At 67.1% G+C, this 57,159-nt stretch carries 53 protein-coding genes, 2 tRNA genes and 1 pseudogene (1 of these 56 running past the window's edge); 32 read left to right on the top strand and 24 right to left on the bottom strand.

Going from position 1 to position 57,159, the window contains the following annotated elements; all coding sequences use genetic code 11:
* Together LC407_RS11690 and LC407_RS11685 are read right to left on the bottom strand one after the other, a co-directional pair.
* Positions 1-141: the beginning of an amidohydrolase gene (locus LC407_RS11690; protein WP_025876482.1), read on the bottom strand. 666 nt of this gene lie to the left of the window's left edge; the window shows 141 of its 807 coding nt (coding positions 1-141); its start codon is at positions 139-141; its stop codon lies off the left edge, out of view.
* Positions 142-155: 14 nt separating this feature from the next.
* On the bottom strand, positions 156-1,304 hold the full coding sequence (locus tag LC407_RS11685; protein ID WP_223482858.1) for a pyridoxal phosphate-dependent aminotransferase: 1,149 nt from the start codon (positions 1,302-1,304) through the stop codon (positions 156-158).
* Between the two features lie 143 nt (positions 1,305-1,447).
* Here LC407_RS11685 and ccmA point away from each other — a divergent pair, with 143 nt between their 5' ends.
* The 12 genes and pseudogenes from ccmA to LC407_RS11630 all read left to right on the top strand — a co-directional run bounded on the left by ccmA (position 1,448) and on the right by LC407_RS11630 (position 9,892).
* Positions 1,448-2,149 (top strand): heme ABC exporter ATP-binding protein CcmA, encoded by a 702-nt coding sequence (ccmA, locus tag LC407_RS11680; RefSeq protein ID WP_223482950.1) that lies wholly within the window; start codon positions 1,448-1,450, stop codon positions 2,147-2,149.
* Positions 2,146-2,841 (top strand): heme exporter protein CcmB, encoded by a 696-nt coding sequence (gene ccmB / locus LC407_RS11675; RefSeq protein WP_025876478.1) that lies wholly within the window; start codon positions 2,146-2,148, stop codon positions 2,839-2,841. The genes ccmA and ccmB overlap by 4 nt, the downstream gene beginning before the upstream one ends.
* A 43-nt stretch (positions 2,842-2,884) precedes the next feature.
* Positions 2,885-3,649, top strand: a complete 765-nt coding sequence (gene ccmC / locus LC407_RS11670) for a heme ABC transporter permease CcmC (RefSeq protein ID WP_025876477.1) — start codon at positions 2,885-2,887, stop codon at positions 3,647-3,649.
* Positions 3,630-3,713 (top strand): annotated as a pseudogene (locus LC407_RS20925) (hypothetical protein); the annotation flags it as partial. The gene ccmC and the pseudogene LC407_RS20925, both read left to right, overlap by 20 nt.
* The gene (locus tag LC407_RS11665; RefSeq protein ID WP_327083168.1) at positions 3,682-3,831 is read left to right on the top strand and encodes a heme exporter protein CcmD; all 150 of its coding nucleotides are present in this window, start codon (positions 3,682-3,684) and stop codon (positions 3,829-3,831) included. The pseudogene LC407_RS20925 and the gene LC407_RS11665, both read left to right, overlap by 32 nt.
* Entirely contained in the window at positions 3,828-4,289 is a 462-nt protein-coding gene (gene ccmE, locus LC407_RS11660; RefSeq protein WP_025876474.1) for a cytochrome c maturation protein CcmE, read from the top strand. The genes LC407_RS11665 and ccmE overlap by 4 nt, the downstream gene beginning before the upstream one ends.
* Entirely contained in the window at positions 4,290-6,209 is a 1,920-nt protein-coding gene (locus tag LC407_RS11655) for a heme lyase CcmF/NrfE family subunit (protein WP_025876472.1), read from the top strand.
* A gap of 9 nt (positions 6,210-6,218) precedes the next feature.
* Entirely contained in the window at positions 6,219-6,836 is a 618-nt protein-coding gene (locus tag LC407_RS11650) for a DsbE family thiol:disulfide interchange protein (protein ID WP_025876469.1), read from the top strand.
* A gap of 34 nt (positions 6,837-6,870) precedes the next feature.
* The gene (locus LC407_RS11645) at positions 6,871-7,299 is read left to right on the top strand and encodes a cytochrome c-type biogenesis protein (RefSeq protein ID WP_223482949.1); all 429 of its coding nucleotides are present in this window, start codon (positions 6,871-6,873) and stop codon (positions 7,297-7,299) included.
* Positions 7,293-8,282 (top strand): tetratricopeptide repeat protein, encoded by a 990-nt coding sequence (locus LC407_RS11640; RefSeq protein ID WP_223482948.1) that lies wholly within the window; start codon positions 7,293-7,295, stop codon positions 8,280-8,282. The genes LC407_RS11645 and LC407_RS11640 overlap by 7 nt, the downstream gene beginning before the upstream one ends.
* 153 nt (positions 8,283-8,435) lie before the next feature.
* Positions 8,436-9,548 (top strand): homoserine O-acetyltransferase, encoded by a 1,113-nt coding sequence (locus tag LC407_RS11635; RefSeq protein WP_032978763.1) that lies wholly within the window; start codon positions 8,436-8,438, stop codon positions 9,546-9,548.
* Positions 9,548-9,892, top strand: a complete 345-nt coding sequence (locus LC407_RS11630; RefSeq protein WP_025876461.1) for a DUF1294 domain-containing protein — start codon at positions 9,548-9,550, stop codon at positions 9,890-9,892. The genes LC407_RS11635 and LC407_RS11630 overlap by 1 nt, the downstream gene beginning before the upstream one ends.
* 50 nt (positions 9,893-9,942) lie before the next feature.
* On the opposite strand, the gene cydC is transcribed toward LC407_RS11630, so the two are convergent.
* Together cydC and cydD are read right to left on the bottom strand one after the other, a co-directional pair.
* On the bottom strand, positions 9,943-11,622 hold the full coding sequence (gene cydC / locus LC407_RS11625; protein WP_223482857.1) for a thiol reductant ABC exporter subunit CydC: 1,680 nt from the start codon (positions 11,620-11,622) through the stop codon (positions 9,943-9,945).
* The gene (cydD, locus tag LC407_RS11620; RefSeq protein ID WP_105164380.1) at positions 11,619-13,364 is read right to left on the bottom strand and encodes a thiol reductant ABC exporter subunit CydD; all 1,746 of its coding nucleotides are present in this window, start codon (positions 13,362-13,364) and stop codon (positions 11,619-11,621) included. The genes cydC and cydD overlap by 4 nt, the downstream gene beginning before the upstream one ends.
* Before the next feature lie 228 nt (positions 13,365-13,592).
* On the opposite strand from cydD, the gene LC407_RS11615 reads away from it, so the two are divergent.
* From LC407_RS11615 to pgaD, 10 genes are all read left to right on the top strand, one after another.
* Complete coding sequence (locus LC407_RS11615; RefSeq protein WP_032978752.1) at positions 13,593-15,176, top strand: cytochrome ubiquinol oxidase subunit I; 1,584 nt, start codon at positions 13,593-13,595, stop codon at positions 15,174-15,176.
* Between the two features lie 15 nt (positions 15,177-15,191).
* A complete protein-coding gene (gene cydB / locus LC407_RS11610; protein ID WP_088101726.1) occupies positions 15,192-16,346 on the top strand; it encodes a cytochrome d ubiquinol oxidase subunit II in 1,155 nt (384 codons plus the stop codon).
* Positions 16,347-16,400: 54 nt separating this feature from the next.
* Positions 16,401-16,514 (top strand): cytochrome bd-I oxidase subunit CydX, encoded by a 114-nt coding sequence (gene cydX, locus LC407_RS11605; RefSeq protein WP_025876452.1) that lies wholly within the window; start codon positions 16,401-16,403, stop codon positions 16,512-16,514.
* A gap of 56 nt (positions 16,515-16,570) precedes the next feature.
* Positions 16,571-16,647, top strand: a tRNA-Pro gene (locus LC407_RS11600).
* A 138-nt stretch (positions 16,648-16,785) separates the two neighbouring features.
* Positions 16,786-16,862, top strand: a tRNA-Pro gene (locus tag LC407_RS11595).
* A 226-nt stretch (positions 16,863-17,088) separates the two neighbouring features.
* Entirely contained in the window at positions 17,089-18,294 is a 1,206-nt protein-coding gene (locus tag LC407_RS11590) for an MFS transporter (protein ID WP_223482856.1), read from the top strand.
* A 375-nt stretch (positions 18,295-18,669) separates the two neighbouring features.
* A complete protein-coding gene (gene pgaA / locus LC407_RS11585) occupies positions 18,670-20,709 on the top strand; it encodes a poly-beta-1,6 N-acetyl-D-glucosamine export porin PgaA (RefSeq protein WP_223482855.1) in 2,040 nt (679 codons plus the stop codon).
* Between the two features lies 1 nt (position 20,710).
* Positions 20,711-22,618, top strand: coding sequence for a poly-beta-1,6-N-acetyl-D-glucosamine N-deacetylase PgaB (pgaB, locus tag LC407_RS11580; RefSeq protein ID WP_025876446.1), 1,908 nt, complete (start codon positions 20,711-20,713; stop codon positions 22,616-22,618).
* A 1-nt stretch (position 22,619) separates the two neighbouring features.
* Positions 22,620-23,873 (top strand): poly-beta-1,6-N-acetyl-D-glucosamine synthase, encoded by a 1,254-nt coding sequence (gene pgaC, locus LC407_RS11575; protein WP_025876444.1) that lies wholly within the window; start codon positions 22,620-22,622, stop codon positions 23,871-23,873.
* Positions 23,870-24,361 carry a poly-beta-1,6-N-acetyl-D-glucosamine biosynthesis protein PgaD gene (pgaD, locus tag LC407_RS11570; RefSeq protein WP_025876441.1) on the top strand — a complete coding sequence of 164 codons (492 nt, stop codon included), beginning with the start codon at positions 23,870-23,872 and terminating at the stop codon, positions 24,359-24,361. Before pgaC ends, pgaD begins: the two co-directional genes overlap by 4 nt.
* Positions 24,362-24,921: 560 nt before the next feature.
* Here the strand turns inward: pgaD and LC407_RS11565 are convergent.
* The 11 genes from LC407_RS11565 to LC407_RS11515 form a co-directional block, all read right to left on the bottom strand.
* The gene (locus LC407_RS11565; RefSeq protein WP_099843088.1) at positions 24,922-26,193 is read right to left on the bottom strand and encodes a glutamate-5-semialdehyde dehydrogenase; all 1,272 of its coding nucleotides are present in this window, start codon (positions 26,191-26,193) and stop codon (positions 24,922-24,924) included.
* Positions 26,190-27,347: a glutamate 5-kinase gene (gene proB / locus LC407_RS11560; protein ID WP_025876437.1), complete on the bottom strand. Its 1,158-nt coding sequence runs from the start codon at positions 27,345-27,347 to the stop codon at positions 26,190-26,192. Before proB ends, LC407_RS11565 begins: the two co-directional genes overlap by 4 nt.
* A 10-nt stretch (positions 27,348-27,357) precedes the next feature.
* Positions 27,358-27,621: a YciI family protein gene (locus LC407_RS11555; protein WP_025876435.1), complete on the bottom strand. Its 264-nt coding sequence runs from the start codon at positions 27,619-27,621 to the stop codon at positions 27,358-27,360.
* On the bottom strand, positions 27,621-28,916 hold the full coding sequence (gene argH, locus LC407_RS11550; protein ID WP_223482854.1) for an argininosuccinate lyase: 1,296 nt from the start codon (positions 28,914-28,916) through the stop codon (positions 27,621-27,623). Before argH ends, LC407_RS11555 begins: the two co-directional genes overlap by 1 nt.
* A gap of 19 nt (positions 28,917-28,935) precedes the next feature.
* Positions 28,936-29,892 (bottom strand): N-acetyl-gamma-glutamyl-phosphate reductase, encoded by a 957-nt coding sequence (gene argC / locus LC407_RS11545; RefSeq protein WP_033831570.1) that lies wholly within the window; start codon positions 29,890-29,892, stop codon positions 28,936-28,938.
* 10 nt (positions 29,893-29,902) lie between these two features.
* Positions 29,903-30,502, bottom strand: coding sequence for a GNAT family protein (locus LC407_RS11540; protein ID WP_025876429.1), 600 nt, complete (start codon positions 30,500-30,502; stop codon positions 29,903-29,905).
* A gap of 5 nt (positions 30,503-30,507) precedes the next feature.
* A complete protein-coding gene (locus tag LC407_RS11535; RefSeq protein WP_025876427.1) occupies positions 30,508-31,836 on the bottom strand; it encodes an acetylglutamate kinase in 1,329 nt (442 codons plus the stop codon).
* Between the two features lie 74 nt (positions 31,837-31,910).
* The gene (locus LC407_RS11530) at positions 31,911-32,999 is read right to left on the bottom strand and encodes an acetylornithine deacetylase (RefSeq protein WP_105164384.1); all 1,089 of its coding nucleotides are present in this window, start codon (positions 32,997-32,999) and stop codon (positions 31,911-31,913) included.
* Positions 33,000-33,132: 133 nt separating this feature from the next.
* On the bottom strand, positions 33,133-34,326 hold the full coding sequence (locus LC407_RS11525; RefSeq protein ID WP_223482853.1) for an argininosuccinate synthase: 1,194 nt from the start codon (positions 34,324-34,326) through the stop codon (positions 33,133-33,135).
* A gap of 72 nt (positions 34,327-34,398) precedes the next feature.
* Positions 34,399-35,409 (bottom strand): N-acetylornithine carbamoyltransferase, encoded by a 1,011-nt coding sequence (locus LC407_RS11520; protein ID WP_025876421.1) that lies wholly within the window; start codon positions 35,407-35,409, stop codon positions 34,399-34,401.
* Positions 35,410-35,738: 329 nt separating this feature from the next.
* Positions 35,739-36,302, bottom strand: a complete 564-nt coding sequence (locus LC407_RS11515; protein WP_025876420.1) for a hypothetical protein — start codon at positions 36,300-36,302, stop codon at positions 35,739-35,741.
* A gap of 187 nt (positions 36,303-36,489) precedes the next feature.
* Here LC407_RS11515 and cysS point away from each other — a divergent pair, with 187 nt between their 5' ends.
* From cysS to LC407_RS11500, 3 genes are read left to right on the top strand one after another with little or no spacing between them, the layout of a single operon-like run.
* Positions 36,490-37,866, top strand: coding sequence for a cysteine--tRNA ligase (cysS, locus tag LC407_RS11510; RefSeq protein WP_223482852.1), 1,377 nt, complete (start codon positions 36,490-36,492; stop codon positions 37,864-37,866).
* Positions 37,867-37,921: 55 nt separating this feature from the next.
* Complete coding sequence (locus LC407_RS11505) at positions 37,922-38,374, top strand: SufE family protein (protein WP_025876416.1); 453 nt, start codon at positions 37,922-37,924, stop codon at positions 38,372-38,374.
* Positions 38,371-39,618 carry an MFS transporter gene (locus tag LC407_RS11500; protein WP_025876414.1) on the top strand — a complete coding sequence of 416 codons (1,248 nt, stop codon included), beginning with the start codon at positions 38,371-38,373 and terminating at the stop codon, positions 39,616-39,618. Before LC407_RS11505 ends, LC407_RS11500 begins: the two co-directional genes overlap by 4 nt.
* A gap of 391 nt (positions 39,619-40,009) precedes the next feature.
* Here LC407_RS11500 and dksA read toward each other — a convergent pair whose 3' ends face one another.
* Complete coding sequence (gene dksA / locus LC407_RS11495) at positions 40,010-41,230, bottom strand: RNA polymerase-binding protein DksA (RefSeq protein WP_059064669.1); 1,221 nt, start codon at positions 41,228-41,230, stop codon at positions 40,010-40,012.
* Positions 41,231-41,503: 273 nt separating this feature from the next.
* Here dksA and yidD point away from each other — a divergent pair, with 273 nt between their 5' ends.
* From yidD to LC407_RS11480, 3 genes are read left to right on the top strand one after another with little or no spacing between them, the layout of a single operon-like run.
* Positions 41,504-41,758, top strand: a complete 255-nt coding sequence (yidD, locus tag LC407_RS11490; RefSeq protein ID WP_014037867.1) for a membrane protein insertion efficiency factor YidD — start codon at positions 41,504-41,506, stop codon at positions 41,756-41,758.
* A 1-nt stretch (position 41,759) separates the two neighbouring features.
* Positions 41,760-43,106 carry a dihydroorotase gene (locus tag LC407_RS11485; protein WP_025876408.1) on the top strand — a complete coding sequence of 449 codons (1,347 nt, stop codon included), beginning with the start codon at positions 41,760-41,762 and terminating at the stop codon, positions 43,104-43,106.
* The gene (locus LC407_RS11480; protein WP_223482851.1) at positions 43,106-43,954 is read left to right on the top strand and encodes a M23 family metallopeptidase; all 849 of its coding nucleotides are present in this window, start codon (positions 43,106-43,108) and stop codon (positions 43,952-43,954) included. Before LC407_RS11485 ends, LC407_RS11480 begins: the two co-directional genes overlap by 1 nt.
* A gap of 89 nt (positions 43,955-44,043) precedes the next feature.
* On the opposite strand, the gene LC407_RS11475 is transcribed toward LC407_RS11480, so the two are convergent.
* From LC407_RS11475 to efp, 5 genes are all read right to left on the bottom strand, one after another.
* Positions 44,044-44,748: a squalene/phytoene synthase family protein gene (locus tag LC407_RS11475; protein WP_033831576.1), complete on the bottom strand. Its 705-nt coding sequence runs from the start codon at positions 44,746-44,748 to the stop codon at positions 44,044-44,046.
* Positions 44,749-44,759: 11 nt separating this feature from the next.
* A complete protein-coding gene (locus LC407_RS11470; RefSeq protein WP_223482850.1) occupies positions 44,760-45,455 on the bottom strand; it encodes a phosphoglycolate phosphatase in 696 nt (231 codons plus the stop codon).
* Complete coding sequence (gene ubiG / locus LC407_RS11465; protein ID WP_033831579.1) at positions 45,452-46,168, bottom strand: bifunctional 2-polyprenyl-6-hydroxyphenol methylase/3-demethylubiquinol 3-O-methyltransferase UbiG; 717 nt, start codon at positions 46,166-46,168, stop codon at positions 45,452-45,454. Before ubiG ends, LC407_RS11470 begins: the two co-directional genes overlap by 4 nt.
* Positions 46,169-46,194: 26 nt before the next feature.
* Positions 46,195-47,538 carry a TRZ/ATZ family hydrolase gene (locus LC407_RS11460; RefSeq protein WP_025876398.1) on the bottom strand — a complete coding sequence of 448 codons (1,344 nt, stop codon included), beginning with the start codon at positions 47,536-47,538 and terminating at the stop codon, positions 46,195-46,197.
* A gap of 253 nt (positions 47,539-47,791) precedes the next feature.
* Positions 47,792-48,358 (bottom strand): elongation factor P, encoded by a 567-nt coding sequence (gene efp / locus LC407_RS11455; RefSeq protein ID WP_006379771.1) that lies wholly within the window; start codon positions 48,356-48,358, stop codon positions 47,792-47,794.
* A gap of 97 nt (positions 48,359-48,455) precedes the next feature.
* Between efp and epmB the strand changes: the two genes are divergently transcribed.
* Positions 48,456-49,496: an EF-P beta-lysylation protein EpmB gene (gene epmB, locus LC407_RS11450; protein WP_223482849.1), complete on the top strand. Its 1,041-nt coding sequence runs from the start codon at positions 48,456-48,458 to the stop codon at positions 49,494-49,496.
* Positions 49,497-49,500: 4 nt separating this feature from the next.
* Here the strand turns inward: epmB and LC407_RS11445 are convergent, their stop codons facing one another.
* On the bottom strand, positions 49,501-51,627 hold the full coding sequence (locus LC407_RS11445; RefSeq protein WP_025876393.1) for an EAL domain-containing protein: 2,127 nt from the start codon (positions 51,625-51,627) through the stop codon (positions 49,501-49,503).
* Between the two features lie 413 nt (positions 51,628-52,040).
* Positions 52,041-52,811, bottom strand: coding sequence for an RNA methyltransferase (locus LC407_RS11440; protein ID WP_059064673.1), 771 nt, complete (start codon positions 52,809-52,811; stop codon positions 52,041-52,043).
* Positions 52,812-52,931: 120 nt separating this feature from the next.
* Here LC407_RS11440 and LC407_RS11435 point away from each other — a divergent pair, with 120 nt between their 5' ends.
* Positions 52,932-53,759: an inositol monophosphatase family protein gene (locus LC407_RS11435; protein WP_025876387.1), complete on the top strand. Its 828-nt coding sequence runs from the start codon at positions 52,932-52,934 to the stop codon at positions 53,757-53,759.
* 653 nt (positions 53,760-54,412) lie between these two features.
* Here the strand turns inward: LC407_RS11435 and htpX are convergent.
* Positions 54,413-55,279, bottom strand: a complete 867-nt coding sequence (gene htpX, locus LC407_RS11430; protein WP_025876385.1) for a protease HtpX — start codon at positions 55,277-55,279, stop codon at positions 54,413-54,415.
* A gap of 92 nt (positions 55,280-55,371) precedes the next feature.
* On the opposite strand from htpX, the gene gluQRS reads away from it, so the two are divergent.
* Both gluQRS and phbB read left to right on the top strand, forming a co-directional pair.
* The gene (gluQRS, locus tag LC407_RS11425) at positions 55,372-56,292 is read left to right on the top strand and encodes a tRNA glutamyl-Q(34) synthetase GluQRS (protein ID WP_080148395.1); all 921 of its coding nucleotides are present in this window, start codon (positions 55,372-55,374) and stop codon (positions 56,290-56,292) included.
* Positions 56,293-56,309: 17 nt separating this feature from the next.
* Positions 56,310-57,050, top strand: coding sequence for an acetoacetyl-CoA reductase (gene phbB / locus LC407_RS11420; protein WP_025876381.1), 741 nt, complete (start codon positions 56,310-56,312; stop codon positions 57,048-57,050).
* Positions 57,051-57,159 lie beyond the last annotated feature (109 nt).

The following is a 57,159-nucleotide window of genomic DNA, read 5'->3' as shown; positions in this document are numbered from 1 at the left end:
ACTGGTGAAGGTTTCCGGCAGGATCACCAGGTCGGTGGTGCCGGCCAGCGGCGCCAGCAACGCGCCGTAGTATTCGCGGTTGCCGGCCGGGTCGTGCCAGCGGGTGTCGCCCTGGACGAGGGAAATGCGCAGGTCCTGCATGCTGTCTCCTCCGCTCACAGCAGCCGCAGGCGTTCGATCGCCGCGTCCAGGGTGGCCTCGTTCTTGGCGAAGCACAGGCGCACCAGGCGCTGGCCGACCGGCGCGGTTTCGTAGAACGGCGACAGCGGAATGGCGGTGACGCCCTTCTCGATGGTCAGCCACTTCACGAACTCGTGGTCCGGCAGGTCACTGATGGCCGAATAGTCGACCAGCTGGAAGTAGCCGCCGGGCACCGGCAGCGCCTTCAGGCGGGTACCGGCCAGCTGCTCGCGGAACCGGTCGCGCTTGGCTTCATAGAACGCGCCCAGTTCCAGATGATGCTGCGGCTCGTCGCGGATCATCGCGGCGAAACCGTACTGCGCCGGGCCGAAGCTGGTGAAGGTGTTGTACTGGTGCACCTTGCGGAACTCGGCGGTCATCGCCGCCGGCGCCACCGCATAACCGATCTTCCAGCCGGTGCAGTGATAGGTCTTGCCGAAGCTGGAGATGACGAAGGTGCGCTCGCGCAGTTCCGGGTAGCGCAGCGCCGATTCGTGGCGACGGCCGTCGTAGATGATGTGCTCGTACACTTCATCGGATATCAGGTAGATCTGCGTGCCGCGCAGCACATCGGCCAGCGCCTGCATGTCGGCCTCGTCCAGCATCGCGCCGGACGGGTTGTGCGGGGTGTTGACCATCAGCAGGCGGGTGCGCGGGGTGATCGCCGCGCGCAGGCGGTCCCAGTCCACCGCGAAGGTCTGCGGGTCCAACGGTACGTGCACGGCGGTGGCGCCGGCCAGTTCGATCGCCGGTTCATAGCAGTCGTAGGCCGGGTCGAGCACGATCACTTCCTCGCCGGCACGCACCACGGCGTGGATGGCGTTGAAGATCGCCTCGGTGGCGCCGCTGGTGACGGTGATCTCGGTGTCCGGATCGATCGTCGCGCCGTACAGGTCCAGCGACTTCTGCGCGATGGCCTGGCGCAGCGGTGCCACGCCGGTCATCGGAGGGTACTGGTTCAGGCCCGCGGCCATCGCCTTGCTGGTCTCGTCGATCAGGCGCTGCGGCGCGGAGAAATCCGGGAACCCCTGGCCGAGGTTGACCGCGCCGTGTTCGGCGGCGAGCTGGGACATCACGGTGAAGATCGTGGTACCGACCTTGGGCAGCTTGGTGTTCGGTTGCATCGGCCTGGGCTGTGGGGAAACAAGGGCTGGAAGTGTACGAAATCCCGACCCGGCCTGCGGCGCCGACGGTAGCGCCGGGTCATACCCGGCGGCTCTTTGCACATGCCGCACCGATGGCAAGCCGCGCTGCGCGCTCGCCGGGCATGGCCCGGCGCTACCGGGTCACATTCACCGCTACAATTGCTGCCGCACTCCCGCATGAAGACCCCTGCGCCTTGAACACCCCTGCATTGCTGGCCGCCAGCGGCCTGAGCTTCTCCCGCAATGACGAGCCGGTGTTCGGCCCGCTGGACTTCCATGTGGATGCCGGCGAGGCGCTGCTGGTGCAGGGCGGCAACGGTGCCGGCAAGACCACCCTGCTGCGCGTGCTGTCGGGCCTGGCGCGCCCGGGCGCGGGCCAGGTGCTGATCGACGGCAGGCCGGCCAGCAACGCCGAGCGTGCGCGCTTTGTCGCCTACCTCAGCCACCTGCCGGCGCTGAAGCCGGACCTGGACACGCTGGAGAACCTGCATTTCCTCTGCGGCCTGCACGGCCGCCGCGCACGGCAGATGCCGGGCAATGCGCTGGCCATCGTCGGCCTGGCCGGCTACGAGGACACCCTGGTGCGGCACCTGTCGGCCGGACAGAAGCGGCGGCTTGCGCTGGCCCGCATCTGGTTGTCGCCGGCACCGCTGTGGCTGCTCGACGAACCCTATGCCAACCTCGACCTGGAAGGCATCAACCTGGTCAACCGGATGATTTCCGCACACCTGCGCAGTGGCGGCGCCGCCCTGGTCACCACGCATGGCGCCTATGCCGCCCCGCCGGTACGCACCCGCCAGCTCGATCTGGGGGGTGAAGCATGATCGCGCCAGGCACCGAACCGGGCCTGTGGCAGACCGCCCGCGCGCTGATTGCGCGCGACCTGCGCCTGCTCTGGCGGCGTCGCGGCGATGCCCTGCAGCCGGTGCTGTTCGCCCTGCTGGTGGTAGTGCTGTTCGCACTGGCCCAGGGCCGGGACCCGCAGCCGCTGGCCGCCACCGCCGGTGCGGTGCTGTGGTTGGCGGTACTGCTGGCCGGGCAGCTGGCGCTGGATTCGCTGTTCCGCTCCGACGCCGAAGACGGTTCGCTCGAACAATGGCTGCTGGCGCCGGTGCCACTGGCATGGCTGGTGCTGGTGCGGGTGCTGCTGCATTGGGCGACCACCGCCCTGCCACTGATCCTGCTGAGCCCGTTGCTGGCGGAAATGCTGCATCTGCCGCATGACCAGCTGCCGATGTTGCTGGCATCGTTGCTGCTGGGAACACCGTTGTTGAGCCTGATCGGTGGCGTGGTCGCTGCACTGACCGTCGGCATCCGGCGCTCTGGTATTCTCGTGGCGTTGCTGTCGTTGCCGTTGTACGTTCCGGTGCTTGTCTTCGGTGCCGGCAGCCTGGCGGCAGCCAGCCGCGGGCAGGACCCGGTCGGTGCGCTGCTGATGCTGGGCGCTGGACTGGTGATCGCCCTGGTGCTGGCACCGCTGGCCACCGCTGCTGCGATCCGTATTTCTCTGAGTTGACCGAGCTGAGAGCCAATCCACCCCTGCTGGATAGCCGCCACGCATGAATCCGATCGTCCGCTGGTTCCATCAACTCGGTTCGCCCCCGACCTTCGATCGTTTCGCCGCACGCTGGTCCCGCGTGTTCTACGCTGCGGCGGTTCCGGTGCTGCTGATCGGCCTATGGCAGGGCCTGTTCGTGGCACCGCCGGAACAGAACCAGCACGACGCCTTCCGCATCATCTACATCCATGTACCCAGCGCCTGGATGAGCCTGTTCGTGTTCGCGCTGATGGCCGCCTACGCCGCCATCGCGCTGATCTGGCGCATCAAGATCTGCGAGATCCTGGCGATGGCCTGTGCGCCGATGGGCGCCGGCTTCACCCTGATCACCCTGCTGACCGGCAGCATCTGGGGCAAGGGCACCTGGGGCACCTGGTGGGACTGGGACCCGCGCATGACCAGCGAGCTGATCCTGCTGTTCCTGTACCTGGGCGTGATCGGCCTGTACCACGCCATCGAAGACCGCCGCAGTGCCGCACGCGCGGCCGGCCTGCTGGCCATCGTCGGCGTGGGCCTGCTGCCCATCATCCGCTATTCGGTGGACTGGTGGGGCGCGCTGCACCAGCGCCAGTCGATCAACGTGTTCGGCGAGAACGCCGTGCGGCCGGAACTGATCGCCCCGCTGTGGTGGATGGTGGTTGCCACCAAACTGTGGTTCGTCGGCTCGCTGCTGGCCAAGGCGCGCGCCGACAACATCGCGCGCGAGGCCGGCAAGGCCTGGATCGGCGAGCGCTTCGGCACCGCGGATGGGGAGGCACGGCGATGACCCACCTGCCCTACCTCATCGCCGCCTTCGCGGTGTTCCTGCTGGTGCTGGCCTGCGATGCGCTGGGCTCGTGGCTGCGCCTGCGCAGCGCCCGACAGCTGGCACAACGCCGCCAGCAGCGGCTGCAGGCGCGTGGCAACGCGTCGGCACCGGCGCCGCTTGCCACCGAGCTCAGCCGATGACGCCGGTACAGCGACGCCGCATGATCTGGGTGCTCCTGCTGTTGCTGGCCTCCGGGCTGGCCACCACGCTGGTGGCCTTCGCCCTGCAGCGCAACATCGCCTACCTGTACACGCCTTCGGAAGTGCTGCGCGGGGACGTGGATGCGCAGTCCCGCTTCCGCCTGGGCGGCATGGTGGTGAAGGGGTCCTTTGATCGACCCAGCGGCTCGCTGCAGGCCCACTTCGTGGTCACCGACGGCGATGCAACGCTCCCGGTCAGTACCGACCGCATCCTGCCGGACATGTTCCGCGAGGGGACCGCCGTGGTCGCCAGCGGTCGCCTGCAGGACGGTACCTTCGTCGCCGACGAGGTGCTGGCCAAGCACGATGAGAACTACGTGCCCAAGGAAGTGGCCGACAAGATGGGCGATGCGCATCGCAAGCACGATGTGCCGGTCACGGCGCCCGAGGCGCGCTGAGTGCTTCCCGAATTCGGTCAGATCCTCCTGCTGTGCGCGCTGCTGGCCTCGCTGCTGCAGGCGGTGCTGCCGCTGGTGGGCGCGCAGCGCGGCAATGACGCATGGATGGCCGTTGCCCGCCCGGCGGCCTTTGCCCAGCTGGTGCTGCTGGCCGGCGCCTTCGCCGTACTGACGGCGGCCTTCGTGCAACAGGATTTCTCGGTGCGCTACGTCGCCGAGAATTCCAATTCGCTGCTGCCGTTGATCTACCGCTATTCGGCGGTGTGGGGGGCGCACGAAGGCTCGCTGCTGATGTGGGCGCTGGTGCTGGCGCTGTGGACCGGTGCAGTGGCGCTGTTTTCGCGCCACCTGCCGGCACCGGTACAGGCGCGCGTGCTGGCGGTGATGGGCGTGGTCAGCGTCGGCTTCCTCGCCTTCCTGATCTTCACCTCCAATCCGTTCCTGCGCTTGAACCCGGTGCCACTGGAAGGCCGTGACCTCAACCCGTTGCTGCAGGATCCGGGGCTGATCATCCATCCGCCGATGCTGTACCTGGGCTACGTCGGCTTCGCGGTGCCGTTCGCCTTCGCCGTGGCGGCACTGCTGGAAGGCCGTGTCGATGCACGCTGGCAACGCTGGACGCGGCCCTGGACCAATGTCGCCTGGGGCTTCCTCACGCTGGGCATCGCACTGGGCAGCTGGTGGGCGTACTACGAGCTGGGCTGGGGCGGCTGGTGGTTCTGGGACCCGGTCGAGAACGCCAGCTTCATGCCCTGGCTGGTCGGCGCGGCGCTGATCCATTCGCAGGCGGTGACCGAAAAGCGCGGCACCTTCGGCAGCTGGACGCTGCTGCTGGCCATCGCGGCGTTCGCGCTGTCGCTGCTGGGCACCTTCCTGGTCCGCTCCGGCGTGCTGACCAGCGTGCATTCGTTCGCGGCCGACCCCTCGCGTGGGCTGTTCATCCTGATCTTCCTGTCGGTGCTGGTGGGGGGCAGCCTGCTGCTGTATGCGCTGCGTGCGCCGCGGCTGGCCGTGGATGCCGGTGATCCGCGCCGTGGCTTCACCGCCACCTCGCGGGAAACCCTGCTGCTGGCCAACAACCTGCTGCTGGCCAGCGCCTGCGCGATGGTCCTGCTGGGCACCCTCTACCCACTGCTGGCCGATGCGCTGTCGCTGGGCAAGATCTCGGTGGGTCCACCGTACTTCGGCAGCCTGTTCCTGCTGTTGATGGCACCGATGGTGATGCTGCTGCCGTTCGGTCCGCTTGTGAAGTGGCAGCGCGACCAACCCTCGCGCGCACTGGCATTGCTGTTGCCATGGGCGGGGCTGGCTGTGCTGCTTGGCGCCTGGGCCTGGTGGCAGGCGCCGCAGAATGGCTGGAAGGCCGGCATCGGCGTTGCGGCTGCGGCCTGGGTTGGGCTGGGCACCGCCCGGTTCGTCTGGCAGCGCCTGCGTGGCAATGGCCGCTTCACTGCCGAAATGCTTGGCATGATCGTCGCCCATGCCGGTGTCGCGGTATTCCTGGCCGGCGCGCTGCTGGTGGAAGCGTTGAACGTGCAGCGCGAAGTGGCGCTGTCGCCGGGCCAGCAGGTGGTGGTCGCCGGCCACGAAGTGCGCTTCGAGGGCGTGGACCACCGCGAAGGCCCCAATTTCATCGCTGATCGCGGCCATCTGCGGGTGCTGCGCGACGGTCGCGAACTGGCCCTGCTGCATCCAGAGAAGCGCCAGTACGCCAGCGGCGGCCAGGTGATGACCGAAGCAGGCATCGATGCACGACTCAGCGGTGATGTCTACGTGGCATTGGGCGAGCCGCTGGGCAACAATGCATGGGCGGTACGGGTGCACATCAAGCCCTTCGTGCGCTGGATCTGGCTGGGCGCGCTGTTGATGGCCCTGGGCGGATTCATCACCGCTGCCGATCGCCGCTTTCGTCGTCCGTAGGAGTTCCCCATGTCCGAGTCACCCGCCCCACGCCCTTCCCGTCCGCTGCCGCCGGTAGCCATCGTGATCGGCGTCCTGTTCTTCTTCGGCCTGCTTGGCCTGATGATCTACGGGGTGATGAAATCGGGCGATCCGCAGCGCGACGTGCTGCCCTCGGCATTGATCGACAAGCCGGCGCCGGCGTTCGCGCTGCCGGTGCTGCATGACCCGCAGATGATCGTGCGCAGCGAGGAGCTGCGTGGCGCGCCGTACCTGCTCAACGTCTGGGGCAGCTGGTGCGCGGCCTGCCGTGAAGAACATCCGGTGCTGACCCGCTTCGCCGAGAGCAAGCGCGTACGCGTGATCGGCTACAACTGGAAGGATGAACCGACCGACGCGCTGCACTGGCTGGAACAGCTGGGCAACCCGTTCATGGTCGTGCTGAGCGACATCGAAGGCCGCACCGCCATCGACTGGGGTGTGACGGCAGCACCGGAGACCTTCCTGGTCGACGGCAGTGGCATCGTGCGCTGGAAGTACAGCGGCGCGATGACCCAGCAGGTGGTCGATGAGAAGTTGATTCCGGCGCTGGAAAAGCTTGAAAAGGCCCAGGGCGATGCTGGCAACACCCTGCACGCCTCGCCGTAAGCGCATGCGCTGGCTGCTGCCGCTGCTGCTGGCGATGACCCTGGCGCTGCCAAAGTCCGGCCTCGCCCAACAACCGGTGCATGATGCGCGGCCGCTGATGTTCCGCGATGCAGCCGAGGAGACGCGCTTCCACGACCTGGCTGCGCAGTTGCGCTGCGTGCAGTGCCAGAACCAGTCACTGGCCGATTCCAACGCGCAGATCGCGCAGGACCTGCGGCGCGAAGTGCTGCAGTTGATGCAGCAGGGCCTCGACGATGCGGCCATCAAGCAGTTCCTGGTCGCCCGCTATGGCGAGTTCGTGCTCTACCAGCCACCGCTGCAACCGGGCACCTGGCTGCTGTGGGGCGGCCCGCTGCTGGTACTGGGTGGCGGCGCGCTGGTGGTGATGGGCATCGTCCGTCGCCGTAGTCGGCAGATGGATGCATCCGCTGCAGCGGACCCAACCGAGGGAGAGGACTGGTGACGCACTGGTTGCCGATGGTCGCCGCAGTGGCCGCTGCGCTGTTGGCGGCCGTGGTGCTGTGGCCGCTGCGCCAGCATGGCCGTCGCAGCTTCGTGCTGGGGGTGGTGGCACTGAGCGTGGCCGGTGCCTGCCTGTATCTGCTGGTCGGCAATCCCCGCGCCGCACAGGTGCAGCCTGCGCCTTCGGTCGCCACGTTGCGTGACGGTGTAGAGGCGCTGCAGCAGGCGCTGCAGCGTGACCCGCAACGCGCCGATGGCTGGGCGCTGCTGGGTCGTTCGCAGGCCGAGCTTGGCAATGCCGCCGCCGCGGCCGACGCCTTCAACCGCGCCGCAGCACTGGCACCGGACGAACCGGGCGTGCTGGTCGAGGCCGCGCAGGCACGCGCCCAGGCCGATCCTGGCAAGCAGTTCGATGACACCGCCCTGGCATGGTTGCAGCGCGCACGTACCTTGTCGCCCGACGCCGAACGCGCAAGCTGGCTGCTTGGCATTGCCCTGCGCCAGCGGGGCCGCAATGCCGAGGCCGCCGAACTCTGGAGCACGCTGCTGCCACGCCTGGAGCCGGGTGCCGCGCAGGCGCTGCAGGCACAGATCGCCATCGCCCGCGAGGCGGCCGGCCAGCCATCGCACGCACCGGCAGCTGCTCCCGCGCTGCTGCAGGTACGGGTGCAGCTGCCCGCATCATTGAAAGCGGGTGACTGGCCGGCCAGCACCCAGGTCTTCGTGCTGGCACGCGCTGTGGGCGGCCCGCCGATGCCGGTGGCTGCACGCAAGCTGCCCCTGGCCGGCTTCCCTGCAACGGTCGGCCTCGGCGACGGCGACAGCCCGATGCCTACCGCACCGTTGTCGGCACATCGCGAAGTGGAAGTACTGGCGCGCATTTCGCGCAGCGGCAGCGCCAACCGCAGCGAAGACGACCTGCAGACCGCCCCGGTCAAGGTCAGCCTGCCGCATGACGGTGTGGTTGAGCTGCAGTTCCCGTAACGTACACGCGCCGCTGCGCTCGCCGGGCATGGACCGGCGCTACCCTCGCGCACCACCGGTAGCGCCGGGCCATGCCCGGCGGATTCACGCTCAGCCCGTTGACGGAAACCAGCGTGTCGCCAGCTGTACACGCCGCCCCGCTAGAATGGCCGCATGACCGAATTCATTCCTCCGGGCACCCGCTTCCATGCCCTGCCCTCGCCCTTTCCGTGCAAACGCGGCGGTGTCCTGCACGGCGCGCACGTGGCCTACGAGACCTGGGGCGCGCTGGACGAAGAGGCCAGCAACGCGATCCTGATCGTCACCGGCCTGTCGCCGGATGCGCATGCCGCGGCCAACGAAGCCAACCCTGCGCCAGGCTGGTGGGAGGCCATGCTCGGCCCCGGCAAACCGATCGATACCGACCGCTGGTTCGTGGTCTGCGTGAACTCGCTGGGCAGCTGCAAGGGTTCCACCGGCCCGGCCTCGATCAATCCGGCCAACGGCGAGCTGTATCGCCTGGATTTCCCGGAACTGTCCATCGAAGACGGCGCACGCGCGGCGATCGACGTGGTGCGCGCACTGGGCATCGGACAACTCGCCTGCGTGATCGGCAATTCGATGGGCGGGATGACGGCGCTGGCGGTGTTGCTGCTGCACCCGGGCATCGCCCGCAGCCATATCAACATTTCCGGCAGCGCGCAGGCCCTGCCGTTCTCGATCGCCATCCGTTCGCTGCAGCGCGAAGCGATCCGCCTGGACCCGCGCTGGAACGGTGGCCACTACGACGATGAGGCGTACCCGGAATCGGGCATGCGCATGGCACGCAAGCTGGGCGTGATCACCTACCGCTCGGCGCTGGAATGGGATGGCCGCTTCGGTCGCGTGCGGCTGGATTCAGACCAGACCGACGATGATCCATTCGGCCTGGAATTCCAGGTCGAGAGCTATCTGGAAGGCCATGCACGCCGGTTCGTACGCTTCTTCGATCCGAACTGCTATCTGTACCTGAGCCGCTCGATGGACTGGTTCGATCTGGCCGAGTATGGCGATGGCGATGTGCTGGCCGGACTGGCCAGCATCCGCGTTGGCAAGGCACTGGCGATCGGCGCCAACACCGACATCCTGTTCCCTGTACAGCAGCAGCAACAGGTCGCCGATGGCCTGCGCGCTGGTGGCGCGGACGCGCGTTTCATCGGCCTGGAATCGCCACAGGGTCATGACGCGTTCCTGGTCGACTTCGAACGTTTCGGCCCGGCCGTGCGCGGCTTCCTCGACGAACTGTAGTGGCGTGGCGGCGCAATCTCGCACTGGCCGCGTTCGGTGCGTTGATCGGCTTGACCGCAACCGGCGTGTTTCCGCTGTGGCTGGGCGCATGGTGCGTGCTGGCCAGTGCGGTGTCGTTCGGCCTGTATGGGCACGACAAGCGCGCCGCGCAGCGAAAACAGCAGAGGACGCCCGAACGCACGCTGCAGCTGCTGGCCTTTGCCGGCGGCTGGCCCGGCGCGCTGCTCGGCCAGGCGCTGTTCCGCCATAAACATCGCAAGGCGCCGTTCCAGTGGGTGTTCTGGTTATGCGTGCTGGCCAACGTGGCCTCGATCGCGGTGATGCTGCGCGCGTTTTCGCGGTAGCTGCCCTGTAGATCCACGCCACGCGTGGATATGCCGACCAAGGTCGGCATCTACCGAAGCGGTTCGCGGACCAGCACCCCGTCCACCAACCGGTACTGCACATCCACCACACCCGCGGGCAGGTCATCGTGGGTGATCATCAGCAGGCTGCGCCCTTCCAGCAGTGCTGGCAGGTCCTGCAGCAGCGCGCGCGCGGTATCCACGTCCAGGCCTTCGGTGGGCTCATCCACCAGCAGGATCGGCGCATTGCGCAGCAGCGCGCGGGCCAGCGCCAGGCGACGCGCCTGGCCGGCCGACATCGTTGCGCCGTTCTCGCCCACCCACGCCTGCAGGCCGCCGTTGCGCTCGGCCCATTCACCCAGCCGTACCCGTTGCAGCACCGCCCACAACGCTTCGTCGCTGGCCTCGGGATCGCCCAGCCGCAGGTTCGCGGCCACGCTGCCGGCAAACACCGGCGCGTTCTGCGGCAGCCACGCAAGGTGCCGGTGCCAGTCGGCCTGGGCGACATCGCGCAGGTCCTGGCCACCGTAGGTCAGCCGCCCCTGCTGCGGATCCCACAGCCGCAGCAGCAGGCTCGACAAGGTGGTCTTGCCGCTGCCGCTGTCGCCACGGATGGCGATGCGCTCGCCCGGTGCCAGCGTCAGCTGCAGGCCACGCAGCACCGGCCGTGCGGCGCCCGGCCACTGGAAGTGCACATCGTCCCAATGCACGGTCGCCGCCGGCGCCAGCGGCTGCGGCGACACCGGCTCCTGCACCGAAGGTGCCTGCTCGACGACGCCCTGCAGGCGCGCGGCCGCAATGCGGCCCGATTGCAGCGACTGCCAGGCCAGGCCCATGCCCGCCCACAGTTCGATCATCGCAACGGTCAGGAACACCAGCCCGGCGGCCATTTCCGGCGCGATGCGCTGTTGTTCGGCCGCATGCAGCGCCAGTGCCAGCATCGCCACCAGGCCGAGCCCGGCCAGCACACCATGCAGCGTTGATGCAGCGATCAGCCGCAGGCGTCGACGACGATCGCGCGAGGCCACCTGCTTGGCCGCCACCCGCACCTTCAACTGCCAGGCATTGCCAGCGTTGAGCGCGGCCAGATCAGCCGCCCCTTCCAGCCCCTCGAATGCCGCCGTGCGCAACGCTGCGCGATGTGCGGCGCGGTCGGCCTCTTCGCTGTCATGGCCCCTCACGCCCAGCCACGGCACGCCAATGCCGATCAGCAACGCCAGTACCGCCAGCAGCACCGCTGCCGATGGCAGGATCAACGCTGCCGAGCCCACGCCCACCAACGTCAACGCGCCCAGCGCCAGCAACGGGCCGATGGCACGCACCAGCAGGCCATCGATTTCGCCGATGTCACCCAGCAGCCGCGCCAGCAGATCGCCGGTGCGGGTTGCACCCAGCCGTGCCGGGGCCAGTGGCAGCGCGCGGCGGAAGAACCATACGCGCAGGTCGCGGGCGATGCGCAGGGTGGCGTCATGCCCCACCAGCTTTTCGAAGTAGCGCGATGCGATGCGCGCCATGGTCAGGCCGCGGATGCCGGCCGACGGAGTGAAGAAATTGAAGCCCTGGCCAAGGCCCGCTGCACCGGCCAGCGCTGCAGCAGTGAGGAAGCCACCAGACAGGCCCAGCAGGGCGGTGCCGGCCAGCATCGTGGTCCACAGCAGCAGCACTGCCAGCAGCAGGCGCGGGCGATGCCGCAGGAACACCATGCGCAGTGAATCGGAAGACCGGCTCATGCGCGTACCGCCTGCGCCGGCTCAACCAGGCGCCCTTCGGGCAACAGCAGGCAGCGGTCGGCCCAGGCGATCACCGCCGGGCTGTGGGTGGCCACCACCACGCTGCGTCCGCGCGCATAGGCGGCCAGGCTGCGCAGCAGCGCTGCTTCGGTTTCGGCATCGAGAAACGCGGTCGGCTCGTCCAGCAGCAGCACCTGCGGATCGCGCAGCAGCAGGCGCGCCAGGCCGATGCGACGTGCTTCGCCACCGGACAGGCCAAAGCCGCGCTCGCCGATCAGCGTATCCAGCCCCTGCGGCAGGCGCTGTGCGAACTGCAGCACCTGGGCGGCTTCGGCAACGGCGCGCAGGCGCGCGTCGCTGGCCCCGGGATCGGCCAGGCGCAGGTTCTCGGCGATGGTGCCGTGGAACAGATAGGGACGCTGGCTGGCATAGGCCACCTGCAGCCCCGGCCGCAACTGCACCCGGCCACCTCGCGGCGGCAGCCAACCGGCCAGCGCTTCCAGCAACGTGCTCTTGCCGCTGCCACTGGGGCCGACCAGGGCCAGACGCTGGCCCGGTTCCAGCTGCAGGTCAAGGTTCTGCAGCACATCGTGCGCAGCGCCCAACGGACGCAGTACCAGACCGTGCGCCTGCAGTGGCGGCAACGCGGCCTCGGCAGGCTCCGGCGTCAGCGGCACAGTGCCGTCGATTGTGCTGGCCTCCTCTTCCGGCAGCGCCTGCAGCAGGCGCTCCACCTCGGCAGCGGCGGCCAGTGCATTGGCGCGGTCGTGATAGTGCGCGGCCAGGCGCCGCAACGGTGCGTAGAACTCCGGTGCCAGCAGCAGGCAGAACAGGCCCGCCCCCAGCGTCGGCACGGTCGCATGCAGCGACATCAGGCCCAGATAGCTCAGGCCCAGATACAACGCGACCATCGCCACGCTGACCGAGGCAAAGAATTCCAGCACGGTGGATGACAGGAAGGCGATGCGCAGCACCTTCATCGTGCGCACGCGCACACCTTCGGCCGCGGCCTCGATGCCGGCCAGTTCGGCTTCCCCACGGCCATACAGGCGCAGCAGGCCCAGGCCCTTGATGCGATCGGCGAAGTGCCCGCTCATCCGCGCCAGCTCGCCCAACTGCGCGCGCCCGGCGGCTTCGGCGCCCCAGCCCACCAGCATCATGAAAAACGGCACCAGCGGTGCAGTGAACAGCAGGATCAGTGCAACCACCCAATCGACCCAGGCCACAGCTGCCAGGATCAACAGCGGCACCACCACCACTTCGGTGCGCACCGGCAGGAAACCACTGTAGTAGTTCTCGATCGCATCGCCGTGATGCAGCATCAACTCGCCCAGTTCACCGGTACGGCGCTGCCGCAGCCACAATGGGCCGTGCCCGAGCAGACGCGCGAAGACACGCTCGCGCAGGGACAGGCGTGCGGCATCGGCAACGTCACCGGCCGCGGCCTGGGTGGCACTGCCCAGCAGGGTGCGCACGACAAGGATCACCGCCAACGCGGCCAGCACCGGCAGGCCCTGGGCCAGCGGCACGCGCTCGACCAGCACCTGCTGCACCAGCCAGGCGATGGCGGCAGCTTGAGCGATCAACAGCGCACCGGACACGCTGATGCACAGCGACGCCAGCCGCTGCCGCCCCTTCGCGGCACGGGCCAGATCGGCCAGCCAGGCGGTACGCACACGCCGCAGGCGGGTCGATTCTTCATCCCGATCAGGGGCGTCAGCGGTCGGTTCGGCAGCGCTCAAGGCTCTTCACAGGCAGCAGGGGGATGGACGGCATTGTAGGCGCAGGCAACAGCCTTCCCCTGCGGCCGGCGGTCGCAGTCTTCATCGGGTTGGCATACGATCCTCCTGAATACCTGTTCATACATTGATCTGGATCAAGGCTGTTTGAAGTAGTCGGTCACATCATTCACCCCGTAGACCACCCTTCCCGCCACCTGCAACGGCACTATCCAACGAGGTAGCCAGGCCATGATTGATCAGACAGTCGTAGAACTGTCGCGGCTGCAATTCGCTCTGACCGCGATGTACCACTTCCTATTCGTACCGCTCACGCTTGGCCTGTCCTTCATGGTGGCCATCATGGAAAGCGTGTACGTCATGACCCGCAAGCAGGTCTGGCGGCAGATGACCCTGTTCTGGGGCACCCTGTTCGGCATCAACTTCGCCATCGGCGTGGCCACCGGCCTGGTGATGGAGTTCCAGTTCGGCATGAACTGGTCGTACTACAGCCACTACGTGGGTGACATCTTCGGTGCGCCGCTGGCCATCGAAGGCCTGATGGCGTTCTTCCTGGAAGCGACCTTCATCGGCCTGTTCTTCTTCGGCTGGAAGCGCCTGAGCCCGGTCAAGCACCTCACCGTGACCTGGCTGATGGCGCTGGGCACCAACCTGTCGGCGGTGTGGATCCTGATCGCCAACGGCTGGATGCAGAACCCGACCGGTGCGGTGTTCAACCCGGAAACCATGCGCATGGAAGTGGTGGACTTCGCCGCGGTGCTGCTGAACCCGGTGGCGCAGGCCAAGTTCGTGCACACCGTCAGTGCCGGTTACGTGACCGGTGCGATCTTCGTGATGTCCATCAGCGCCCTGTACCTGCTGCGCAACAAGCACAGGGACATGGCCCGCCGTTCGTTCGCGGTCGCCGCAGCCTTCGGCCTGCTGTCCTCGCTGTCGGTGGTGGTGCTGGGTGACGAGAGCGGCTATGCCGCCAGCGAGCACCAGAAGATGAAGCTGGCGGCGATCGAAGCGATGTGGGAGACCGAGCGTGCGCCGGCCGACTTCACCGCCTTCGGCATTCCCAACCAGGACACCCACACCAACGACTACGCGATCAAGATCCCATACCTGATGGGCCTGATCGCCACCCGTTCGCTGGACCAGCCGATTCCGGGCATCCTGGAACTGGTGGAGCGTGCGGAGCACCGCATCCGCGGTGGCCAGATCGCCTATGGCGCACTGGAACGGGTGAAGAAGGACAAGACCGATCTTGCAGCGCGTGAAATGTTCGATCGCCATTGGCAGGACCTCGGCCATGGCCTGCTGCTGAAGCGTTACCGCGAGGACATCCTCAACGCGACGCCGGAGGAAATCTCCAAGGCGGCGATGGATACCGTACCGCGCGTGGCGCCGCTGTTCTGGACCTTCCGCATCATGGCCGGGCTGGGCTTCTACCTGATCGCCTTCTTCGCGCTGGCCTTCTACTTCTCGTGCCGCAACAACTTCCAGGACAAGCGCTGGTTCCTGAAGCTGGCCGTGTGGAGCCTGCCGGCGCCGTGGATCGCGATCGAATGCGGTTGGTTCGTGGCCGAGTACGGCCGCCAGCCGTGGGCGGTGGATGGCGTGCTGCCCACTTTCTACGCGGCATCGGGCCTGGCGCTGCATGAAATCCTGACCACGCTGGCGGTGTTCACCAGCCTGTACACGGTGCTGCTGATCATCGAAATCAAGCTGATGCTGAAGGCGGTCCGCAAGGGCCCGGACGACATCCTGCCGACGCTGCAGGCCGACATCCGCCCTGTTTCCCCCAATGCCGTTGCCCCCGGCCAGGCCTGAGGCAGGAGAATCCAGATGGAATTCATTGCACTTGATTACACCACGCTCCGCGTGATCTGGTGGCTGCTGCTCGGCATCCTGCTGGTCGGCTGGGCCGTCATGGATGGTTTCGACCTTGGCGTCGGCACGCTGCTGCCGTTCGTGGCAAAGACCGATGAAGAACGCCGGCTGGTGATCAACACCGTCGGCCCGGTCTGGGAAGGCAACCAGGTCTGGTTGGTGCTGGGTGGCGGCGCGATCTTCGCCGCATGGCCGCCGCTGTATGCGGTCAGCTTCTCCGGCTTCTACCTGGCGGTGTTTGCGATGCTGTTCGGGCTGATCCTGCGCCCGGTCGGCTTCAAGTACCGCAGCAAGTTGCCGTCCAAGCGCTGGCGCGACAACTGGGACCGCGTGCTGTTCGTCGGTGGCCTGCTGCCGGGCCTGATTGCCGGCGTCGCCGTGGGCAACGTACTGCTGGGTGTGCCGTTCCACTTCGATGACACCCTGCGCGTGACCTACACCGGTTCGTTCTTCGGCCTGCTCACACCATTCGCGCTCATCGCCGGCCTGATCAGCGTGGCCATGCTGGTGTCGCACGGTGCGGCCATGCTGGTGCTGAAGACCGACGGCCCGGTGGCCGAACGTGCAGCGCGCTATGGCAGCATCGCCGCCATCATCAGCTTCGTGCTGTTCGCCGCTGCCGGCGCCTGGGTGGCCTTCGGCCTGCCGGGCTACCAGATCACTTCGCAGGTGGTGACCGACGGGCCGACCAATCCGCTGCTGAAGACCGCCGAACTGGGGACCGCCGCAGGTGGCTGGCTGCGCAACTACAGCAGCATGCCGGCAACGCTGGTGTTCCCGGTGCTGGGCCTGCTGGGTGCGCTTGCCAGCGCGGTGCTGCTGCGCGCGCGTCGTGGCGGCCTGGCCTTCATCGCCTCGGGCGCGTCCATTGCCGGCATCATCCTCACCGTCGGCTTTGCGATCTTCCCGTTCCTGCTGCCGTCCTCCAGCCAGCCCACCTCCAGCCTGACCGTCTGGGACAGTTCGTCCAGCCACCTCACGCTGTGGGTCATGTTGCTGGCCACGGCCATCTTCCTGCCGATCATCCTCGCCTACACCACCTGGGTGTACCGCGTGCTGAAGGGCAAGACGACGGTCGAGGACATGGACGACAACCCCAACGCGTACTGATTGCCCGTGTGCCGGCCCAGGGTCGGCACACCCCTCGCACACAGGAGATTGACCATGTGGTATTTCGCTTGGATTCTCGGCGCCGGCCTGGCTTCGGTCGTGGCCATCCTCAACGGGATGTGGTTCGAAGCGCGCGAAAGCGCCCGCGCCGACAAGGAAGTGCGTTGAAACTGTAAAAAAGGGTTGCCGATACGGCCTTCACACCGTATTCTTGGCGGCTCCTTCGGGGTGTAGCTCAGTCTGGTAGAGCGCTACGTTCGGGACGTAGAGGTCGCAGGTTCGAATCCTGTCTCCCCGACCACTTCGGTGGTCGCATTGAAGCCTGGTGAAGTCTTCCAGGCTTTTTTGTTCCCGCAGGAGTCGCTGCCACGGCAGCGAAGCAGAACGGTCTTCCCCCTTGCCGCCATCGGGGGAAATGGCTAGAATAGGCGGCTCCCTTCGGGGTGTAGCTCAGTCTGGTAGAGCGCTACGTTCGGGACGTAGAGGTCGCAGGTTCGAATCCTGTCTCCCCGACCACTCCGGTGGTCACCAAGAAGCCTGGAAGACATCAGTGTCCTCCGGGTTTTTTTGTACCTGGAATCCGGGACACCCGGCTACGCCGCCATCAGCAGATGCCGCCGGGGACCCGGCCCGGCCCGGCCACGTACAATGGCCGCCACTCCCCACCTGCCACACCGGCCGCGCCCGGTGCGGGCGCTGCACGTCATTCTGCATGGCGTGCGCCACCTGCAAGGAACACCGCATGACCTCGCCCACCACCCCTTCGCCACCACTGCTGCACGGGCGCGTGCTGGCGTTCGCCGCGATCCTGCTGGCGGCGGTCAACCTGCGTACCGCCGTCACCTCCATCACCCCGTTGCTGGACGTGCTGGGCCAGCAGTTCGGCTTCGGCACCACCATGACCGGCGTGCTGGGCATGCTGCCGACCGCGTCGTTCGCACTGTTCGGCGTCGCCACCCCGGCGCTGGCACGACGCCTGGGCCTTGAGCGCACCACCCTGCTGGCGATGCTGATGGCTGCCGCCGGCCTGCTGCTGCGCTCCAGCGCCGGCAATGTCGGCACCCTGCTGCTGGGCTCGGTGATCGCACTGGCGGGCATGGGCATCGGCAACGTGGTGGTGCCGCCGTTGGTGAAGCGCTACTTCGCCAACAAGGTCGGCACCATGAGCACGCTGTACATCAGCGTGCTGCAGCTGGGCACGATGATGCCGGCACTGTTGGCGGTGCCGGTGGCCAACGCCGCAGGCTGGCGGGTGTCGCTGGGCATGTGGGCGCTGCTGGCACTGGCTGCGACCCTGCCATGGATGCTGCTGGCACGCAGTGCGCCCAGGCCGGTACTGGACAGCAACGACCCCACCGCGCAGCCGCACGGCAAGGTCTGGCGTACGTCGTTGGGCTGGAGCATGACGCTGATGTTCGGCATGACCTCGCTGATGACCTATTCGATGTTCACCTGGCTGCCGCGCATCGTGGTCGAAGCCGGCGCCACGCCCGCCTTCGGCGGGGTGATGGTTGCGGTGTTTTCGGCACTGGGCCTGCTGCCATCGCTGGTGATCCCATCGCTGGCGGTGCGCCTGCAGAATCCCTTCCCGCTGGTGCTGATCGGCTTCTCCGCCTTCGTCATCGCCTTCGCCGGCCTGCTGTTCGCCCCGATGAAGGCGCCGTTGCTGTGGGCCTGCCTGCTGGGCGTCGGGCCGTCCACGTTCCCGCTGGCGCTGACCCTGATCAATCTGCGCACGCGCACCCCCACCGGTTCTGCGGCCCTGTCCGGCTTCATGCAGGGCGTGGGCTACAGCTTCAGCTGCCTGGGCCCGTTCCTGGTCGGCTGGCTGCATACCGTCAGCGAGGGCTGGACCCTGCCCTTCGCCTTCCTGTTCGGCTGCGCGCTGCTGATGCTGTGCGCCTCGTGGGTGGCCTGCAAGCCGCGCAAGCTGGAAGACCTGTGGTGACCGGACCGGCGGGCTGACGCCCGCCGCCGTGAAGCTGGACCCACACACCCCACTACCGCGATCTACACACCGCCACCGCAGCGGGTGACGTAGCGTGTCCAAAGCTGACCCGTTTCGTGTCCAGAACCGGCCCTGCCAGCGTGGTACGCCCCCACAGGGCGGCCCCGGGCTGCCCCGCGCCGTTCCACAGTGGACAGCAGAAAAGTGTATGCGCGACAACGCGTTGCGACAGGGCTGGCCGGTCATCCAAGGACTCTCCGTCAACAAGGTACGGATAGGAAGTAGGCGCTTTGGCAGAGCGTCAGCTATAGTTGGCATGTGATGTGCGTCACACTTTTGAGCACATCGTTCAGCAATGGATGCTTAGGGGGTCTCATGGTTGTTCATCGTCCGCTGGCGCTGTGCGTCGGCCTGGCCTGCGCCACTCTGGCGTGCTGGGCCCACGCGGCCTCGCCGCCCACCGTCATCACGCGCGCCGACCGGCTCGCCGAGATCGGGCACTACCGTGACCAGGCACGCTGGGTCGATGCACTGGCAGCGATCGAGCGGGCGCAGCTGCGCGAGCCCAACGACGACCTGCTGTACAAGCTGCAGGTCCTGACCCTGGGCGACATCGGCAACGCCCATCGCGCCTGGCGGCTTTACCAGGCCCGGCCCAACCTGTTCGACCAGGACCAGAAAGCGCGGCTGGAGGCCAACTACGTGGCCAAGCTGGTCAACTGGAGCCTGGCCTACGGGGAAAGCGAAGACACCCGGCTGGTCGAGGCCGAGGCTTCGCTGGCGGAAATGGAGCAGTACGTCGAGCGCGATGGCACCGCGCAGGCGCAGGCGCCGCTGCGTATCCGCATGGACCGGCTGATCCTGCTCAACCGCCTGGCCCGCCACGCGCAGGTGCGCGACGAGGCGCGGGCGCTGCAGCGCGAAGGCCATGCCCTGCCCGATTACGTTCTGCCAGCCGTAGGCGACTCGCTGATGGCCACGCAGAACCCGGAGGAGGCCATTCCCTTGCTGGAGGCCGCCGCAAAGAACGATCCCTCACGCTTCGAGACACGCTCGGAGCTGGCCTATGCCTATCTGGAAACCGAGCAGGCGGAGAAGGCGGTGGGCTACCTGCAGGCCTGGCAGAAGGACGAACCGGCCTGGCGCTGGGGCGGCGGCAAGACCCCCTTCCAGAACTGGGCGCGTTACGAGGCCGACCTGAACCTGGGGATGGTGCGGGCCTACAGCGGCGACCTGCCCACGGCCCAGCGCGAACTGGAAGCCCTGGTCGAGGTCGGCCCGGGCAATGGCAGCCTGCAGACTTCACTGGGCAGCGTCTACCAGATGCGCGGCTGGCCACGGCGGGCGCTTGAGCGCCACCAGATGGCCTATACCCTGGACCCGCGTGACATCGCGCCGCGCCTGGGCATGTACGAATCCTACGTGCAGCTGCAACGCGACGACCTGGCGCGGCCGCTGCATGACGACCTGCTGGCACGCTATCCAAGCCAGCCGGCGGTGCAACGCATGGACCGCGACTGGCGCGCCCATCGCGGCTGGCAGCTGCTGGCCAAGGTCGAGGGTGGCCGCAGTTCCGGCGGTGGCGGCACCTCGCCGCTGGGCAACGACGACCTGCACTACGGCGTGGAAGTGGCCTCGCCGGTTCTCAACGACCGCTGGCGCCTGTTTGCCTTCGCCGACCGCCGTTCGGTCAGCTTCCAGGACCAGGACATCGATCCGCTGTGGATCGGCGCTGGCGTGCGCTACCGCTTCGACCGCCTCGATGCCGAGGCGGCGGTGATGCGCCCCAGCGACAGCATCGGCGACACCGGCCTGCGCGGCGGCTTCGGCTGGCAGTTCAATGATCGCTGGCACGCCGGCGTGACCGCTGCCCGCAATGATCCGGAAGCCTCGATGCAGGCACGCGTGGCCGGCATCACCGCCGACAGCGTTGCGGTTGCAGTGGACTACACGCGCAACGAGCGCACCCACTGGAGCTTCGGTGGCAGCCAGTTCCGTTACGACGATGGCAACCGCCGCGATACGCTGAACAGTGCGATCGAACAACGGCTGTTGACCCGCCCGCGCCTGTTGATCGATGGCCTGGGCAGCGTCTACACCAGCCGTGGCAGCCGCGACGATGCGCCCTACTTCAACCCCTCGCGGGATCGCTCGGTGGAAGTGGGCCTGCGCATCGACCAACAGCTGTGGCGCCATTACGAGCGCCACTTCCGCCATCGCCTGACGGTCTCGGTGGGCAACTACTGGCAGGAAGGTTTTGGCAGTTCAATCATTCCGACCGTGGCCTATCGCCACGAATGGCAGTTCGATCAAGGGCGGATCCTCGAGTACGGCGTGAGTTGGTCGCGGCCGGTCTACGACGGCCAACGTGAACGACATATCGGCTTCGATGCCGCGCTGCGCTGGGGAGAATGAGATGGAACGGATGCTTCGCAACCTGACGACCGTACTGCTGCTGGCGCTGCTGGCCCTCGCCCTGCCTGCCGCAGCCCAGCGCGCCAGCTCGGCCGCGGAACTGGACGCGGCCGACAACGGCCTGCTGGTCCTCAGCTACCACGACGTGCGCGATGATGTGCTGGAAAAATCCGACGGCGATGCCTACGCGGTCAGCACGCAGAACTTCGCCGCGCACCTGGACTGGCTGTCCGCCCATGGCTATCACCCGGTGTCGCTGTCACAGCTGATCAAGGCCTCGCGCGGTGAAGCAACGCTGCCGCCGCGGCCGGTGCTGCTGACCTTCGACGACGGCCTGCGCAGCGTGTACAGCCGCGTCTATCCGCTGCTGCGCGCGTACAACTATCCGGCGCTGGTGGCGGTGATCACCGACTACGTGGACATGGCACCGGGCCGCACCATCGACTACGGCTACCGTCCCTTCGGCCATGACGACTTCCTGACCTGGGACCAGCTGCGCGAGATGCAGGCCAGCGGCCTGATCGAACTGGCCAGCCATACCGACAACCTGCACCACGGCGTGCAGTCCAACCCGCAGGGCAACCAGACCCCGGCGGTGATCACCCGCATCTACGACCCCAAGGCGCAGCGCTATGAAAGCGCGCAGGAGTACGAGAAGCGCCTGCGCGACGATCTCGGCCGCAGCGTGCAGCGCATCGAGAAGGAACTGGGTGTACGCCCGAAAGCGATCGTCTGGCCGTATGCCGCCTACAACCAGTTGAGCAACGACATCGCCGAGCAGCTGGGCATGCCGGTGTCCTTCGACCTGGAAGGTCGCAGCACGCCGGTGACGGCCGACCTGCATGGCCTGGCACGCCTGCTGGTGACCAGCAATCCGAACATCACCTCGCTGGCCTTCGAGCTGCGCCGCAACGTCAATCTGGACGGCACCCGTGCACTGCAGATCGATATGGACTCGGTCTACGACAGTGACCCTGCACAGCAGGCGCGCAACCTGGATGCGCTGATCGAGCGGGTGAAGCGGATCGGCCCGACCCATGTCTACCTGCAGGCCTTCGCCGATCCGGACGGCAACAACACCGCCGATGCCCTGTACTTCCCGAACCGCCACCTGCCGATGCGCGCGGACCTGTTCAACCGCGTCGCCTGGCAGCTGAAAACCCGTGCCGGGGTGAAGGTGTATGCGTGGTTGCCGGTGCTGGGCTATGAACTGCCCGACGCCGCGCAGCGTGCGGCGCTGGGCATCCAGAGCCCGGAACGCGATGGCATGTACCGCCTGGATTTCACCAAGCCGCAGGCACGGCAGATCATCAAGGACATCTACGAAGACCTGGCGATCAATTCGTATTTCGAAGGCCTGCTGTTCCACGATGACGGCTACGTGCGCGATACCGAACTGGCCCAGCTGCCGCAGGAAGGCAGCGACGGCGGCCGCACCCAGGCGCTGATTGATTTCACCCTGGAACTGCGTGACAGCGCACAACGCTGGCGCCCCAAGCTGGGTACCGTGCGCAACCTGTACGCGCAGCCGGTGCTGGAGCCGCAGAGCGCGGCGTGGTTCGCCCAGCGCCTGGACCTGTTCAACAAGGCCTACGACCGCACCGCGCTGATGGCGATGCCATGGATGGAAGGCAGCCGCCGCCCGCAGCGTTGGCTGGACAAGCTGGTGGTGGCCGTGCGTGCGCACGACCCCGAGCTGAAGCACACGATGTTCGAGCTGCAGACCGTGGACTGGCGCACGCAGCGGCCGATCAGCGGCGAACAGCTGCGCGCGCAGATCCGCCGCCTGCAGGCACAGGGCGTGCGCCATTTCGCGTGGTACCCGGACGATTTCATCGCCGACAAGCCGTCGACCCAGGATGCACGCGCGGCGATGTCCGCGCGCAACTTCCCGTACCCGGAGAAGTGACGTGGACATGAATCCGTGGCTCAACGCCATGTTCCAGTTCGCCTTCTTCTACCCCATGGTGATGGCGTTCTTCTGGATGTCCGGGGGCCTGTACTACTTCTTCCGCCGTGAGCGGAAGTCGCGGCCGCGCAACGACCCACCACCGATGGCGGAGTATCCGTTCGCCAGCCTGCTGATCCCGTGCCACAACGAATCGGCGAACCTGGACGACACCCTCGGCGCGGCATTGGCCCAGCGCTATCCGGACTTTGAGGTGATCGCCATCAACGATGGCAGCACCGACGACACCGGCACCCGCCTGGACGCGCTTGCAGCGCTTCATCCGCGCCTGCGCGTGGTCCACCTGGACCGCAACCTGGGCAAGGCCAACGCGTTGCGCATGGGCGCGCTGGCCGCGAGATCGGAGTACCTGGTGTGCATCGATGGTGATGCCATGCTGGAAGAGTTCGCCATGCACTGGATGGTCTGGCACCTGACCAGCGGCCCACGCGTGGGTGCGGTGACCGGCAACCCGCGCATCCGCAACCGCTCCACCCTGCTCGGCCGCCTGCAGGTGGCGGAGTTCTCCTCGATCATCGGCATGATCAAGCGCGCCCAACGCGTGTACGGCCGCATCTTCACCGTGTCCGGCGTCATTGCCGCGTTCCGTCGCACCGCCCTGCATCGCATCGGCTACTGGGCCGATGACATGGTCACCGAGGACATCGACATCAGCTGGCGGCTGCAGCTGGATCATTGGGACATCCGTTACGAGCCCAATGCGCTGTGCTTCATCCTGATGCCGGAAACGCTGAAGGGCCTGTGGCGGCAGCGACTGCGCTGGGCACAGGGCGGCGTGGAAGTCCTGCTGCGCCACGGCTCCTCGTTGTTCAGCTGGCGCAAGCGGCGGATGTGGGGCGTGCTGCTGGAATACATCCTCAGCGTGCTGTGGGCCTACACCATGCTGGTGATCATCCTGCTGTGGGCAGTGGGCAAGTTCATCCCGATGCCGCCGTCGCTGTACATCGACACGTTGCTGCCGCAATGGCATGGCGTGATCCTGGCCCTGGTCTGCCTGCTGCAGTTCGCCAGCAGCCTGATCATCGACAGGCGTTACGAAACGCATATCGGCCGCAACTATTTCTGGGTCATCTGGTACCCGATGGCGTACTGGTTGATCAGCCTGTTCACCACGCTGGTGGCGCTGCCGAAGACCCTTCTCCGGCGGCGTGGCAAGCGAGCCACCTGGGTCAGCCCAGACAGAGGTATCCGATGAACGCACATCGCCAGACGACTGCCAGGACGCCGTCCAACCGCTTCGACTCGCGCCTGATCCAGAAACCGCGCAAGCAGCCCCGCCTGCAGCGCACTGCCTGGGGCTTTGTGACCCTGGCATTCTGGGGGTTCTACTTCTACCTGTGGGCACCGCTGGTCACGCTGGTGTCCTGGTTGCTCGGTGGGCAGCTGGCGTGGCTGCAGCTGTACGAGCGCAAGCAGCACCTGGACCCGTTCGTGATCATCGCCCTGCCGGTGATCCTGGCGTGCTGTGCGCTGCTGCTGATCGCCTGGGCCGAGTACAACCGCTACCGCTTCTCCGGCAAGGAACGGCGCGGCCCGCACGAGGACGCAAGTCGTGCGGAGATCGCCCATTCGCTGGGTGCCAGCGATCAGCTTGCCGAACAGATGTTCGGTGCCAAGGCCATCACCCTGCACATGGATGAGCATGCACGGCCGCTGGGCATGACCGCGCAGCTGTTGAGGTAACGGGGGTTCGGCCGGGCGGCGCCCGGCACCCGCAGAGGCCGAAGCAACAGCAACAGCTGGCAGTCAGTGGGATGGCGGGGCGGTATGGGCAGGCAGGACACGCCGTAAACCCATCCATGGGGGCTCGATGGCGCCATCCATGGCGCCAACGGTCCTGCCTACCCACACCGCCCCACCTCTGACAGATTTCCGCAATCTGGTAGATCCACGCCATGCGTGGATGAATCTCCATCGAAATCGAATAGTCGACAATTCATCAAAGAGCATCCACGCATGGCGTGGATCTACGTGTCGACCAGGGTCGACACCCACCAAGAGCAAGTCATGCCATCCCGACAGATTGCGGAGATCTGTCGAAGGCGGGGTGGGTCCGGTTGCGGGGGTGTGAGCGCCATGGATGGCGCGGCCAAGCCCCCATGGACGGGTTCACGGCGTCCCCCGCAACCGGACCCACCCCGCCATCCCGCAGGAACCCCGCTGTTGCTTCGGCTGTTGCCGTTGCTGTTGCTTCGGCTGTTGCCGTGGCCTCTGCGGGTGCCGGGCGCAGCCCGGCTGTGACCCTACCTTCGGACCTGGCCTTCGCCGCGCACCACGAACCGTTCGACTGTCAGCGCTTCCAGCCCCATCGGGCCATAGGCGTGCAGGCGCGTGGTGGAGATGCCGATCTCGCTGCCGAGGCCAAGCTGGCCACCATCGGAAAAACGCGAAGACGCGTTGACCATCACCACCGCCGAGCGCAATGCGCTGACGAAACGCTCGGCACTGGCTACGTCTTCAGTGGCGATCACTTCGGTGTGGTCGGAGGTATAGGTACGGATGTGCGCGATCGCTGCATCAAGATCGTCGACCACGCGGACCGCCAGTACCAGATCAAGGAATTCGGCGGCATAGTCGTCTTCGCTGGCCGCGGTGCTTCCCGGCAGCAATGGCTGCGCGCGCTCGTCTGCGCGCAGCTGCACGCCACGTTCGGCCAGCGCCTGTGCAGCACGCGGCAGGAACGCTGCGGCAATGTCCCGGTGCACCAGCAGGGTTTCCAGTGAATTGCACGCGGACGGGCGACTGCACTTGCCGTCCACCAGCAGATCGACTGACTTGTCGAGATCGGCACTGGCATCGACGAACAGGTGGCAAACGCCCTTGTAGTGCTTGATCACCGGGACCCGTGCGTGCTCGGCGACGAAGCGGATCAGGCCTTCGCCACCGCGCGGGATGGCCAGGTCGATCAGTTCGTGCAGCTGCAGCAGTTCCAGCATTGCTTCGCGACGCAGGTCGGTCAGCACCGTCACAGCGGCAGGGGGCACGCCGTTGGCCTTCAATGCCCCCGCCAACGCCTGGGCGATGGCGGTATTGGAATGGATCGCCTCCGAGCCGCCACGCAGGATCACGCCGTTGCCCGCCTTCAGGCACAGCGCGGCGGCTTCGGCGGTCACGTTCGGGCGTGCTTCGTAGATCATCGCGATCACTCCCAGCGGCACGCGCACTTTCTGGACGCGGATGCCGTTCGGGCGCACGTCATCGCGGGTCACCTGCCCGACCGGGTCCGGCAGGCCGGCCACCTCGCGCACGGCGTCGGCCATCGCCAGCAGGCGCGCCGGATCCAGTGCCAGGCGGTCGAGCATCGCGCTGCCCACACCTTTGTCGCGGGCGGCGGCCAGGTCGCGTGCATTGCCTGCAAGAATCTGTCCGGCATTGACCTCCAGCGCCTGCGCCATCGCCTGCAGCAGTGCCCTGCGCGCATCGCTGTCCAGGCCGGCAACCACCTGGGCCGCGTCGCGGCAGGCACGGGCCTGCGATTCGATTTCACTCATCGGCATATCCTGCAGTGGGTTCATGGCAGCACCAGATCGTCGCGATGGACGACGGTACCGCCGTAGTTGTAGCCGAGCACGGTCTGGATGTCGCGGGTGTGGCGGCCGGCAATGCGGCGCACGTCATCTGCGGCGTACTGGCTCACACCACGGGCCACGCACACCCGGCCGGCGTCGGTGTTCCAGCATACCTGCACCATGTCACCGCGCCGGAACGCGCCGTCGGCACCGGTGATGCCACCGGGCAACAGCGATGCCCCCTTCTCGCGCATCGCCTGGGCGGCGCCGGCATCGATCAGGATCGCGCCTTCGGCGAGCGGAGCGTGGCGCAGCCAGTGCTTGCGGGCCGCCTCACGGCTGCGTGCTGCATGGATACGGGTGCCGAACAGGCGATCCTGCGCCAGCGCGCGCACCACCTCGCCACTGCGGCCGTTGAACAGGTAGGTTTCGATGCCAACACGGCCGGCCTTGGCTGCGGCCTCCAGCTTGGTGCGCATGCCGCCGGTACCGGCGACCGAACCGGCGCCGCCAGCCATCGCCAGCACGGCATCGTTCAACTCGGCCACTTCATGCAGTGGCCGGGCATCGGCATGCGTGCGCGGATCGGCACTGTAGAGACCGTCGATGTCGGTGGCGATGAACAGCGCATCGGCATCGACCAGCGCTGCCACCGTCGCGGCCAGGTTGTCGTTATCACCGAGCTTGAGCTCATCCACCGAAACGGTGTCGTTCTCGTTGACCACCGGCAGCGCGCCCAGCCGCAGCAGCTCGTTGAGGGTTGCCCGCGCATTGAGATAGCGGCGGCGGTTGCGCAGATCGTCATGGGTCAGCAGCACCTGCGCCACCGGGCGCTCGAAGAAGCGCTGCCACAGACCGATCAGCTGCGCCTGGCCCAGGGCCGCCAACGCCTGCCGCGCCGCCATCGCAGCACCGGGTTCATCGGCCCGGGGCAGGATCGCGCGGCCGGCAGCGACCGCGCCGGAGGAAACGATGACGACCTCGCGCCCGGCCAGCACGTTGGCCGAAACGAACTGGGCCAGGCCCAGCGCGTGGCGCGGCGACAGGCCACCACCGTCGGCGGCCAGCAGGCTGCTGCCAACCTTGAGCACGGCGCGCCGCCACGACGGCAGCGCTTGTTCGGGGAACGGCGATGCAACGTGGGCGGCGTGGACAGTCATCAGGGGCGCCTCAGCGGGTATTCCATTCATGGACGCTCAGCGCCGATGCCTGCATCGTCACCAGCGGATCGGTGGCGACGATGGCCTGCGCCTGCGCGAGGCTGTCGAGGTTGCACAGCACATAGGCGCCACCGCTGCCGTCGGCAAAGCCGCCGGTCAGCTGCAGCCGGCCCTCGGCCTGCAACGCATCGAGGAAGTCGCGGTGCGGCTGCACCACGGCGTCGGTGAAGCCCGGCAGGCGCATCGCCAGCACCAGGTAGACGGTGCCGGCCATCAGGACAGCGCCTGCCAGCGCGCGCGCAGTTCATCCAGGCGCAGGTCCGACGCCGAACCCGGCGATACGCGCGCCGCCAGGCTGCCTTCCGGCGTGCGCCCCTGCCCGGCACTGTCGGCACCGGCAGCAGCAGCCTTGTAGGCCTCGCGGAACGGTACGCCCGCTACCGCAGCTTCCACCGCGACATCGGTGGCATACATCCCCGAATCGATCGCTGCACGCAGCTTGTCATCGCGCCATTCCAGGTTGGCCAGCAGCGCCGGCAGCAGTTCAAGCGCGGCCAGGCCGCGCCCGAAGCCGTGGAAGATGGCGCCCTTGGACGACTGCAGGTCGCGGTGGTAGCCCGACGGCAGCGACAGCAGCTGCTCGATTTCGGTGCGTGCAGCGGCGACGCTGGCATGGGTCGCCCGCATCAGCTCGATCACGTCCGGATTGCGCTTGTTGGGCATGATCGAACTGCCGGTGGTGTACTGCGCCGGCAACGCGACGAAACCGAATTCGGCGCTGGTGAACAGCGACAGGTCCCAGGCAATGCGGCGCAGGTCCAGGGTCGCGCCGCCCAGCGCTTCCAGCGCAGCCAGTTCGAACTTGCCACGCGACAGCTGCGCGTAGATCGGCGAAATCTGCATGCGCGAAAAGCCGAGCGCGGCGGTGGTGTGCTCGCGATCCAGCGGCAGGTTCACGCCGTAACCGGCGGCGGTGCCAAGCGGATTGGCATCGACCAGTGCATGGGTATCGCGGGCACGCACGGCGTTGTCGATGAAGGCTTCGGCCCAACCGGCCCACCACATGCCGGCCGAGGACACCACGGCACGCTGGATGTGCGTGTAACCGGGAATCGGCAGATGCTGCTCGGCCTGCGCACGGTCAAGTGCCACCTTTGCCACTTCGGCGCTGACCTGCGCCACGCGCTGCAGCTTTTCCTTCAACCACAACCGGGTGGCGACCAGGATCTGGTCGTTGCGGCTGCGGCCGGTGTGGATCTTGCGGCCGGCATCACCCAGGCGTTCGGTCAACCGTGCCTCGATCGCCGAATGGCCATCCTCATACTGCGTATCCAGTACGAAGCGGCCTTCGCGGAAGTCCTGCGCCAGCACCTCAAGTTCACGCAGCAACCCGGCCAGTTCGTCGGCGCTGAGGATGCCGATGTGCTGCAGGCCCTGCGCATGCGCGGCGCTGGCAGCAATGTCATGCAGGAAGAACTCGCGATCGAGGATCACGTCGTCGCCGGCGAGGAAGGTCTGGATCTGGGCATCGACAGCGACGCCTGGCTTCTGCCAAAGAAGGTCTGCCATGGGGAGCTCCTGTACGGTTTCAGTGCGGGATCGACGTCAGTTCGTCGATGCCCAGCGCAAGATTGAGGTTCTGCATGGCCTGGGTGGCCGCGCCCTTGAGCAGGTTGTCCAGGGTCGCCACCACCACCACCCGCTTGCCGCCCGGGGCCAGGGTGAAGCCACCGACCTGGGCACCGTGGCGGCCAGCGATGCGGCTCACCCACGGCGCCTCGTCCACGACCTCGATGAGTGCTTCACCGGCGTAGGCGTGCTGGAAGCGCTCGACGATCTGCTCGCGGGTCTGCACGCGGTTCAACCACAGGTTGGCGGTGAGGGTGATGCCACGGAAATGCGGCGCGACGTGCGGCATGAATTCGACCGCCACGCCCAGCTGCACGGAAACCTCGCGCTCATGCACGTGGTTGGTCAGCGCGTACGGCATCAGGTTGTCGGCCAGCAGTTCAACGTTGTTCTTGTCCGACGGCGAGGTGCCCGCACCCGAGTAGCCGGACACGCCGAAGCACTGCGGCGGACCAGCCAGCAGATCCAGCAGCGGATGGATCGCCAGCTGCATCGCGGTGGCATAGCAGCCGGGGTTGCTGATGTGCTTCTGTCCGCGGTAACGGCTGCGGGTAAGCTCGGGCAGGCCGTAGTACCAGGTGTTGTCGAAACGGTAGTCGGCCGACAGGTCGACGATCACCGTGTCCGGCTTCGCCGTTTCCAGCGCCGCCACGAACGGCGCGGCCAGGCCGTTGGGCAGGGCCAGGATCACCGCGTCCACGCCCTTGGCGGCAACGGCGTCGGCGTCGAGATTCTCGAACTGCAGTTCGCCCTGCCATTGCGGGTAGTGGTCGGACACGCGCTGCCCGGCCAGTTCGCGCGAGGACACGAAGCCCAGCTGCAGGTTCGGATGCGCTGCCACCAGGCGGATCAGCTCGGCGCCGGTATGGCCGCGGGCGCCGACGATGCCGACGGTGAACGAGGAGGAAGTGCTCATGCGTGCGTGCTCATGCGTGCGAATCGAGGCGGTGCTGCAGGTGGCGTTTCACGCCCTGCCATTCCGCATCGATGATGGAGAAGATGACGGTGTCGCGCGGCGTGCCGTCGGGATGCCGGCGGTGATTGCGCAGCACGCCATCCTGCTTGGCGCCCAGGCGTGCGATCGCGGTGCGCGAGGTGAAGTTGAACCAGCTGGTTTCAAACACCACGCTCAGGCATTCCAGCCGCTCGAAGGCATGGCTGAGCAGCATCAGCTTGGTTTCGGAGTTGACCCCGGTGCGCTGCACCGATTCGCCATACCAGGTGTAGCCGATGCTCAGCCGCGGTACGTCCGGTTGCAGATCGTAGTAACGGGTGGTGCCGACGATCTGGTCGTTGGCATCGAACACCACGAATGGCAGCACCTTGCCTTCGGCCTGTGCCTGCAGCGCGGCCTGCACATAGCCGGTCATGGCCTTCGCATCGGGCACCTGGGTGTACCAGAGCCTGGACAGCGCGCCTTCGCCCAACGCGCCGCGCAGGCCGTCGATGTGGCTCATCTGCAGCGGTTCCAGCCGCGCATGCGTGCCGGTCAACGTGGGTACCCGGGTCCAGTCTGCGTGGTTCATCGCGCTCAGCCCTCCAGGCTCGGCGCACGCACCGCGCAGTGGTCGACATAGGTCCTGATCCGGTCGATGCCATCGGCACCGTACCAGAACACCTTCCAATGACCCTGCTTGTAGCAGCCATCGGACTCGGCGTAGTAGAAGTGGTTGATCGGGTTGCCGTTGCGCGAGCGCCAGAACAGCTGCGGGGTTTCCTCGCGCATCACGTTCCAGACCGCGCGGCCAAGCCCTTCGCCCTGCGCATCATCGAGCACGGCGAACTTGTCCAGGTACACGCCCTCGGCCTCATCGGTGAGGATCACCGCCGTGCGGTAGTTCTCGCTGACATACGCGCGCAGCAGCGTGGTCCTCTCGAAATAGTCCGGCACCAGGGTGCGGCCGAAACTGGATTCGATCAGGCCCTTCAGGCGCGGCAGGTCCAGCTCGCTCCAAGCGGTTGCACGCAGCACCTTCTCGCCCTTGCGCACCAGCGTTCCCGAGCCCTTGTGGGTGAACAGTTCCTTGGCCAGGTCGGCCGGCCGGGTGATCGACACCGACGATTCCAGCGGCAACCGGTCCAGCAGGGACTTGATCTGTTCGATTTTCACCTTCATGCCACCGTGGATCCACGGTTGTGCGATCAGGTGGTCGTACTCGGTGGACAGGTTGATCGAATCAATCACGCTGCCCTGCTCGTCCAGCAGGCCGCCGGTACCGGTCAGGAAGATGATCTTGTACGGCTGCAGCTCCTGCACCAGTTCGTTGGCGGCGAAGTCGGCATTGACGTTGAGGATCTGCCCACCAGCGGTCTCGCCCAGGCTGGTGATGACCGGGATCGAGCCGGCACGCAGGCTGGCCTCGATCGGCGCCAGGTTGACCTTCTTCACCTCGCCGACCAGGCCGTAGGTGTCCAGGCCCAGGTACTCCGCCTCGAACACGCCGCCGGTGATGGAGGTGGCGCGCGCGCCGTTCTGCTGCAGCGCTTCGACCAGGCGCAGGTTGGATTGCTGGAACACCCGGCGCACGATCGCCAGCGCTTCCGGCGAGGTCACCCGCAGGCCGTTGACCGTCTGCTTTTCAATGCCGGCGGCCGACAGTTCCGCATCCAGCTGCGGGCCGGCGCCATGCAGCACGATCGGGGTCAGGCCGACTTCCTGCAGGAACGACAGCGAGGAGGTCAGCGCGTCGAGATCGTCGCGCAGCACCGCGCCGCCGACCTTGACCACGGCGAAGCGCTTGGCGTCCAGCTGCGAAAAGCGCTTGAGGTACTGGCTGATCTCCTTCGCGCTGGCCATGCTCGAAAGCAGGCGCACGATGGTCTGGCGGGTCTGGCGGTGGGGCTGGAGGGCAGGAGACATTTCGGTTTCGTCACAGGCGGCGGTCGCCGCGTTGCAGTTCCGCCGCGCAGAAGCGCAGCGGCGTTGTGGGTCGATCAGGCGCCGGCGGCGATGATCCGGTGTACGGCATCGGTGTAGCGCTGCAGCTGCTCCAGCGTCACGAACTCATCGGCGGTGTGGGCCTGGGCGATGTCGCCCGGGCCGAACACCATCGTGGTGTAGCCACCGGCCGAGAACAGCGACGCCTCGGTCCAGAAGTCCACCGCGTTGCCGATCGGCAGGTCCAGCGCGTCGGCCACGTCGCGCGCCAGCAGGCGGCGGTGCTCGGCTTCGGCGATATCCCCTGCCGGCAGGCTTGGGCCACGGAAGGTTTCGGTGAACAGCGCCGCTTCCGGTTCGGCGAAGCCGGCAAAGGTCGCCAGCAGCGCATCGATATCCATCGACGGCAGCGGCCGGAAACCAAAACGCACTTCCGCCGCTGGTGCGATCATGTTGGCCTTGATGCCACCTTCCACGCGCCCGATGTTGAAGCGCAGGCCGGTCAATCCACCGAAGCGTGCCGAGGCCAGCGATTGGACATGGTCCAGCGCGCGGTTGCCCCAGCGCATCGCCTGGTGCAGCGCACTGGCGGCTGCATCCTGCTTGCCCGACGCATGGCCGGCACGGCCGGCGAACTGCATCAGTACCGAGCTGATGCCACGATGCGCGAGCACCGCCTCGCTCATGGTCGGTTCGGCCACCAGCACCGCTTCGTACGCAATGCCCCGGGCCAGGAACGCCGCGATGCAGCGCGGATCGTTGGCTTCTTCATCGCTGGAGAACAGGAAGGCCGCGTCGCCATCACTGGCATTGGCGGCCGCCACCAGCGCCGCGGCCGCGCCCTTGATGTCACACACACCGAGGCCGACCACGCGGTCGTCCAGGCGGCGCATCACGTGCGGGTCGGCACTCCAGTGCGGCGAGTCCGGCACGGTGTCCAGATGCACGTTGAACAGGTACTTCGGCGTGCCGCGCACGGCATACAGGCTGACCGCGCCGGCGCCATGGTCGATCACCTCCACATTGAACCCGGGCAGGTTGCCGCGCAGGTAATCGAAGATGCCACCGGTGGTGATCGCACGCGGCGGGTTGCGGGTGTCGAAGGACACCAGTGCCTGCAGGTGATCGAGCGTCTGTTCAAGCATGAATCAACAGTTCCTGTGGAATTCCGCCGGGCATGGCCCGGCGCTACCGGAACGCGTCTGGTGGAGAGCCCCCTTCTTGTTGAAGGGGGCGCGCCAACGGCGCGGGGTTGAGGTGGAATGCGTGGTCAACCGCTCAGCGGTTGACCTGCGCGTAGAGGGTGGAGCTCATGCCGAACAGCTTGATGAAGCCCTCGGCTTCTTCCACGCCCCAGTCGGCCGACTGCGCATAGGTGGCGCCCTTGGTGTTGAGCAGGTGCGGCGACTTCACCGCAACGGCGTCGACGCGGCCGCCACGGGTTTCCAGCACCACTTCGCCGTTGACCTTGGCCTGCGAGGACTTCAGGAAGGCTTCGATGTCGGTCTTCAGCGGGTCGTGGTAGAAGCCTTCGTACACCAGCTCCACCCACTTGCGCGCCACGTCCGGCTTGAAGCGGTTCTGCTGCTTGGTCAGCACCGCATCTTCCAGCGCGCGGTGCGCGGCCAGCAGCGAGACCAGGCCCGGTGCCTCGAACACGATGCGGCCCTTCAGGCCGATCACGGTGTCGCCGGTGTACACGCCACGGCCGACGCCGTAGGGGGCGAACAGCTTGTTGAGCTGGGCCAGGATCTGCTCGCCCGGCAGTGCCTTGCCGTCGAGCTCGACAGCTTCGCCTTCGACGAACTTCAGGGTGACGGTCAGCGCCTGTTCCGGCCACTCGGCGCGCGGTGCGCACCAGCCACGGGCGCCCTCGCCCGGTGCTTCCCAACGATCGATCTCGCCGCCGGACATGGTCAGGCCCAGCAGGTTCTCGTTGATGGTGTAGGCCTGCTGCTTGGCGCGCACGCCGAAGCCACGCTCTTCCAGGTACTTCTGCTCGTAGGCGCGGGTCTGGGTGTGTTCCTTCTGGATCTCGCGGATCGGCGCGATGATCTGGTAGTCACCCAGGGCCTTCACTGCCAGGTCGAAGCGCACCTGGTCGTTGCCCATGCCGGTGCAGCCGTGGGCGATGATGTTGGTGCCCAGTTCGGCAGCGCGCTTGAGCGCGGCATCGACGATCAGGTAACGGTCCGACACCAGCAGCGGGTACTGGCCCTGGTAGCCCTCGCCGGACCACACGAACGGCTTGACGAAGCCGGACCAGATGGCCGGACCGCCATCGACGGTCTGGTGGCTGGTCACACCCAGCTCGGCGGCACGCTTCTCGATGAAATCGCGCTCTTCGTCATCCACGCCGCCGGTATCGGCGAACACGGTATGCACGTTGTAGCCGCGCTCCTGCAGGTACGGCACGCAGAAGCTGGTATCAAGGCCGCCGGAGAAGGCGAGAACGACGTCTTTGTTGCTCATGGGGGGGTATGTCCTGGTAGCGCCGGGCCATGCCCGGCGGATTGTCTGGAATGCGTGAACGACGTACGAAAATCAGCGGCCGGCAACAGCAGCCATGATCGCCTTCTGCACATGCAGGCGATTCTCGGCTTCGTTGATGGCGATGCACTGCGGCGAATCCATCACGCCATCGGTCGCCTTGACGTTGCGGCGCAGCGGCAGGCAGTGGCTGAACACGCCGTTGTTGGTCAGGGCCATCTTCCGCTCGTCGACGATGAAGTGCTTGAACTGGTCGCGGATCGGCTTCTCCGGCTCCCAGTTGCCGAAGAACGGCAGCGCGCCCCAGCTCTTGGCGTAGACCACGTCGGCACCGGCATAGGCACTGTCGATGTCATGGCTGATCTTCAGCGAACCACCGCTCTCGGCCACGTTCTGCTCGGCCCAGCCCATGTAGCGCTCGTCGAGGATGTAGTCGGCGGTCGGGCACAGCAGCGTCACGTCCATGCCCATGCGGGTGGCGATGGTCAGCGCCGAGTTGGCCACTGCGGTGTTCAGCGGCTTGGGGTGGTAGGTCCAGGTCAGCACGTACTTCTTGCCGCGTAGGTCCTGGGTACCGAAATGCTCCTGCAGGGCCATCACGTGCGCCAGTTCCTGGCACGGATGGGTGATGGTCTCCATGTTGATCACCGGCACCGGCGAGTATCTGGCGAAACTCTCGAGCACGACGTCCTGGCGGTCGTAGGCCCAGTCGACGAACTTCGGGAACGCGCGCACGGCGATGATGTCGCAGTAGCGGCCGAGCACCTTGGCTACTTCAGCGATGTGCTCTTCGGTATCGCCGTCCATCACCGTGCCGAGGTTGAACTCGATCGGCCATGCATCCTTGCCCGGCTGCAGCACCACTGCGTGGGCACCGAGCTGGAACGCGCCCAGTTCGAAACTGGTGCGGGTGCGCATGGACGGATTGAAGAACACCAGCGCGATCGACTTGCCCTTGAGCTGGTCGCCGAGCTTGTTGCGCTTGAACAGCGCAGCCTGGGTCAGCAGCGCGTCAAGTTCGCTGCGGCTCCAGTCCTGGGTGTTCAGGAAGTGCTTGGGGGACATCATCATTCCTTGCATGAACGGCGCCGAGGGTCGACGCGGTGGAAGGTGGAAGGGAAAACCGGAAACCAGGGTGGTGCGAAAAGGTTGCAGATGAAGCTTTCAGAACGCGGAAACGAAAAAACCCAGCCGGCGGGCTGGGTTTTTTTCGGACGAACAGCAGAAAGCTCCGGATTACCCAGCGAGAATGTGGGGTTCCGGTCGACGGGCACGCGACGTCATGCCAGTGGCCTGGCGGGCGGCGCTGCTGTCGTGCTGGAAGTCGGTGAGCTTCATTGGTCGGCAATCTTTACATGCGGCCGGGGCCGGCGCAAGAGGCCGGCGTCGCAGAATCAGGGGGTGCCGGCGGCAGCCTGCTCCGGGCCCACCCAGGGGGTGATCGAAACCCGGATCTTCAGCCGGTTGCCCGGGTCTTCCGGCAGCCGTGAACGGTACTTGGTGCCCTTGTAGACATAGTCCACGTCATAGGCGATGGGGCGGCGGAACTCGCGTCCGACGGGCACGATACGACAGTCCCGGGTCAGCATCGGGCCCGTGTTGGCCGGCGCCGGGGCGGGGGCTTCGGCCGGCAGTTCCTCCAGCACCTCCTCGTCGCTGCGCTTGAACATCGAGCGAACCGAATCCCAGAGGCGGCCGATGCGGCCCTTGTCCTCCACCGGCTCCTCGCCGGTGACATTGACCGGGGCCAGGGTACGGGTCGAGACCGGCTCGCAGTGCTCCTCGGTGCGGGTGGCACGCAGGGTCTGGAACACCGGCTCCACGTTGAGCACCTGGGCGTAATCGAACTTCACGTTCTCCACGATCACCACCCGGTTGCGGGGCTCGGCCTCCTGGGCCAGGACCACGGCGGGCAGCGCCGACAGGCAGGCCAGGGTCAGCAACGCGGTGGTTTTCATTGGCGAAGGGAGCAGGGACACGGCAATAGTGTAGGCAGTGGTGACCGCAAGGGGCTGAACATTACCCGTCCGCGCCGTTCCTGCCCACCCCACCCCGGCCGCCGGTGACGTCCACCGGTGGCAACGGTCCCCCCAAAGGGCCCCGACACGTTCTAAAATCACAGGCTTGTCCCCCAGTCACAGACCCATGACCCTGCGCCTGCACAACAACCTGACTCGCCAGCTCGAACCGTTCACTCCGCTCGATCCGGCCTGTCCGACCCTGTATGTGTGCGGCCCGACGGTCTACAACTACGTGCACATCGGCAACGCCCGTGGGCCGGTGGTGTTCGGGGTGCTGGCCGACCTGCTGCGGCGGCGCTTCGGTGCCCTGCGCTACGCCCGCAACATCACCGACGTGGACGACAAGATCAACACCGCCGCGCGCGAGCAGGGCGTGCCGATCAGCACCATCACCGACCGTTTCGCTGCTGCCTACCGTGAAGACATGGCCGCGCTGGGCGTGGTGCCGCCGGACATCGAGCCGGAAGTGACCGCGCACATGGCGCAGATCATCACCATGATCGAGCAGCTGGTCAGCAGCGGGCATGCCTACGCCGCCGAGGGCCACGTGCTGTTCGCCGTCGGCAGTTTCGAGGGCTACGGCAAGCTGTCGCGCCGCGATCCGGACGAGATGCTGGCCGGCGCCCGGGTCGAGGTCGCTCCCTACAAGCGCGCGCCCGGCGACTTCGTGCTGTGGAAGCCGTCCAGCGACGACCTGCCGGGCTGGGAATCGCCCTGGGGCCGCGGCCGTCCGGGCTGGCACATCGAATGCTCGGCGATGGCCGCCGCGCACCTGGGCGAGACCATCGACATCCATGCCGGCGGCGTCGACCTGCAGTTCCCGCACCACGAAAACGAGATCGCACAGAGCGAGTGCGCGCACGGCGGCAAGGTGTTCGCGCGCTTCTGGCTGCACAACGGCATGCTCAACTTCGGCGGCGCCAAGATGAGCAAGTCGATCGGCAACATCGAGCGCGTCCACGACCTGGTGCGCAGGCATGCCCCCGAGGCGCTGCGCCTGGCCTTGCTGTCGGCCCACTACCGGCAGCCGCTTGACTGGTCCGATGCGCTGATCGAACAGTCCGGCCGCACCCTCGACCGCCTGTACGGCACCCTGCGCGAGCTGGCCGACGTTGCCGCCACCGCGATGATCCCGGCAGAGATCGAAGCGGCATTGGATGACGATCTCAATACGCCGCAGGCGCTGGCCGAAGTGGCCCGTATCGCCGGTGAAGCGCGCCGCGCCACCGATCCTGGCGAACGCGCACGGTTGAAGAGTGAACTGCTTGGCGCCGGCCTCGCCCTGGGCCTGCTGCAGGCCGATCCGGCGCAATGGTTCGGCAACGCCGCCGGCGACAGCGACGACGATGCGCGTATCCAGGGCCTGATCGACGAACGCGCGGCAGCCAAGCAGGCACATGACTTCGCCCGTTCCGACGCCATCCGCGACCAGCTGGCCGCCGAAGGCATCGTGCTGGAAGACACCCCGCAGGGCGTGCGCTGGTCGCGCAAGCGCGGCTGACCTGCCCTGCCCCGTGGCCGGTCCGCCGGCCCCGCTCCCTACTGTAGAGACTGTTGTGATCGACTCCCCGTTCCCGCTTGAACCCACCGCCGCCGAGGCACAGACGGCCATCGCCGAGGAATTCGGTTTCTTCGGCGACTGGTCCGAGCGCTACCAGTACCTGATCGACCTCGGCCGCAAGCTGCCCGCCTTCCCGGACGCGTGGAAGACCGAAGAGCACCGCCTGCTCGGTTGCCAGTCGATGGTCTGGATCGTGCCGGAAGGCAACGCGCAGTCGCTGCGCTTCCACGCCATCAGCGATTCGGCCATCGTCTCCGGCCTGATCTTCCTGGCGCTGCGCGTGTACTCCGGGCGCACCGCGCAGGAGATCCTGGCCACCGAACCCAGCTATATCCAGGATATCGGCCTGGCCCGCCACCTGTCGCCGACCCGCAGCAACGGCGTGGCGGCGATGCTGGCGTTCATCCGCGAGACCGCGCAGGCCCAGCTGCAGCGCGATCCGTCGTGAGCGAGCCCGCCACGGCCGAAGACACCGCGCTGGGCCTGCTGTCCCGGCCCGGTTTCGCCAGGCTGCTGGCGTATCGCATCTTCGCGATGCTGTCCTACCAGGTGGTCGCGGTCACCGTCGGCTGGCACATCTACGAAGTCACCCGCAATCCGTTCTCGCTGGGCCTGATCGGCCTGGCCGAGGTGCTGCCGTTCTTCTGCGTGGCCCCGTTCGCCGGTTATCTGGTGGATCATCTGCCGCGCCGCAAGCTGGGCATGGTCGCCTGTTCCGGCTTGGTCGCCACCGCGCTGGTGCTGACCAGCGTGGCCAAGGGCTGGCTGCCGGTTGAGGGCGTGTGGCCGATCTATGCGGCGATCGCACTGACCGGCATGGTCCGCGCCTTCCTGTCGCCGATCTACAACGCACTGTTCGCCCGGGTGTTGGCACGCGAGCACTTCGCCCGTGGCGCCGGCCTTGGCGCCGTGGTGTTCCAGGCCGGCATGATCGCCGGCCCGGCACTGGGTGGCGTACTGGTCGGCTTCGGTGGCAAGGGCCTGTCCTATGCGGTGGCCACGGCCTTCGCGCTGCTGGCGATGGGCTGCCTGGCCACGCTGAAGGTGGAAGAGCCGGTGCATGCCGGCCCAGCCGCCCCGATCTTCAAGAGCATTGCCGAAGGCGCGCGCTTCGTGGTCGGCAACCGGATCATGGTCGGCGCCATGGCGCTGGACATGTTCTCGGTACTGCTGGGCGGTGTGGTGGCGATGCTGCCGGCGTTCCTGCACGAGATCCTGCATCACGGCCCGGAGGGCCTGGGCATCCTGCGCGCGGCGCCGGCACTGGGTTCGGTGTGCGTGGGCCTGTGGCTGGCGCGCCACCCCCTGCACCGTAATGCCGGTCGGGTGCTGCTGTTCGCGGTCGCCGGCTTCGGCCTGTGCGTGATCGGCTTCGGCCTGTCCCAGCACTTCTGGCTGTCGGCGTTGATCCTGCTGTTCTACGGCGCCTTCGACGGCGTGTCGGTGGTGATCCGCTCCACCATCCTGCAGCTGGCCACGCCGGAAGAGATGCGCGGCCGGGTATCGTCTATCAACGGCATCTTCATCAGTTCGTCCAACGAACTGGGCGCGTTCTATGCGGGCACCATGGCCAAGGTGCTGGGGCTGGTACCGGCGGTGGTACTGGGCGGATTCGCGGTACTGAGCGTGGCCGGTGTCACCGCATGGAAGAACCCGACGCTGCGGAAATTGAATCTGCGCGATCTGCAATAGAGCGGATTTCCGTGCGCACACGCGCCGGTAGCGCCGGGCCATGCCCGGCGGGCGCTTTCCGCGACCGCGGCGGAAACGCGCCGCCATCCGCGTGTCGGTGCTGCGCACCGGTGCCCTGCGCTCCTCGTTGAATCAGGGGACGGCGCGGAAAGCCAGCCGACCAACAGTCGGCTCTACAGAACAGCGGCGCCTCTTCGCCCCTGATTCCGCTGCGGCACTCGGCTCGCTGCAAGTCGGCCCCAACAGCCGCGAGCGCACGCATATCCTGGCCCGGGTGACCCACCCGCTCGCTCACGGAACAACCAAAGCGCCGCTCTACGCAGCCAACTCGAACCCAACAAAAAACCCGGCCGAAGCCGGGCTTTCTGCATGACATCACAACGAACCGGAATCAGTCGCCCTGCTGCTTCTGCAGGTGCTCCCAACGCTCCTGGGCGTCGATGGTGCGCTCGGCGGTCAAGCGCGCTTCAAGGCGCTCCAGGCCGATCTCTTCACCGGTGTCCACGCAGTACCCGTAATCGCCTGCTTCCAGGCGCTTGAGGGTGCTGTCGATCTTGCCGATCAGCTTGCGGTAACGGTCACGGGTGCGCAGCTCCAGCGAGTTCTCGGTTTCGCGGGTCGCGCGCTCGGCTTCATCGCCGATGTCACGCACTTCCTCACGCAGGTTCTCGATGGTCTGCTTGGACTCTTCCACCAGGTCGGCGCGCCAGTTCTGCAGGCGCTGACGGAAGTACTCCTGCTGCAGCGGGCTCATGTACTCCTCGTCCGAGGCCGGCTTGTAGCCTGCCGGCAGGATCGGGCGGCCAGTGGCTTCGTCGGTCTTGTATTCGACGACCTTGTACTTGCTGCGCGGCGCAGGTGCCGTCGAACGGGCGGCAACGGCCACGGCGACCTTGCCCACGGGGCGGGTCACGGTCTTCGGAGCGGAATCGGATTTCACGGCGGTTTTGGCAGGCGATTTCGAAACGGGCACGGGATTCTTGGATTGCGGGGCGGTCGATGCTGCAGAAGCGGCGGCCGGGGCCGGCTTGGGGGCCGGTTTGGCTGCCGCCACTGCCGCGGTCTTGGCCGGGACAGACTTGGCCGGGGCCGGCTTCGCAGCTGGCTTCGGTGCGGACTTCACTACAGGGGCCGGCGTCGGCTTGGCGGCCGGCGGGGCGACATTCTTGGCAACCTTCTTGGCCGGTGCCGGCTTGGCAGGCGCCACCTTCTTTGCTGCCGGCTTGGCAGCAGGCGCGGCGGCAACCTTCTTCACCACCGCCTTCGGCGTTGGCTTGGCTGCTGCCTTCTTCGGTGCCGGCTTGGCAGCGGCCTTCTTCACCGGCGCAGCCTTGCTGGCAACCTTCTTCACCACCGGCGCCTTCTTGCTGGCAGCGGCAGGTTTGGCCTTGACCGGCGCAGCGGGCTTCTTCGCCACTGCCGGCTTGCCGGATTTCACCGGCGCTTTCTTTGCGGTGGCCTTCCTGGCCGCCGGCTGTGAGGATGCCGCCTTGGTCGCCGGCTTGCTGGCCGGCTTCTTGGCAACGGGCTTGGCCGCCAACTTCTTCACAACAGGCTTGGCGGTTTTCTTGGCGGCCTTGACGGCCTTCTTTGCAGTTTTTTTAGCAGCCACGAAACGCTCTTCCTTGGATTCCCCGGGGCCCGGGAAAGCGGGCCTTTATAGCCTACCCGACCCGCAGCAGCAACCTTGGGGGCCCGCTCCATTCAGTCCAGGAGTCAACGGGTCCAAGGTGCGGTCCGACGAACACGGACCGCCTTGCGCGGTACGGAACCTGTCCGGCACCTGGAGGGGTGCCGCTAGCGGTCGCAGGCCATCTACGACATGCGACCAACGGCCCATCCTGCACAAATGCGGCCTTCATGCCAACTGGCTTAAGATGACTGCGTGATCTCGCGCCTGCTCATCGCCCTGCTGCGCTTCTACAAGCGCTTCATCAGCCCCCTGCTGGGGCCTCGCTGCCGTTTCGTGCCGAGCTGCTCTGAATACGCCATGGATGCCATCTCCCGGCACGGCCCGCTGCGCGGCAGCTGGCTGGCGGCGCGACGGCTGGGCCGCTGCCATCCGTTCCATCCCGGCGGCTTCGATCCAGTGCCCGAATCTCCCAACGCCCCCTCTTGCCGTTGCACAGGAAAACACTGACATGTCCTCCACGCTCATCACCAATGCCCGCCTGGTCAACGAAGGCCGCACCTTCGAAGGCGACCTGCGTATCGAGAACGACCGCATCGCGCAGATCGGCAAGGGTTTGACTCCGCGTGATGGCGAACAGGTGGTGGATGCGGCCGGGCGCTGGCTGCTGCCCGGGATGATCGACGACCAGGTGCATTTCCGCGAACCCGGCCTGACCCACAAGGGTGACATCGCCAGCGAATCGGCCGCGGCCGTGGCCGGTGGCCTGACCAGCTTCATGGACATGCCCAACACCAACCCGCCGACCCTGGATTCGACCATCCTGGAAGCCAAGTACGAGCTGGCGCGCGGCCGTGCCTGGGCCAACTACGGTTTCTACCACGGTGCCAGCAACGACAACCTCGACGCCATTCGTGCGCTCGATCCGAAGAAGGCGCCGGGCGTGAAGGTGTTCATGGGCGCGTCCACCGGCAACATGCTGGTCGACAACCCCGAAACCCTGGACGCGATCTTCCGCGAGTGCCCCACCCCGATCATCACGCACTGCGAAGACACACCGATGATCGATGCCAACCTGAAAGCGTTCCAGGAAAAGTACGGCGACGCACTGACCCCGGAGATGCACCCGGACATCCGTTCGCGCGAAGCCTGCATCAAGTCGACGCGGCTGGCCATGTCGCTGGCGCGCAAGCACGGCACCCGCCTGCACGTGCTGCACATCTCCACCGCCGACGAACTGGCCCTGTTCGAGAAGGGCCCGCTGATCCGCGCCGACGGCAGCCGCAAGCAGATCACCGCCGAGACCTGCGTGCACTTCCTGCACTTCGCCCGCCCGGATTACGCGACCAAGGGCAACCTGATCAAGTGCAATCCGGCGATCAAGGACGTGGCCGATCGCGAGGCGATCACCGCCGCGTTGGCTGACGACGTGCTGGACGTGCTGGCCACCGACCACGCCCCGCATACCTGGGAAGAGAAGCAGAAGCCCTATGCGCAGGCGCCGTCCGGCCTGCCGCTGGTGCAGTACGCGCTGGTCGCCGCACTGGAACGCGTGCACGAAGGCAAGCTGACCCGCGAGCAGGTCGTGCAGAAATTCGCCCATGCCCCGGCCCAGTTGTTCGATGTGGAAGAGCGAGGCTTCCTGCGCGAAGGTTACTTCGCCGACCTGGTGCTGGTGGAAGATGTGCCGTTCACGGTCAAGCGCGAGGACGTGCTGTCCAAGTGCGGCTGGTCGCCGTTCGAGGGCACCACGTTCCGTTCGCGCGTGGCCTCCACCTGGGTCAACGGCCAGCTGGTGTGGGACGGCAACACGCTGGTGGGCGAGCCCGCCGGCCAGCGCATGACCTACGACCGCTGATGCGTCCGGCACTCATGTTCGCGGCGCTGCTGCTGGCAGCGCCCCTGCTCTCCGCACCCGCAGCCCAGGCACAGGACGGCATCGGCGACCTGATCGACAGCCGCGTGGTGTTCCCGGCCAGCGCGTCGCAGGGCGCGCTGGTGATCGGCAAGGCTCCCGCCGGCAGCAGCGTGCGCTATGCAGGCCGCGACCTGCGCGTGAGCAGCTACGGCAGCGTGGTGTTCGGCATCGGTCGCGATGAGAAGGGCCCGCTGCAGGTGCAGATCCGCCGACCGGATGGCAGCAGCGAGACGGCCGCCATCGCCGTGACCCTGCGCGACTGGCCGACCGAGCGGGTGAACGGCGTGCCGCCGAAGACGGTCAATCCGCCGCCGGCCATCGCCGAGCGGATCAAGCGCGAACAGGCGCAGGTCACCGCTGCGCGTGCGCGCGACGACAACCGCACCGATTTCACCCAGACCTTCATCTGGCCGGTGCAGGGCCGCATCAGCGGCCGCTTCGGCAACGCCCGCGTGTACAACGGCCAGCCCGGCGCCGGCCACTCCGGCATGGACATCGCAGTGCCGACCGGCACCCCGGTGAAGGCACCGGCGGCCGGTGTGGTGACGTTCGCTGGGCCGGACCTGTACCTGACCGGTGGCACCCTGCTGCTAGACCACGGCTTCGGCGTCAGTTCGAACTTCCTGCACCTGTCGCGCATCGACGTGAAGGTCGGTGATCGCGTCGAACAGGGCCAGGTGATCGCCGCCGTCGGCGCCACCGGCCGTGCCACCGGGCCGCACCTGCACTGGGGCATGAACTGGTTCGACACCCGCATCGATCCGCTGCTGGTGCTGGAGCGCAAGTAACGGTAGTGCCGGCCGCTGGCCGGCAACCTCATGGTGTTCAGCGACCTATGCGGATTGCCGGCCAGCGGCCGGCACTACCATGTGATGGCTCAGCCGCGCGCGGCCCACCACACGCGCAGCAACGTGCGCACGGGCGTGGCTTCAATCGGTTTGCCGGCGGCCTGCGCCGCCAGACGTGCACGCGCCAGGCTCGACCACACCCGGCGTGCACGTGGACCGGGCACGCGGGTGCCCCACCCTTTCAGCAACTGCTGCGCCCAACGCTGTGCAGCGTTGCCGGCATCTTCGTCCAGCAGGCTGCGCGGAACCCCGGCCACGCCAGCGTCCTGCAGGCGCTGGGCCAGGGTCTGCAGCAGCACGGCATGGCCAGCACCCTTGCGCGGCTTGTCGGCAAACACCACGGCCTCGACCGCAGCCACCGCGTCGGCATAGTTGCCCAGTGCGCGTTCGGCACCGGCAGCGTCCAGCGCTACGGTGCGCGCCTCGACCAGATCCGGCAGCGCCTCGGCAAGCTGCACCCACGGTGCCCGCACCGGCTCCAGCACGCGTCCCAGCGGATGCCGCGAACGCTGCGCGGCCCAGCTGCGCAGTTCCTCGCCCCACCACGCCAGCTTGGCGTCCGCCGGCAGCGGGTCGCCAGCCGTGTTGAGCATGTCGTCGAATTCCTGCAGCAGCGCGAACCACGCCAGCGCCACATGGCGCTGCGGTTCTGCCACGAACGGCTCGGCCACCGACCATTCCGGCCAGCGGCTGCGCCACTTGTCGAGGAAACTATCCAGCGCGGTACTGCTCACTACGTTGTTCCTTACGGCTGGGCCGGGGTCGCCGGCCGGTTCGGCCAGAGACTGGCCAGTTGCAGAAGTCCGGCGTTCTCGACCAGCACATCGGCCTGCCAGGCCAACGGGTCATCGCTGTGCAGGCGGTAGCCCCACAGCGCCGCCACCGACGGCATGCCGGCAGCACGCGCGGCGATGATGTCGCGCTCATCGTCGCCGACGTACACGCAGTCTTCCGCTGCGATGCCGATCAGCTGCGCGGCGTGCAGCAGCGGCAACGGATGCGGCTTGCGTTCGGCCAGGGTGTCACCCCCGACCAGCACGACGCAGCGCTGCTGCCAGCCGTACTGCGGCACGATCAGCCGCGCCAGGTATTCGGGCTTGTTGGTGACGATGCCCCACACGGTGCCGGCTTCGTCCAGCGCATCGAGCATGCCGGCGACGCCGTCGAACAGCACGGCATGCTGGCCGATCGAGGCTTCGTAGCGCTGCAGGAACTCGGGAATCAGTGCATCGCGCTCGGCTGCTTCCAGCTCTGGAAACGCGGCCGACACCATCGCCCGTGAACCCTTGGACACCACTGGCCGCAACTGCGCAGGATCGATCGGTGCGCGACCGCGCTCGGCCAGCATCGCATCAAGGGTGGCGACGAAATCCGGGGCGCTGTCCAGCAGCGTACCGTCCAGGTCGAACAGCACCGCACGCGGGAACACGGCGGCGGTCACGGCGCCTTGACCGCGTGGGCCAGGTAGTTGATGTCGGTGCGGCTGCTCAGGCGGGCGCGGTTGCGCCACGGCTCATAGGCCATGCCGCTGACATCGGCCAGCTGCAGGTCGGCCTCGCGCAGCCAACGCGCCAGCTCGGCCGGCTTGATGAATTCCTGGTAGTGGTGGGTGCCCTTGGGCAGCAGCCGTGCCACGTACTCGGCACCGACGATGGCCACGGCGAATGCGGCTGCGGTGCGGTTGATGGTGGACAGAAACAGATGGCCACCCGGCTTCAGCAGGCGCTTGCAGGCCTCGATGATCGCGCCCGGATCGGGCACGTGCTCGAGCATTTCCATGCAGGTCACCACATCGAAGCTGCCCGGCTGTTCGGCGGCCAGGTCCTCGGCGGCCTGCACCCGGTAGTCGACGCTGACGCCGCTTTCCAGGGCATGCAGGCGCGCAACCTTGACCAGCTCCGGCGCCAGGTCGATGGCGGTCACTTCGGCACCGGCCTGGGCCAGCGCTTCACTCAGCAGCCCGCCACCGCAACCGATGTCGAGCACGCGCGCACCTCGCAGCGGCGCGCGGTCGGCCACGTACTGCAGGCGCACCGGATTCAGTGCGTGCAGCGGCTTCTGCGGGCCGTCGGCGTCCCACCAGCGGTTGGCCAGCGCAGCGAACTTGTCCAGCTCGGCCTGATCGAAATTGGAAGAAGCGTGGGGGGCAGTCATGACGGTTGTCCTTGCGGCGCCTGCACTCAGGCGCGGATATGACGGATGCGCTCGCGCCACTGGCGCGCGTTGGCGATGATGCCCGGCAGGTCCATGCCGACCAGCTCGCGCTGCACCAGCTTGGGCTTGCCGGCGATCCAGACGTCGCTGACCTGCTGCCGGCCGGTGGCGTACACCAGCTGCGACAGCACGTTGTGCAGCGGCTGGGTCTCCAGCGCGGACAGATCAACGCAGACCAGGTCGGCCTGCTTGCCGACCTCGATCGAACCGATGCGCTCGCCGAAGCCCAGGGCGCGGGCGCCGCCGAGGGTGGAGGCGCGCAACGTGGTCGCCGCGTCCAGCGCGGTGGCATCGTCGGCCACGGCCTTGGCCAGGATCGCCGCCGTGCGGTTCTCGCTGAACATATCCAGGTCGTTGTTGCTGGCGCAGCCGTCAGTGCCGATGGCCAGGTTCACGCCGGCGCGCTGCAGGGCGCAGGCCGGGCAGAAACCAGAGGCCAGCTTCAGGTTCGACTCCGGGCAGTGCACCACGCTGACGCCGCGCTCGGCGCACAGGTGGATCTCGGCCTCGGTCAGCTGGGTCATGTGCACCGCGATCAGGCGGTCGTTGACCAGGCCGAGGCGATCCAGCCGCGCCAGCGGACGCTGGCCGTGCAGCTTGATCGAATCGGTGATTTCCTGCGCGGTTTCATGGGTATGCAGATGCACCTGCATGTCCAGCTGGTCGGACAGCATCCGCACCCGCTCGAAATTGGCATCGTTGACCGTGTACGGCGCATGCGGCGCGAATGCGGTGCCGATCAGCGGGTCGGTGCGCCACTGGTCATGCAGTTCACCGGCCTTGGCGAAGTACTCGTCGTCGGTCTTGGCCCAGGCGGTGGGGAAATCGATGATGACCGCGCCGACCAGCGCGCGGAAACCGTGCTTCTTGTAGACGGCAGCCTGCACGTCACCAAAGAAATAGTTCTCGTTGGCGCAGGTGGTGCCGCCACGCAGCATCTCGGCGATGGCAAGGGTGGTGCCGTCGGCCACGAATTCGGGACCGATCACCGCCGCTTCCACCGGCCAGATGTGCTGCTGCAGCCAGGTCATCAGCGGCAGGTCGTCAGCGACGCCGCGCAGCAGGGTCATCGGGTTGTGCGTATGTGCGTTGACCAGGCCCGGCATCAGCGCCGCCTCTGGGCGGCTGACAACCTGGGTGGCACGGAACCGCGCACGCGCTTCGGCGCGCGGCAGGATGGCCACGATCTCGCTGCCACGGATGGCCACGGCATGGTCTTCCAGCACCACCGCATGCGGCTCGATCGGAACGACATAACCGGCTTCGATGAGCAGGTCGCAGGCTTCAGGGAGGTGCGGGCTATCGCTCATGCGGGCTCACTGGCTGGGGAAGGACCATACGTAGCCTTGGCTCCGACCTGGCGACTGATCACCGGTCAAACGGCTACCGCTGGGCTTCTGGAAGGCAAGCCCCTGAGTCAGGGGCGGCCGCGAAGCGGCGGGGTGTGGATGCTGGTGAGTGGGGGCCCACGATCCGCCATGGCGGATCGTGGGAGCGCCAGCGCGAATGCGATGGCGCGTACCCGGCCAGCGGCCGGCACTACCGTAATCCGGCTCCGCCGGATTACTTGACGCGCGAGGAGTACTCGCCCGAACGGGTGTCGACCTTGATGATTTCATCCTGGTTGACGAACAGCGGCACGCGCACCACGGCGCCGGTTTCCAGGGTGGCCGGCTTGCCGCCGCCGCCCGAGGTGTCGCCGCGGACGCCCGGATCGGTCTCGGTGATCTTCAGTTCAACGAAATTCGGCGGCTGCACGAAGATCGGCGAACCGTTGAACAGGGTCACGATGCAGGACTCCTCGCCCTTCAGCCACTTCTCGGCGCCGCCCATGCCGGCCTTGTCGGCCTGCACCTGCTCGAAGGTCTCCGGGTCCATGAAATGCCAGTACTCGCCGTCGCTGTACATGTAGTCCATGTTGGTATCGACCACATCGGCCACTTCCACGTCGTCGGTCGCCTTCATGGTCATTTCGACCGTGCGGCCCGACTTGATGAAGCGATAGCGCACGCGGGTGAAGGCCTGGCCCTTGCCCGGCTTGATGAACTCGGTCTCGGAGATGACGGCCGGTTCATTGTTGACCAGGATCTTCATCCCGTTCTTGACATCGTTCATGCCCGCAGTGGCCATGCTCAAGCTCCTCAAATGGCGAAACCGCCGCGCGTGCGGCGAGCCGGATAGAATGGAAAGCCCACCGGAACCCCGGCGGGCAACTGTTTATGCGTCCATGATAACCGCAGGCCCCCTCTCCATGCAGCTTTCCGCCTTCCCCCGGACCCAGTCGCCAAGCGCGCCCGCGCGCTGGCAGCAGCTGTGGCGGCAGGCTCTGCGCGACCCGCAAACGCTGCTGGCCCGCCTGGATCTGGATGCCGCGGCGCTGGGCGTATCGGAGGAGGCCATCGCCCAGTTTGCGCTGCGCGTGCCGGAGGGTTTCGTCGCCCGCATGCGCCGTGGCGACGCCCACGATCCGCTGCTGCGGCAGGTGTTGCCGATCGACGCCGAGATGCGCCCGGCGCCCGGGTTCAGCTTTGACGCGGTGGGCGACGGCGCGGCCAAAAAGGCCACCGGGGTCATCCAGAAATACCGTGGCCGGGCCCTGCTGGTGGCTACCGGCAGCTGTGCCATCAACTGCCGCTACTGTTTCCGCCGGCATTTCGACTATGGCGCCGAAAACGCCGCCAAGGGGGGCTGGCAGGAGGCCGTGGAGGCCATCGCCGCAGACCCGGACATCGATGAGGTGATCCTGTCCGGCGGCGACCCGCTGTCGCTGGCCACGCACAAGCTGGCCGAGCTGACCGATGCGCTGCGCGAGATCCCGCACATCCGCCGGTTGCGCATCCACACGCGCCTGCCGATCGTGCTGCCCGAGCGCGTGGACGAGGAACTGCTGGCTTGGCTGGGCAGCCTGCCGTGGCCACTGGCGATCGTGGTCCACGCCAACCACGCCAATGAATTCGACGCCAGCGTCGATACCGCGATGGCCCGTCTGCGTGGCATCGGCGCCCAGCTGCTGAACCAGGCGGTGCTGCTGCGCGGGGTCAACGACAGCGTGCAGGCGCTGCAGGACCTGAGCGAACGCAGCTTCGCCGCCGGCGTGCTGCCGTATTACCTGCACCAGTTGGATCGCGTCGAGGGCGTGGCCCACTTCGAAGTGGACGACATCCAGGCCAAGGCCCTGATTGCAGGCCTCACTGCCCGGCTGTCCGGCTACCTGGTCCCCAAGCTGGTCCGCGAACTGCCCGGCGACCCGAGCAAGCGCCCGCTGTAGCGCCTCACGCGCCCGATTCGATCATCCGCACCACTTCGGTGGCGGTGACCGGGTGGCTCAGCCGGTAGCCTTGACCCAGGTCGCAGCCACGCTGGGCCAGCAGCTCGAACTGGGCCTCCTGTTCGATACCCTCGGCCACCACCGTGATGCCCAGTGCGTGGGCCATGGCGATGATCGCCGTGGTCAGGGCCAGGTCGTCCGGGTCGCGCTGCATGTCGGCGACGAAGCTTTTGTCGATCTTGACGCCGTCCACCGGCACCTGCCGCAGGTGGCTGAGACCGGAGAAACCGGTACCGAAGTCGTCCAGCCACACCTTCACCCCGGCCCGGTGCAGGCGGTCCAGCAGCTGCGCGGCCAGCATCTCATCGCCGATCACCGCCGTCTCGGTCAGCTCCAGGTGCAGGCGCGAGGCCGGCAGGCCCGACTCCTGCAGGCACTGTGCAACCAACGCCGGCAGCTCCCCGCCGCGCAACTGCCGTGGCGACACATTGACCGAGACGAACAACTCGTCACCGGCCACGCCGCGCGGCCACTGCACCGCTTCCATGCAGGCGGCACGCAGCACCTTCGGGCCGATGATCTCGATCAGGCCACTCTGCTCGGCCACCTCGATGAACACCGATGGCGGAATCGTGCCCAGCGTCGGGTGCTGCCAGCGCAGCAGCACTTCGACACCGACCATGCGGCGGTCACGCATGCGGAAGATCGGCTGGTAGGCCAGCCGCAGCTCGCCGCGCTCCCAGGCACCGCGCAGTTCCTGTTCCATGTGCACGCGCCGCTCGACCGCGTGATCCATGGCCCGGCTGTAATAGCGATAGCAGTTCTTGCCGGCCATCTTTGCCTGGTACATCGCGATGTCGCCGTTCTTCAGCAGCGTCGTCGCATCTGCGGCATCGTCGGGGAACAGGGTCACGCCGATCGAGGTGCCCAGGAACAGTTCCCTGCCCTGCACCACCAGCGGTTTGCCCAGCTCGCGCACCAGCACTTCGGCCAGCAACCGCGCATTGGCCGCAACATCGCCATCACCAACGAGGATCACGAATTCGTCGCCGCCGAACCGCGCCAGCACGGCATCGTCGCCGCCGGCCTCGGTCACTGCGCGGCCGATGCGCTGGGCGAACTGAAGCAACGCCTCGTCGCCGGCCTCATGGCCCAGCGTGTCATTGACCCGCTTGAAATCATCGATATCGGCAAACAGCAGACCCAACCGGTGATTGGATGCACGTGCGGCCATCAATCGATGGTCCAGCGCCTCGCGGAAGGCCAGGCGGTTGGTGAGCCCGGTCAAGGCGTCGGTGTAGGCCATGCGCCGCACTTCGCGGTCGTGGCGGGCGATCGCATCACGCATGCGGGCAAAACCGCGCACCAGTTCCCCGACTTCGTCGTCGCGGGTGTTTTCCCGCAGCGGCGCCTGGTAGTCGCCCGCTTCGATGCGCCGGGCGGCCGCGGCCAGCTCGCGGATCGGCGCCACCAGCGTGCGCTGTACGTACAGGATCACCACCACGCCGATCACCACCAGCAGGCCAAGCATCAGCAGCAGCCAGCCCAGATGCCGGCTTCCCATCTGCTGCAGCCGCTCACCGAGGGTCGCGTTGGCCGCCTGCTCACGCTGCAGCACTTCATCCAGCGCCATGCCGACGCGGACACCACCGATGCGTTGTTTGCCCACCCTGATCGGCATCGCGTTGTCGAGCACCGTGGGCGACTGCTGCACCACCAGCGACTGCGCGGCAACCGCCCCGGCCGCCAACGGATCGGTCATCGGCCGCCCGGATCCGGGCACTCCGGCCGAGCCGTCGTGGACCAGCCGCCCGCGGTCGTCGAACACCAGTACGTAGCGCACCACCGGCTGCCGCGAAATGCTGCGCACCAGCGCTCCGACCTGGTCCAGGTCGTTGTTGTGGAGCGGACCGGCAAGCGCATCGGACAGCTCGCGCACCATGGCCTCGCCACGGCTGCGCACGCTGCGGTCGAACAGTTCGTGGATGACGCCGTTGCTGAGCGACCTCACCTCGCCCTGCATCGCAGCCTGCCGCCCCAGCAGCACGGCCAGGATCGCCACCACCACCAGCATCGCCCCGCCCATCGCAAGCAGGAACCGGGCCTGCATCCCCGAGCCGAGCAACTTCATTCCACTTCCATCCGCACGCGCGTCGACCCTTGTTTCAAATCATCCCGCCACGGCTGCGCATGCGCATCGACGCGGCGGAAACCGGAAGCCCCCAACACCTTCTGCAACGCACGCTGCACCCGTCGAAGACAGACGACACGCGGCAAGCCGGCGGACGCCCGGCCTGATACCCCCGGCGCCGGTCCGGCACCCTGCCGGTCCACACTGCCAAGCGCATGATCCTGCGTCATCGCGAGTTGCCCCTCATCGCTGCCCAACGCCCCTTCTGTGAACCGGGCGCAGCATGCGCCGTCCCGGCCAGCAGGGCCAAGGCCAGGCGCAGCAGTTCCCCCTGCATTGCCCTACGCAGACCCGACACAAGCATCATCCCCCCGGGGTATCCGGACAGACTACCCGAAAAAATGAGACCGTCGTCAGCTGTCCTTGCCGTTCTTCTGCGCCAGCCGCGCCATGCGCTGGGTATCGGCCAGGATGCCGCGCAGCAGGCGCACTTCCTGCTCGCTGGGCTCGCTGCGCAGGAACAGGCGGCGCAGCTTGCGCATCGCCGACTCGGGCGCGCGTCCCTTGTGGAAATCGATCTCGTCCAGAGTCTCGCCAAGTTGGGCGAAGAAGCTCTCCATCTGATCGTGGCTGGCAGCCTGCTCGCGGTTGTCCGGCTCGGTCGCGGCCACCGGCTGTGCGCCGAGCAGCTGCATGCGCACTTCATAGGCCAGCACCTGCACTGCGGCGGCCAGGTTGAGCGAGCTGAACTGCGGGTCGGACGGAATGTGCACGGCGGCATGGCACAGCTGCAGCTCCTCGTTGGTCAGGCCGGTACGCTCGCGACCGAACACCAGCGCCACCTCGGCACCCTCGCTGGCCTTGGCCACTGCGCGGGCGGCGGCATCTGCCGGCAGGAACTCCTCCAGCTGGACCCGGCGCGCACGTGCGGTGCACCCCAGCACGAAGCGGCAGTCGGCCACGGCTTCGGCCAGCGTGGCCACCACCGGCGCGTCGCCGAGCACGTCCTCGGCGCCGGCCGAGCGCCGGAAGGCCTCTTCATCAAGCGGCTTCTCCGGCGCCACCAGGACCAGGCGGGCCAGGCCCATGGTCTTCAGGGCACGGGCGGCGGCCCCCATGTTGCCGGGGTGTTGGGTCCCGACCAGGACGAATCGGAGGCGGGTGGCGACAGGAAACTGGGACATGAACAGGGAAAATGTCGAGCTGGACGAAGACCAATGGTAAACTGTGCGGCCGGCCACTGCGCCGGACCCGCTCTTTTCCCCCGCCAGCCCTTCTCTTCTGCCCTTCCGGGAGCCCATGCCATGCAGAAACCCGCCGTCACCGTCATGGTCAAGGCCGCCCGCCTCGCCGGCAACGTCCTCTTGCGCAACATCAACAAGCTCGAGGCACTGAATGTAGTCCAGAAGGGCCGCATGGACTACGCCAGCGAAGTCGACGCGGACGCGGAAAAGGTGATCGTCAAGGAACTCAAGCGCGCTTACCCCGAGTACGGCATCTTCGGTGAAGAAGGTGGCGTGCAGAGCGAGCGTCGCCACATGTGGGTCATCGACCCGCTGGACGGCACCAGCAACTACCTGCGCGGCGTGCCGCACTACTGCGTGTCGATCGCCCTGGTCGAGAACGGCGAGCCGACCGACGCGGTGATCTTCGACCCGCTGCGCAATGAGCTGTTCACCGCCAGCCGTGGTGCGGGCGCCGTGCTCAACGACCGCCGCATCCGCGTGGCCGACCGCAAGGATCTGGAAGGCACCATGATCCACACCGGTTTCGCCCCGCGCGAGCGTGCCCGCGCCAGTGCGCAGCTGAAGTCGCTGGACGCCCTGCTGGTGCACGCCGAGGACATCCGCCGCTCGGGTTCGGCCGCGCTGGACCTGGCCTACGTGGCCTGTGGCCGCGCCGACGCCTACTTCGAGGCCGGCGTGAAGGCCTGGGACATCGCTGCCGGCGTGCTGCTGGTGCGCGAAGCCGGTGGCAAGGTCTGCGACTTCAAGGGCGCGACCCCGGCCCGCATGGACAACCGTGGCCCGGACACCCAGCAGATCGTGGCCGGCAACCTGAAGGTGGCCGAGTCGCTGCAGAAGGTACTGGTCAACACGGGTTACGCTGCCGAGTTCGACGCGAAGTTCTGAGTTCGCGCGTAAAGCGGTTCATGGAGACGGCACCTGCGAAGGTGCCGTTTTCGTATCCGCAGTGATCGTGCTTGTCACTTTCTTTGCTCGTGCAAAGAAAGTAACCAAAGAAACACGCCGCCAGTACGCAAGCCGGTGCTACGCACCGGTCCCCTGCGCTTCTCGGCGAACCAGGGGACGGCGCCGAACTCGCTGCGCTCAGACATCGGCGCCTCTGCGCCCCTGATTCCCCTGCGATGCTCGGCTCGCTGCAAGGCGGACCCAAGATCAAACGCCACAGCTGCACCCAGTAGATCCACGCCATGCGTGGATGCTCTTGCCGTTGATCTTGATCTTCCGGCCCGCCTTACAGCGAGCCGAGCACCGCAGGTCCGGCGAGGGCGAAGAGGCGCGGGTGTCTGAGCGTAGCGAGTTCCCGCGCCGTCCCTCGGCGGACCGAGAAGCGCAGGGGACCGGTGCGTAGCACCGGCTTGCGTACTGGCGGCGCGTTTCTTTTGGTTACTTTTCTTTTCGCGCGAAAAGAAAAATGACGCCCCTCCGCGGTCGCGGAAACGATCCGCCGGGCATGGCCCGGCGCTACCGACGCGTGGGCGCGCAAACAAAAACGCCCGGCGCGAGGCCAGGCGTTCCTGCACTGCTCTACAAGCGGAGGCTTATGCCACCGTCGACGCCCGCAGCGCGGCGATGCGCTCTTCCAGCGGCGGGTGGCTCATGAACAGCTTCTTCGCCGTCGACCCGGCAATACCGAACGCGGCGATCTGCGTCGGCAGGGTGCTCTGGCCGTGGTTGAGCTGCAGCCGCTCCAGCGCCGAGATCATCTTCTGACGGCCGGCCAGCGATGCACCGCCGGCATCGGCACGGAATTCGCGGTGGCGCGAGAACCACATCGAGATCATCGTGGCGAACAGGCCGAACACCATCTCCAGCACGAACACGATGATGTAGTACGCAAAGCCACGGCCGCCGCCTTCGCGGTTGCCCGACAGCGCGCTGTCGATCACCCCGCCGACTACGCGGGCCAGCACGATCACGAAGGTGTTCAGCACGCCCTGCAGCAGTGCCATGGTGATCATGTCTCCGTTGGCGACGTGGGCGATCTCGTGGCCGAGCACGGCTTCGGCTTCGTCCTCGCTCATGTTGTGCAGCAGGCCGGTGGACACCGCCACCAGCGCGTTGTTGCGGTTGGCACCGGTGGCGAACGCGTTGATCTCCGGGCCGTCATACACCGCCACTTCCGGCATGCCGATACCGGCCGCCTTGGCCTGGCGCTCGACGGTGGCCAGCAGCCAGCGCTCGGTCTGGTTGCGCGGCTCGGTGATCACCACCGCACCGGTGGAGCGCTTGGCCATCCACTTGGACAGCAGCAGCGAGATGAGCGAACCACCAAAACCGAAGATGGCAGCCATGACCAGCAGGCCGCTCATCGAACGGGAGTCCACGCCCAGGATTGACATCACGATGCTCGCGAGGATCAGCACCGCGAGGTTGGTCGCTAGAAAGAGGGCAATACGGGTGAACATGGGAAATTCCGGCTCGGAAGGGGTCGATATCCGTCAATCTGCGGTGCAGTCAGCTTGAATTCAAGCGCCAACCTGACCGACGATTCAGCTGCATGACCTCCTCCCTCTCCTGCGGCCGCTTCGCGCCCTCGCCCACCGGCCTGCTGCATCCCGGCTCGCTGCTTGCCGCCTTCGGCAGCTGGCTGCTTGCGCGCCACCATGGCGGCCTGTGGCGGTTGCGCATCGAAGACGTCGATCCACCCCGCACGGTGGCCGGCGCCGCACAGGCGCAACTGCAGGCGCTGGCCGCCTTCGGCATGCTTCATGACGGGCCGGTGATCTGGCAGAGCGCGCGTAGCGACGCCTACCAGACCGCGCTGGACCGCCTGTTGGCCGATGGCCACGCGTTCGTCTGCCACTGCAGTCGGAGCGACCTGGCCGCCAATGGCGGCATCCACCATCGCTGCGTCGCGCGGCAGGCACGACCGGACCCGGCCGTCCGCTTCCGCGTGCCGCCCGGCAGCATCGTGCGCTTCGAGGATGGCCTGCGCGGCCCGCAGCAACAGGATGTCCATGCCGAGGTCGGTGACTTCGTACTGCGCCGCGCCGATGGCTGCTGGGCCTACCAGTTGGCGGTGGTCGTCGACGATGCCGCGCAGGGCGTGAACGAAGTCGTGCGCGGCGCCGACCTGCTCGATTCCACCGCCCGGCAGATCCTGCTGCAGCAGGCGCTGGACCTGCCGACGCCGCGCTACTGGCACCTGCCGCTGCTGCTGGATGCACCAGGCCACAAACTGTCCAAGTCACTGGCCGCGCTGCCGGTGGATGCCGGCGCGCCGGTACCGGTGCTGCGCCGGTTGTGGGAACTGCTGGGCCAGCCGGGCACCGCACTGGACGGCATCGACGACCGCGACGCGCTGTTGGCCGCCGCGCAGCGCAGCTTCAACCCCGGCCTGCTGCCGCGCGCGGACATTCTGCTGCCGGCCGGCGCACTTTCCGCGCCGATGTTGCAGAATCCCCCTTCCTCCACCTGACATCCGGACAGCTTTCCATGACATCTCGCGTCGCACTGGTCACCGGCGGAACCGGCGGCATCGGTACCGCCATCTGCCAACGCCTGGCCGACCAGGGCCACCGGGTCGCCACCAACTACCGCGATGAGACCAAGGCCCGCGCCTGGCAGCAGGCGATGACCGAACGCGGCTACCACGTGGCGATCTTCCCGGGCGATGTCTCCGACTCTGCCAGCGCCGAAGGCCTGATCCGCGCGGTCGAGGCCGAACTGGGCCCGGTCGAGATCCTGGTCAACAACGCCGGCATCACCCGCGACACCACCTTCCACCGCATGCGCGCGGAGCAGTGGCACGATGTGATCAACACCAACCTCAATTCGGTGTTCAACGTCACCCGCCCGGTCATCGAGGGCATGCGCCGACGCGGCTGGGGCCGGGTCATCCAGATCAGCTCGATCAACGGCCTGAAGGGCCAGTACGGGCAGGCCAACTACGCCGCCGCCAAGGCCGGCATGCATGGCTTCACCATCTCGCTGGCGCGCGAGAATGCAGGCTTCGGCATCACCGTGAACACGATCTCACCCGGTTACGTGGCCACCGACATGGTGATGGCGGTGCCCGAGGAAGTGCGCGCCAAGATCATTGCCGACATCCCGACCGGGCGCCTGGGCAAGCCGGAAGAAATCGCCTACGGCGTGTCCTTCCTGGTGGCCGAAGAGGCCTCGTGGATCACCGGCAGCAACCTGGACATCAACGGCGGCCATCACATGGGCTGGTAAACGGCGCCAGGGCCTGAAAGCCCGTGCTGCACCCTGCCGTTGGTCATGCTGCGCAGCACGCAAAGCCTTGCTGCGCAACATTCCGGCGACGGAAAGCCAAGCCTGGCGG

The organism is Stenotrophomonas sp. OVS01A (assembly GCF_019969775.1).
Taxonomy (GTDB): Bacteria; Pseudomonadota; Gammaproteobacteria; order Xanthomonadales; family Xanthomonadaceae; genus Stenotrophomonas; species Stenotrophomonas indicatrix.
Note: the sequence above shows the minus strand (reverse complement) of the source record. Positions and strands in the feature narration are given on the sequence as shown.

Bases quoted from the DNA above. Each gene is read 5' to 3' on its own strand.
- LC407_RS11685 (WP_223482858.1), bottom strand. From the start codon at position 1,304: ATGCAACCGAACACCAAGCTGCCCAAGGTCGGTACCACGATCTTCACC.
- ccmA (WP_223482950.1), top strand. From the start codon at position 1,448: ATGGCCCGGCGCTACCGGGTCACATTCACCGCTACAATTGCTGCCGCA.
- ccmB (WP_025876478.1), top strand. From the start codon at position 2,146: ATGATCGCGCCAGGCACCGAACCGGGCCTGTGGCAGACCGCCCGCGCG.
- ccmC (WP_025876477.1), top strand. From the start codon at position 2,885: ATGAATCCGATCGTCCGCTGGTTCCATCAACTCGGTTCGCCCCCGACC.
- ccmE (WP_025876474.1), top strand. From the start codon at position 3,828: ATGACGCCGGTACAGCGACGCCGCATGATCTGGGTGCTCCTGCTGTTG.
- LC407_RS11650 (WP_025876469.1), top strand. From the start codon at position 6,219: ATGTCCGAGTCACCCGCCCCACGCCCTTCCCGTCCGCTGCCGCCGGTA.
- LC407_RS11645 (WP_223482949.1), top strand. From the start codon at position 6,871: ATGACCCTGGCGCTGCCAAAGTCCGGCCTCGCCCAACAACCGGTGCAT.
- LC407_RS11635 (WP_032978763.1), top strand. From the start codon at position 8,436: ATGACCGAATTCATTCCTCCGGGCACCCGCTTCCATGCCCTGCCCTCG.
- cydC (WP_223482857.1), bottom strand. From the start codon at position 11,622: ATGAGCCGGTCTTCCGATTCACTGCGCATGGTGTTCCTGCGGCATCGC.
- LC407_RS11615 (WP_032978752.1), top strand. From the start codon at position 13,593: ATGATTGATCAGACAGTCGTAGAACTGTCGCGGCTGCAATTCGCTCTG.
- cydB (WP_088101726.1), top strand. From the start codon at position 15,192: ATGGAATTCATTGCACTTGATTACACCACGCTCCGCGTGATCTGGTGG.
- cydX (WP_025876452.1), top strand. From the start codon at position 16,401: ATGTGGTATTTCGCTTGGATTCTCGGCGCCGGCCTGGCTTCGGTCGTG.
- LC407_RS11590 (WP_223482856.1), top strand. From the start codon at position 17,089: ATGACCTCGCCCACCACCCCTTCGCCACCACTGCTGCACGGGCGCGTG.
- pgaA (WP_223482855.1), top strand. From the start codon at position 18,670: ATGGTTGTTCATCGTCCGCTGGCGCTGTGCGTCGGCCTGGCCTGCGCC.
- pgaB (WP_025876446.1), top strand. From the start codon at position 20,711: ATGGAACGGATGCTTCGCAACCTGACGACCGTACTGCTGCTGGCGCTG.
- pgaD (WP_025876441.1), top strand. From the start codon at position 23,870: ATGAACGCACATCGCCAGACGACTGCCAGGACGCCGTCCAACCGCTTC.
- LC407_RS11565 (WP_099843088.1), bottom strand. From the start codon at position 26,193: ATGAACCCACTGCAGGATATGCCGATGAGTGAAATCGAATCGCAGGCC.
- proB (WP_025876437.1), bottom strand. From the start codon at position 27,347: ATGACTGTCCACGCCGCCCACGTTGCATCGCCGTTCCCCGAACAAGCG.
- LC407_RS11555 (WP_025876435.1), bottom strand. From the start codon at position 27,621: ATGGCCGGCACCGTCTACCTGGTGCTGGCGATGCGCCTGCCGGGCTTC.
- argH (WP_223482854.1), bottom strand. From the start codon at position 28,916: ATGGCAGACCTTCTTTGGCAGAAGCCAGGCGTCGCTGTCGATGCCCAG.
- argC (WP_033831570.1), bottom strand. From the start codon at position 29,892: ATGAGCACTTCCTCCTCGTTCACCGTCGGCATCGTCGGCGCCCGCGGC.
- LC407_RS11540 (WP_025876429.1), bottom strand. From the start codon at position 30,502: ATGAACCACGCAGACTGGACCCGGGTACCCACGTTGACCGGCACGCAT.
- LC407_RS11535 (WP_025876427.1), bottom strand. From the start codon at position 31,836: ATGTCTCCTGCCCTCCAGCCCCACCGCCAGACCCGCCAGACCATCGTG.
- LC407_RS11530 (WP_105164384.1), bottom strand. From the start codon at position 32,999: ATGCTTGAACAGACGCTCGATCACCTGCAGGCACTGGTGTCCTTCGAC.
- LC407_RS11525 (WP_223482853.1), bottom strand. From the start codon at position 34,326: ATGAGCAACAAAGACGTCGTTCTCGCCTTCTCCGGCGGCCTTGATACC.
- LC407_RS11520 (WP_025876421.1), bottom strand. From the start codon at position 35,409: ATGTCCCCCAAGCACTTCCTGAACACCCAGGACTGGAGCCGCAGCGAA.
- LC407_RS11515 (WP_025876420.1), bottom strand. From the start codon at position 36,302: ATGAAAACCACCGCGTTGCTGACCCTGGCCTGCCTGTCGGCGCTGCCC.
- cysS (WP_223482852.1), top strand. From the start codon at position 36,490: ATGACCCTGCGCCTGCACAACAACCTGACTCGCCAGCTCGAACCGTTC.
- LC407_RS11485 (WP_025876408.1), top strand. From the start codon at position 41,760: ATGTCCTCCACGCTCATCACCAATGCCCGCCTGGTCAACGAAGGCCGC.
- LC407_RS11480 (WP_223482851.1), top strand. From the start codon at position 43,106: ATGCGTCCGGCACTCATGTTCGCGGCGCTGCTGCTGGCAGCGCCCCTG.
- ubiG (WP_033831579.1), bottom strand. From the start codon at position 46,168: ATGACTGCCCCCCACGCTTCTTCCAATTTCGATCAGGCCGAGCTGGAC.
- LC407_RS11460 (WP_025876398.1), bottom strand. From the start codon at position 47,538: ATGAGCGATAGCCCGCACCTCCCTGAAGCCTGCGACCTGCTCATCGAA.
- efp (WP_006379771.1), bottom strand. From the start codon at position 48,358: ATGGCCACTGCGGGCATGAACGATGTCAAGAACGGGATGAAGATCCTG.
- epmB (WP_223482849.1), top strand. From the start codon at position 48,456: ATGATAACCGCAGGCCCCCTCTCCATGCAGCTTTCCGCCTTCCCCCGG.
- LC407_RS11445 (WP_025876393.1), bottom strand. From the start codon at position 51,627: ATGAAGTTGCTCGGCTCGGGGATGCAGGCCCGGTTCCTGCTTGCGATG.
- LC407_RS11440 (WP_059064673.1), bottom strand. From the start codon at position 52,811: ATGTCCCAGTTTCCTGTCGCCACCCGCCTCCGATTCGTCCTGGTCGGG.
- LC407_RS11435 (WP_025876387.1), top strand. From the start codon at position 52,932: ATGCAGAAACCCGCCGTCACCGTCATGGTCAAGGCCGCCCGCCTCGCC.
- htpX (WP_025876385.1), bottom strand. From the start codon at position 55,279: ATGTTCACCCGTATTGCCCTCTTTCTAGCGACCAACCTCGCGGTGCTG.
- gluQRS (WP_080148395.1), top strand. From the start codon at position 55,372: ATGACCTCCTCCCTCTCCTGCGGCCGCTTCGCGCCCTCGCCCACCGGC.
- phbB (WP_025876381.1), top strand. From the start codon at position 56,310: ATGACATCTCGCGTCGCACTGGTCACCGGCGGAACCGGCGGCATCGGT.